The sequence below is a fragment of the Streptococcus sp. A25 genome, from assembly GCF_043674095.1.
Classification (GTDB): domain Bacteria; phylum Bacillota; class Bacilli; order Lactobacillales; family Streptococcaceae; genus Streptococcus; species Streptococcus suis_V.
Map to the genome: position 1 here is coordinate 1 of NZ_JBIMJO010000016.1, position 57,671 is coordinate 57,671.

The 57,671-nt window shown below is 43.7% G+C and carries 50 protein-coding genes and 1 pseudogene (1 of these 51 running past the window's edge); 8 read left to right on the top strand and 43 right to left on the bottom strand.

Annotated elements, in window-relative coordinates; translation table 11 throughout:
* Positions 1–338: 338 nt before the first annotated feature.
* The 4 genes from ACHBID_RS07890 to ACHBID_RS07905 form a co-directional block, all read right to left on the bottom strand.
* Entirely contained in the window at positions 339–5,924 is a 5,586-nt protein-coding gene (locus ACHBID_RS07890; protein ID WP_105160060.1) for a ZmpA/ZmpB/ZmpC family metallo-endopeptidase, read from the bottom strand.
* A gap of 475 nt (positions 5,925–6,399) precedes the next feature.
* The gene (locus tag ACHBID_RS07895; protein ID WP_105160059.1) at positions 6,400–7,440 is read right to left on the bottom strand and encodes an ArsR family transcriptional regulator; all 1,041 of its coding nucleotides are present in this window, start codon (positions 7,438–7,440) and stop codon (positions 6,400–6,402) included.
* Positions 7,441–7,450: 10 nt separating this feature from the next.
* A complete protein-coding gene (locus ACHBID_RS07900) occupies positions 7,451–8,719 on the bottom strand; it encodes an MFS transporter (protein ID WP_099807114.1) in 1,269 nt (422 codons plus the stop codon).
* Between the two features lie 34 nt (positions 8,720–8,753).
* Entirely contained in the window at positions 8,754–10,022 is a 1,269-nt protein-coding gene (locus ACHBID_RS07905; RefSeq protein ID WP_394732057.1) for an MFS transporter, read from the bottom strand.
* 273 nt (positions 10,023–10,295) lie between these two features.
* Here ACHBID_RS07905 and ACHBID_RS07910 point away from each other — a divergent pair, with 273 nt between their 5' ends.
* On the top strand, positions 10,296–11,783 hold the full coding sequence (locus ACHBID_RS07910; protein WP_394732056.1) for a DUF1846 domain-containing protein: 1,488 nt from the start codon (positions 10,296–10,298) through the stop codon (positions 11,781–11,783).
* Positions 11,784–11,869: 86 nt separating this feature from the next.
* Here the strand turns inward: ACHBID_RS07910 and ptsP are convergent, their stop codons facing one another.
* The 5 genes from ptsP to acnA form a co-directional block, all read right to left on the bottom strand.
* Positions 11,870–13,603: a phosphoenolpyruvate--protein phosphotransferase gene (gene ptsP, locus ACHBID_RS07915; protein WP_394732054.1), complete on the bottom strand. Its 1,734-nt coding sequence runs from the start codon at positions 13,601–13,603 to the stop codon at positions 11,870–11,872.
* Between the two features lie 4 nt (positions 13,604–13,607).
* Entirely contained in the window at positions 13,608–13,871 is a 264-nt protein-coding gene (locus ACHBID_RS07920) for a phosphocarrier protein HPr (protein ID WP_002936050.1), read from the bottom strand.
* A gap of 155 nt (positions 13,872–14,026) precedes the next feature.
* Positions 14,027–15,208: an NADP-dependent isocitrate dehydrogenase gene (gene icd / locus ACHBID_RS07925; protein ID WP_394732053.1), complete on the bottom strand. Its 1,182-nt coding sequence runs from the start codon at positions 15,206–15,208 to the stop codon at positions 14,027–14,029.
* 2 nt (positions 15,209–15,210) lie between these two features.
* A complete protein-coding gene (locus ACHBID_RS07930; RefSeq protein ID WP_170242685.1) occupies positions 15,211–16,329 on the bottom strand; it encodes a citrate synthase in 1,119 nt (372 codons plus the stop codon).
* Positions 16,326–18,995 (bottom strand): aconitate hydratase AcnA, encoded by a 2,670-nt coding sequence (acnA, locus tag ACHBID_RS07935; protein WP_394732051.1) that lies wholly within the window; start codon positions 18,993–18,995, stop codon positions 16,326–16,328. The genes ACHBID_RS07930 and acnA overlap by 4 nt, the downstream gene beginning before the upstream one ends.
* A gap of 317 nt (positions 18,996–19,312) precedes the next feature.
* On the opposite strand from acnA, the gene nrdH reads away from it, so the two are divergent.
* From nrdH to nrdF, 3 genes are all read left to right on the top strand, one after another.
* Positions 19,313–19,531 (top strand): glutaredoxin-like protein NrdH, encoded by a 219-nt coding sequence (nrdH, locus tag ACHBID_RS07940; RefSeq protein ID WP_105160052.1) that lies wholly within the window; start codon positions 19,313–19,315, stop codon positions 19,529–19,531.
* Between the two features lie 29 nt (positions 19,532–19,560).
* Positions 19,561–21,720 (top strand): class 1b ribonucleoside-diphosphate reductase subunit alpha, encoded by a 2,160-nt coding sequence (gene nrdE / locus ACHBID_RS07945; protein ID WP_394719058.1) that lies wholly within the window; start codon positions 19,561–19,563, stop codon positions 21,718–21,720.
* A gap of 692 nt (positions 21,721–22,412) precedes the next feature.
* On the top strand, positions 22,413–23,372 hold the full coding sequence (nrdF, locus tag ACHBID_RS07950; RefSeq protein ID WP_105122184.1) for a class 1b ribonucleoside-diphosphate reductase subunit beta: 960 nt from the start codon (positions 22,413–22,415) through the stop codon (positions 23,370–23,372).
* Between the two features lie 39 nt (positions 23,373–23,411).
* Here the strand turns inward: nrdF and ACHBID_RS07955 are convergent, their stop codons facing one another.
* The 16 genes from ACHBID_RS07955 to ACHBID_RS08030 form a co-directional block, all read right to left on the bottom strand.
* Positions 23,412–24,089, bottom strand: coding sequence for a CPBP family intramembrane glutamic endopeptidase (locus ACHBID_RS07955; RefSeq protein WP_105111442.1), 678 nt, complete (start codon positions 24,087–24,089; stop codon positions 23,412–23,414).
* 9 nt (positions 24,090–24,098) lie between these two features.
* Positions 24,099–24,416 carry a hypothetical protein gene (locus tag ACHBID_RS07960; protein ID WP_105111441.1) on the bottom strand — a complete coding sequence of 106 codons (318 nt, stop codon included), beginning with the start codon at positions 24,414–24,416 and terminating at the stop codon, positions 24,099–24,101.
* A gap of 15 nt (positions 24,417–24,431) precedes the next feature.
* Positions 24,432–25,115, bottom strand: coding sequence for a CPBP family intramembrane glutamic endopeptidase (locus ACHBID_RS07965; RefSeq protein ID WP_161943061.1), 684 nt, complete (start codon positions 25,113–25,115; stop codon positions 24,432–24,434).
* A 21-nt stretch (positions 25,116–25,136) separates the two neighbouring features.
* The gene (locus ACHBID_RS07970; RefSeq protein WP_105122182.1) at positions 25,137–25,895 is read right to left on the bottom strand and encodes a DUF3169 family protein; all 759 of its coding nucleotides are present in this window, start codon (positions 25,893–25,895) and stop codon (positions 25,137–25,139) included.
* Positions 25,892–26,107 carry a helix-turn-helix transcriptional regulator gene (locus ACHBID_RS07975; protein WP_105122181.1) on the bottom strand — a complete coding sequence of 72 codons (216 nt, stop codon included), beginning with the start codon at positions 26,105–26,107 and terminating at the stop codon, positions 25,892–25,894. Before ACHBID_RS07975 ends, ACHBID_RS07970 begins: the two co-directional genes overlap by 4 nt.
* A 12-nt stretch (positions 26,108–26,119) precedes the next feature.
* Positions 26,120–26,686: a DUF3267 domain-containing protein gene (locus ACHBID_RS07980; protein WP_394732050.1), complete on the bottom strand. Its 567-nt coding sequence runs from the start codon at positions 26,684–26,686 to the stop codon at positions 26,120–26,122.
* Positions 26,687–26,851: 165 nt separating this feature from the next.
* Positions 26,852–27,043 (bottom strand): hypothetical protein, encoded by a 192-nt coding sequence (locus ACHBID_RS07985; RefSeq protein WP_394732049.1) that lies wholly within the window; start codon positions 27,041–27,043, stop codon positions 26,852–26,854.
* Positions 27,027–27,251, bottom strand: coding sequence for a hypothetical protein (locus tag ACHBID_RS07990; protein WP_394732048.1), 225 nt, complete (start codon positions 27,249–27,251; stop codon positions 27,027–27,029). Before ACHBID_RS07990 ends, ACHBID_RS07985 begins: the two co-directional genes overlap by 17 nt.
* Positions 27,252–27,503: 252 nt before the next feature.
* Positions 27,504–27,713 (bottom strand): hypothetical protein, encoded by a 210-nt coding sequence (locus ACHBID_RS07995; RefSeq protein ID WP_105122177.1) that lies wholly within the window; start codon positions 27,711–27,713, stop codon positions 27,504–27,506.
* 198 nt (positions 27,714–27,911) lie between these two features.
* Positions 27,912–28,814 carry a PfkB family carbohydrate kinase gene (locus tag ACHBID_RS08000; RefSeq protein WP_172058963.1) on the bottom strand — a complete coding sequence of 301 codons (903 nt, stop codon included), beginning with the start codon at positions 28,812–28,814 and terminating at the stop codon, positions 27,912–27,914.
* Positions 28,815–28,940: 126 nt separating this feature from the next.
* A complete protein-coding gene (alaS, locus tag ACHBID_RS08005; RefSeq protein ID WP_394732047.1) occupies positions 28,941–31,559 on the bottom strand; it encodes an alanine--tRNA ligase in 2,619 nt (872 codons plus the stop codon).
* Between the two features lie 161 nt (positions 31,560–31,720).
* Positions 31,721–32,206: an LURP-one-related/scramblase family protein gene (locus ACHBID_RS08010; protein ID WP_105122175.1), complete on the bottom strand. Its 486-nt coding sequence runs from the start codon at positions 32,204–32,206 to the stop codon at positions 31,721–31,723.
* A 277-nt stretch (positions 32,207–32,483) separates the two neighbouring features.
* Entirely contained in the window at positions 32,484–33,473 is a 990-nt protein-coding gene (gene prsA, locus ACHBID_RS08015) for a peptidylprolyl isomerase PrsA (protein ID WP_105111429.1), read from the bottom strand.
* A gap of 63 nt (positions 33,474–33,536) precedes the next feature.
* Positions 33,537–34,256, bottom strand: coding sequence for an O-methyltransferase (locus ACHBID_RS08020; RefSeq protein WP_257104426.1), 720 nt, complete (start codon positions 34,254–34,256; stop codon positions 33,537–33,539).
* 65 nt (positions 34,257–34,321) lie between these two features.
* Positions 34,322–35,452 (bottom strand): glycerate kinase, encoded by a 1,131-nt coding sequence (locus tag ACHBID_RS08025; RefSeq protein WP_394732046.1) that lies wholly within the window; start codon positions 35,450–35,452, stop codon positions 34,322–34,324.
* A gap of 19 nt (positions 35,453–35,471) precedes the next feature.
* Entirely contained in the window at positions 35,472–37,133 is a 1,662-nt protein-coding gene (locus ACHBID_RS08030) for a hypothetical protein (RefSeq protein WP_394732045.1), read from the bottom strand.
* A 151-nt stretch (positions 37,134–37,284) separates the two neighbouring features.
* Here ACHBID_RS08030 and ACHBID_RS08035 point away from each other — a divergent pair, with 151 nt between their 5' ends.
* Both ACHBID_RS08035 and ACHBID_RS08040 read left to right on the top strand, forming a co-directional pair.
* Positions 37,285–38,112 (top strand): exodeoxyribonuclease III, encoded by an 828-nt coding sequence (locus tag ACHBID_RS08035; protein ID WP_105111425.1) that lies wholly within the window; start codon positions 37,285–37,287, stop codon positions 38,110–38,112.
* 118 nt (positions 38,113–38,230) lie between these two features.
* Positions 38,231–39,130 (top strand): cation transporter, encoded by a 900-nt coding sequence (locus ACHBID_RS08040; RefSeq protein WP_172094830.1) that lies wholly within the window; start codon positions 38,231–38,233, stop codon positions 39,128–39,130.
* A gap of 14 nt (positions 39,131–39,144) precedes the next feature.
* Here ACHBID_RS08040 and ACHBID_RS08045 read toward each other — a convergent pair whose 3' ends face one another.
* The 9 genes from ACHBID_RS08045 to tmk all read right to left on the bottom strand — a co-directional run bounded on the left by ACHBID_RS08045 (position 39,145) and on the right by tmk (position 45,761).
* A complete protein-coding gene (locus tag ACHBID_RS08045) occupies positions 39,145–39,498 on the bottom strand; it encodes an arsenate reductase family protein (RefSeq protein WP_394732043.1) in 354 nt (117 codons plus the stop codon).
* The gene (locus ACHBID_RS08050) at positions 39,495–39,992 is read right to left on the bottom strand and encodes a methylated-DNA--[protein]-cysteine S-methyltransferase (RefSeq protein WP_394732064.1); all 498 of its coding nucleotides are present in this window, start codon (positions 39,990–39,992) and stop codon (positions 39,495–39,497) included. Before ACHBID_RS08050 ends, ACHBID_RS08045 begins: the two co-directional genes overlap by 4 nt.
* Positions 39,989–41,167 (bottom strand): phosphoglycerate dehydrogenase, encoded by a 1,179-nt coding sequence (locus ACHBID_RS08055; RefSeq protein WP_394732062.1) that lies wholly within the window; start codon positions 41,165–41,167, stop codon positions 39,989–39,991. The genes ACHBID_RS08050 and ACHBID_RS08055 overlap by 4 nt, the downstream gene beginning before the upstream one ends.
* Positions 41,168–41,212: 45 nt before the next feature.
* Positions 41,213–41,770 carry a GNAT family N-acetyltransferase gene (locus tag ACHBID_RS08060; RefSeq protein ID WP_394732042.1) on the bottom strand — a complete coding sequence of 186 codons (558 nt, stop codon included), beginning with the start codon at positions 41,768–41,770 and terminating at the stop codon, positions 41,213–41,215.
* A complete protein-coding gene (gene serC, locus ACHBID_RS08065) occupies positions 41,770–42,861 on the bottom strand; it encodes a 3-phosphoserine/phosphohydroxythreonine transaminase (protein WP_105160041.1) in 1,092 nt (363 codons plus the stop codon). The genes ACHBID_RS08060 and serC overlap by 1 nt, the downstream gene beginning before the upstream one ends.
* A 183-nt stretch (positions 42,862–43,044) precedes the next feature.
* Positions 43,045–43,908, bottom strand: coding sequence for a 16S rRNA (cytidine(1402)-2'-O)-methyltransferase (gene rsmI, locus ACHBID_RS08070; protein WP_105160040.1), 864 nt, complete (start codon positions 43,906–43,908; stop codon positions 43,045–43,047).
* Between the two features lies 1 nt (position 43,909).
* Positions 43,910–44,227, bottom strand: coding sequence for a DNA replication initiation control protein YabA (yabA, locus tag ACHBID_RS08075; RefSeq protein ID WP_105111418.1), 318 nt, complete (start codon positions 44,225–44,227; stop codon positions 43,910–43,912).
* Between the two features lie 15 nt (positions 44,228–44,242).
* Positions 44,243–45,127 (bottom strand): DNA polymerase III subunit delta', encoded by an 885-nt coding sequence (locus tag ACHBID_RS08080; protein ID WP_105111417.1) that lies wholly within the window; start codon positions 45,125–45,127, stop codon positions 44,243–44,245.
* Positions 45,117–45,761 carry a dTMP kinase gene (gene tmk / locus ACHBID_RS08085; protein WP_105111443.1) on the bottom strand — a complete coding sequence of 215 codons (645 nt, stop codon included), beginning with the start codon at positions 45,759–45,761 and terminating at the stop codon, positions 45,117–45,119. The genes ACHBID_RS08080 and tmk overlap by 11 nt, the downstream gene beginning before the upstream one ends.
* A gap of 153 nt (positions 45,762–45,914) precedes the next feature.
* Between tmk and ACHBID_RS08090 the strand changes: the two genes are divergently transcribed.
* The gene (locus ACHBID_RS08090) at positions 45,915–46,781 is read left to right on the top strand and encodes a YitT family protein (RefSeq protein WP_105160039.1); all 867 of its coding nucleotides are present in this window, start codon (positions 45,915–45,917) and stop codon (positions 46,779–46,781) included.
* A gap of 92 nt (positions 46,782–46,873) precedes the next feature.
* Here ACHBID_RS08090 and ACHBID_RS08095 read toward each other — a convergent pair whose 3' ends face one another.
* Positions 46,874–47,641: a ribonuclease HII gene (locus ACHBID_RS08095; RefSeq protein WP_394732040.1), complete on the bottom strand. Its 768-nt coding sequence runs from the start codon at positions 47,639–47,641 to the stop codon at positions 46,874–46,876.
* Positions 47,628–48,479: a ribosome biogenesis GTPase YlqF gene (ylqF, locus tag ACHBID_RS08100; RefSeq protein ID WP_105160037.1), complete on the bottom strand. Its 852-nt coding sequence runs from the start codon at positions 48,477–48,479 to the stop codon at positions 47,628–47,630. The genes ACHBID_RS08095 and ylqF overlap by 14 nt, the downstream gene beginning before the upstream one ends.
* A 1,104-nt stretch (positions 48,480–49,583) precedes the next feature.
* Here ylqF and ACHBID_RS08105 point away from each other — a divergent pair.
* Positions 49,584–49,748 (top strand): annotated as a pseudogene (locus ACHBID_RS08105) (ISL3 family transposase); the annotation flags it as partial.
* Positions 49,749–49,922: 174 nt separating this feature from the next.
* Here the strand turns inward: ACHBID_RS08105 and ACHBID_RS08110 are convergent.
* The 7 genes in view from ACHBID_RS08110 to asp1 are tightly spaced (at most 15 nt apart) and all read right to left on the bottom strand, a layout consistent with a single transcriptional unit that may run on beyond the window.
* Positions 49,923–50,090 (bottom strand): hypothetical protein, encoded by a 168-nt coding sequence (locus tag ACHBID_RS08110; RefSeq protein WP_161943337.1) that lies wholly within the window; start codon positions 50,088–50,090, stop codon positions 49,923–49,925.
* Positions 50,091–51,416 (bottom strand): accessory Sec system glycosylation chaperone GtfB, encoded by a 1,326-nt coding sequence (gtfB, locus tag ACHBID_RS08115; RefSeq protein ID WP_394732037.1) that lies wholly within the window; start codon positions 51,414–51,416, stop codon positions 50,091–50,093. It lies immediately after the preceding gene.
* A gap of 1 nt (position 51,417) precedes the next feature.
* On the bottom strand, positions 51,418–52,917 hold the full coding sequence (gene gtfA / locus ACHBID_RS08120; protein ID WP_394732035.1) for an accessory Sec system glycosyltransferase GtfA: 1,500 nt from the start codon (positions 52,915–52,917) through the stop codon (positions 51,418–51,420).
* 15 nt (positions 52,918–52,932) lie between these two features.
* The gene (gene secA2, locus ACHBID_RS08125; RefSeq protein WP_394732033.1) at positions 52,933–55,311 is read right to left on the bottom strand and encodes an accessory Sec system translocase SecA2; all 2,379 of its coding nucleotides are present in this window, start codon (positions 55,309–55,311) and stop codon (positions 52,933–52,935) included.
* Between the two features lie 13 nt (positions 55,312–55,324).
* Positions 55,325–55,867 (bottom strand): accessory Sec system protein Asp3, encoded by a 543-nt coding sequence (asp3, locus tag ACHBID_RS08130; protein ID WP_172058948.1) that lies wholly within the window; start codon positions 55,865–55,867, stop codon positions 55,325–55,327.
* Positions 55,867–57,441, bottom strand: a complete 1,575-nt coding sequence (gene asp2 / locus ACHBID_RS08135) for an accessory Sec system protein Asp2 (RefSeq protein ID WP_394732032.1) — start codon at positions 57,439–57,441, stop codon at positions 55,867–55,869. Before asp2 ends, asp3 begins: the two co-directional genes overlap by 1 nt.
* A gap of 4 nt (positions 57,442–57,445) precedes the next feature.
* Positions 57,446–57,671 carry the final stretch of an accessory Sec system protein Asp1 gene (gene asp1, locus ACHBID_RS08140; protein WP_394732030.1) on the bottom strand. It continues 1,346 nt past the right edge of the window, so 226 of the gene's 1,572 nt are visible here — the last part of the coding sequence; the start codon falls outside the window, past its right edge; it ends in the stop codon at positions 57,446–57,448.

Sequence of the window (57,671 nt, forward strand, 5' to 3'; positions counted from 1 at the left end):
TTATCTTCATAACTTAATTTCATAAGAAAAACACCCCAATCGTTAGATTTTGTGTCTAACTTTTGGGGTGCAGTTCACTTATCTATTCTCTTTTGCTTAAAAGCAGTCATACTGAATTTGGTATTAGCTTAAAATATTCCCTTGCTTACGCTTGATTAACTAGCACAACGGGTATATATACTCTATTTTGCATACTTATTGATTGGACAAGTCAATTGTTTTTGAGCAAGGCTAGTCCCCCTTAAAAAAGAAAAAGAAAACGAACAAATCATCGGCTCTTGTAATTCCAGATGTTTGTCCGTTTCTGATACTAATTCTTAAGCAAAATCCATTCCGCTTTATTCAGCTTTTTTGCGACCAATCCAGAAACTAAAGCCTAGGGAGGCAAGTAAGAATCCTAAAAGACTTAGATTGTTTCTCTCCCCTGTTTCAGGTAAACGATTGGAAGTTGACATGTTTGAATTGCTACTTGTCAAGGTGGCACTTAACTGGCCTGCCTGCTTCTTAGATACAGCTACCAACGGTAACACAGCTGGCTTGGTCTCCGTATTTTTCTGCCGTTGCTGTAACAATGAGACGGCTGGCATTGCCGGAGTATAAACTTCACTTCTTGTTACTGTTAGAGGCAAGGTACCACTTGGAATAAAATGAGTAACCCCCTTGCCTTTTGCAGTCACCAACGGTTCTAAAATTCCTTCCGGTAATTCATGACGAACTCCACCTCCATTTGCCGTTTCAAGTGGTGGAAGAATACCGACTGGCAATTCATGAGTAACCCCCTTGCCTTTTGCAGTCACCAACGGTTCTAAAACGCCTTCTGGCAATTCATGACGAACTCCACCTCCATTTGCCGTTTCAAGAGGTGGAAGAATACCGACCGGCAATTCATGGCTAACTCCCTTGCCTTTGGCAGTAACTAAGGGTTCTAAAACGCCTGCTGGCAATTCATGACGAACTCCACCTCCATTTGCTGTTTCAAGAGGTGGGAGAATTCCGACCGGCAATTCATGAGTAACTCCCTTGCCTTTGGCAGTAACCAACGGTTCTAAAACACCTGCTGGCAATTCATGACGAACTCCACCTCCATTTGACGTTTCAAGAGGTGGGAGAATTCCGACTGGCAATTCATGGGTAACTCCCTTGCCTTTGGCAGTAACCAACGGTTCTAAAACACCTTCTGGCAAGCTATGTTTGACAACTTCTCCATTTTTTATTGTGAGAATATGAAGGGGAACTACAAGCTCTTCATGGCTGAGGTCATCATAGACCACACGAACAGTCATGGAGTGGTCGCCACTAGACTGTGGAAGTGGAGTGACTACTACAACATCAAATTGACCTACTTCTGCTGGTAGACTGATTTGCTTCACAATTTCATCTGTTGTTTCCTCACTATTGCTTGCCGGTAGGACACGGGCTTCCCCATTAACGTGTGGCTGGTAGCGATCCGCTTTAGGAAGAACTCCTGCTGGCAAGCTGTGTTTGACAACTTCTCCATTTTCTATTGTGAGAATATGAAGAGGTATTACAAGCTCTTCTTCGCTGCGATCATCATAGACCACACGAATAGTCATAGAGTGGTCGCCACTAGACTGTGGAATTGGAGTGACTACTATAACATCAAATCGACCTACTTCAGCTGGTAGACTGATTTGCTTCAAAATTTCAGCTGTTGTTTCCTCACTACTGCTTGCCGGTAGGACACGGGCTTCTCCATTAACGTGAGGCTGGTAGCGACTTGCTTTTGATAGAACCAAGACTACTGGAATCTCAATCGTTTTACTACTAGTGATAGCTGTCAACGCTGTTCTGTCAAAGTTTGGATCCAACTGATAGGTTCCCTCTGTCGCACTAGGCAACTCGTTCTCCACACCAGTAATGGACTGCCCATTATCAACTTGCACCTGCTTCTCTTTTACCAACTTACCTGACTGTGTGAAGTGCAAAGTTACTGTATGAGTTTGAACAGGCTGTTTTAGCTCTACCAAGCGATAAACAATTTCATCTTTAACCAGGCCAAAACGATTATAGCCTTTCTCCAAGGTAATACGAGCTGTAGGAGATAACAGTCCCTCAACCCTTACATATTCCTTGTCTATATTCTTGGTCAGATCTTGTTCAAAGCCTCTGACAAGAACTTGAACATTATCTTGAATATCTCCTGTTACCTGCAAGCTAGAGCTAACTGGGATAATCAGTTTTCCATCTCCAATCAGTTCACCGACTTCAAGATTCTGATTCATAGCCAGATTGAGAAGGCTATCTGTTCCCAACTCAAGTCGTGTGGTGATGCTAGAAACCTTATCAGACAGGGTAATATCTGCACGTTCACTCAGAGTCAATTCCTGAACATCCACTAATTCTACTCCAAATATACGAGCCGCCTTCAGAGTAACATGGTTGTCTGAACTATTTGTCGCCACAACCTTCTTGATATTGCTAGAACTACTCTCCAAGGTAACCCGATCAATAGTTGGAGATCCATCTACACCACCTAAGTCAATCCCTTGATCAACCATGGCAAATTCTGAGTCTATGATAATCTCAACCGGAATCAAACTAGTCCCTTGGGCATGGCCCGCAAAAATTTTCTGGAAGCGAGTGTCTGAGGAACCACCAATAATCGAGATCCGAGCATGGCTTCCTGAAGGGGTGTCAGTTGGAGAACCTGCAATCAAGGTAGGACGAAGATCGACTTGGGCCTGACTGATGGTCGTTGACACGTTATTAAAGGTCAGATGGTTACCATCCGCATAAATCTTCGGTTGCTGACCACCATCAGGAATCATCTCGAGCTTGAGATTACTTAGGGTCACATCTTTTGTCGTTAGCAAATTAAGACCACGAAGATTTAATTTATACCCACGACCATCAATTGTCACCGCCTTATCAATGACAAAATTCGTTGAAAAATTTTGTCCATCACGATGGATGATATCACTAACCAATTTAATAGTATCACCATCTTTAGCTTGGGAAATAGCATAGGACAAACTTTGATATGGATGAGTTTCTGTTCCCTGTCCCTCTTTAGATGTTTCAGCACCTTTGGTGACATAGAGCTCACGCGCCTGAACTTCTTGATAAATACTTGAGCGGAAGTCATCTGTATCCTTCAAATAAGCCTGGAAGATGCTCTTTTTCAATTCTTGAACAGCTGAAACTCTAGTTGACAAGGCTACCCTATTGGTTGCATTAAGTTTCATCTGTTGCAAATCTTTGGCAACGGCCGCATCCATCAAACTCTGAATAGCAGCGAAATCGCTGGCTACACTAGTGGATTTTAGCTCAGTAACCTTGGCGATGCGACGGTCAAACATAGCCTTCTTAAAGGTTGCTAGGTCTCCTCCATATTCTGGCATAATGGCATTCAAAGCTGCCTGATCATTGGCATATTGGCCAGAAACATAGGCTACCATTCCTTTTTCATAACCATATTCTCCCAGAATATCATAGGCATTTCTTCTAAAGCTAATGTCACCTACTGTTCCTGCATTGTTTTGCAGACCTGCATAGATAGGCTCAAAGAGAGGAATGGTGTAGTAAGAATTGGTCCGAGCTGTTCCTGTGGTATTGAGACCGTCAAACTTGTAGCGACCTGAAATCAATTGCTTATCTACAAAATCATGGACAGATTGCAAACCTGCTGCTAAATCTCTCGAAATTGGTTGAGCTTGATCTGTCTGACCACCATTAGCACTTGCGACAAGGCTCAGCTGATTAAGTAGGACTGCCCTATCTTCAGGTATCTGACCCAAGATAGACTGAGCTTCTGCGTAGTCTAAAGTGTACAAGACGTCCAAAATACCCTGCATATAGGTCTTAAGGTCATCACTTGTTTGGAAACGGTCTGGACTAGCATTTTGTGTCCGATTGTCCCCCATACGATAGGCTGTATTGATAATAAAGCTTGGGTCTTGATAGGGTGTTTTAGCAACATCCATAGACTCAAACATTCCTCTGGCAAAAACTTCTTGTAACTGGCCAGATCGTCTATCATAGCCATTTAACCAAACGTTCTTATCCAGCATATGGGTCAATTCATGGGTATAAACAGACTGACCAGCCTCAGACAGGGATTTTTTCAAGAAGAGGTTTATGGAAGTATTTCCATTGGCCTGACCATCAGCTTGTAAAAAGTTGGCATAAAGGTTGAGCGGTCTGATAAATTTCTCGACCCCTTCTAAAACTCCTGAACTATATTTTGGTGAATAAAGTTCTTGAACGCGCTGAGTAGCTGTCCCTAGTTTCTGCGGACTATCAACCACAATAATGGCTTCATGATTGGCTAGAATATCCCTGTTCTGACTGATGCGATGCCAGAATTTCAAAAAGCTTTCCTGGTCATCAGCATAGGATTGTAAGTTAGCTTTAAATGTTGCCAAACCGGTCTGGTCACCTGGTCGGACATAGGATTCCGTTAAACCGTAGTTGACTGTGTTTGAAGTGCTAATGACATATACGAGATCACTAGGTAGGGTCAGGAGAGGAATGAAATGGTTGTTCAGACGTGCATTGCTCTTTAATTTCTGATAGAGCGAGGAATTTCCATAAGGAGATTGGGACTCTGCCAGATGAGCCTTGCTAGTCTCCTTAAACCATTGCTCCCCTGTTTTGCCTGGCTCAAAAAGGCTAACGCCCTTCTCCACAAAGGAGAAAATATCAGCTCGATTTGTAATTGGAGCTAGTTTGGCTTGGTAAGTAGTCGCTGACTGTCCTAAGCCCAAATCACGATAGGTCAAGGTATTCAAGATAGTAAGAGTTCCAAGGGGACTCCCGCCACCACCAAAAACCTGAGGGTGATACAAGATCAGATCCTGAGCCTGATGGGGACCAAATTCAAAGGAATATTGACGATCCAGATAGGAAAGACCTGCTAAAATCTTCTCCTTATTACGACGGATATCCTCTACATTGACCTGACTTGATTTCTCAAAAATACCTGTCAGAGTCGTTTCAATCTTAGCTTTTACTCGCTCAAAACTCTCTCTCATATCCAGCATATCCATATAGGCTATCTGCTTGAGAGACTGTAGCTGGTCAGCTGACAGAGCATTTCCCCCATTTTCCTTCCGAATGGCTGTCTCTAGAGCAGTTTTTTCAAGAAAACTTTCCTGATGAGATAAGTGTGGATAGAGCGATTCGTAGGTCACAGCCGCAAAGTCATCTTTCAGCGAAGCGACCTGTTGAGCAACTATTTCACTGGTCTGGCTTGTAATTGGCTGAGTCGTCGCAGGGACTATCTGACTACTACCATCCGAATAAACCACTTGAAACTGCTGAACTGTTTTTCCATTGACAGAGGTCATAAGCTCCCCTTGGTCATCTAGTGGCAATTTAGCAACTTCATTGGCAGCTACACTACGAGCCATGGGCACTGAACGAAGGACAGGTTGAACTACTCGTTCTTCTGCTGCTTGGGCAGTCTGAGCAGATTCTACTGCTGCTGTTTCTGCTACCAGATCTGTTGTAGCTGGCTCTACTGGGGTTTCAACAACTGTTTGAGGACTTTTTGTCCCTACACTAGGTTCACTTGCATTCTCTTCCGACAGGGATTGAACTGAGTTTGACTTTTCTTGATTGAGTGTTGTTGGTTGATTTTCTTGGATAACTGGGGTCTGTGAGACGATTGAATCAGTTTGAGTAGGTTGTACTACTGGAGACAAAGTCTCTGTGAGAACTGGTTCTGTCAACTGAGTTCCCACCATCTCTGAAACCTGATTACTTGTTTGCTCATGACCTGGCTCATCTGTTACTGCCTGACTCATTTGCTGGCTACTAACAGGAGTTTGGCTTGCCTCTTGGGCAGCCGCAACCTGCCCTCCAGCAACACTAAAGCTAATTGCTAAGGCAACAGATACGACACCGATGGAAAACTTACGGATTCCAAAATGGTGCTTTTTTTGTAAAAAATGTAAATTCATTAAAATATAGTCTCCTTTTTTGACCCCGATAAAATACCTACTGCAATTATATAAGTAATAAGTATGAAATGCAAAGAAAACGCTAGCAATCTTTTAGAATCAAAAAATTTCCCAACGATAACCGTCAGGAAACTAATGAAAACCATGGTTTCTAAGCAACCTCTTCAACCATCATTCCCTCACCGTCTCAATCGTCCACTCCTTCCAACCTCGAAAGCGAATAGCTCCTTGCTGATTGGTGCGATACCAAACAAATTTTAAGTGAATTAAAATGGTTCTAGTGAAAATTTTTGTTTTTTCACTGTCCACTATAAGGGGAGTATATCACCTTGATATGCATAGGGTTGGGGAGGTTTTTGTCGTTTCAAACTGCCAAAGATGGGATTATACCATAGATTCCACATGGAGCGGGAAAGCAACCTTGGAACCAAGGCATAAAAAGACCTTGTACTCTCTCAGTACAAAGTCCTACTAACTATAATTCAAAATCACTCTTCAGCTTGTCTATCATCTGCCGCAGCAAATCTTGATTGACACTGTATTTGACATCACTATTTTTTGTATTGAAGAGAAGTAAGTCACCGTTGATCAGTTTTTGGGTGTGGAAAGACACTGCCGCCCCTGTAATAGCCAGGCGTTCTGCAATGTCCTTGCTCTTGGCATGGGGCTTGGTCAGTTCCACTAAAACTTGGTAGCGCGTGCTATCGCTGATGACTTTAAGAGCCGTTGTCAAATCATCCAGATCCAGCTCGTCATTTGACAGCATCATCTGATCAATTCGACAGGATGCTAAAAGAGCGACTTTCATATGGTCAAAGTCTTCATTGCCATAATAAGCAAACCAATAATTCCAGGGACTGAGAACGAAGAATTGGGCAGTTTCTACTCCTAAAGCATCCAAGCCAGTCATGGCTAGCTGCTTGGATTCTCGATAGAGTTTCTCAATGTCAAAGTCTCTAGCAAAGGTTTCCCTCTCTGTCCTTGCCTGCTCAAAATAGGGCTGATAGATTGGCAGCATCTTATCCAAGAGATGGACAGACCGCTGAACTGTTTCCAGGGGATTGCGAATAGCCAGTGACCAGTACCACTTATCTGTCGGCTTTTTATCCGTTTTTTCCAAAAGTTCCATGAGGCTAAGGGTCTTCTCACGATGTCCGTCATTTTCAGACGCCAACATGGTTCGCATGGCATCTTCTACTTCTTCTTGAGACAGCTTTAAAATCAATTGACAAGCTTCCTCGACTGTCTTAGGATCCTGTCCTTGATCCAAGAGGTAGAAATACAAGGTGTGCAGGATTGTAAAGATATGTCCCCAGACAAAGACTTGATTGACTTCCTGACGAAAATCTGCCAACTTTTCTTCCATCTCATCACGAATGTCCAAGGCATCTTTGAGAATGTCTTTTTCTTTCTGTGAAAAATCCGCCTCAATCGGTTCCTCACGTTCCGTAACAATTAAAGGAATAAAAAATTTTTCGACAATTTCGCTTCTATAATCTCGGTAATCTAATTTCATAGTTTTCTTTCTAAGTATTCACTAATGACTTTGCAGGCTTGATCCCTGTAAGAATAGTATAGCCCAAGAGTCCCACAGAAAGCAAGAGGAAAATGAGGGAAATACTTGTCGCAGAAAGCACCGTCACCATAAGGGCGACCAAGGCTTGACCTGCAAGCATCCCAATATTGAATATAGTCCCCATTCCTGCATTGATAGTCGCCAATTTATCTTCGGGTAGTTCATTCATTATCAGGGCATACAATTTTGGATTGATAATGCCAGTCATCATGGTAGTGACTAAGATAGTCGCCATCACAATATAAATATTATGAAGGTAGAAGCCAACAAACAGGATGACCGACAAAAATGTACAACACTTGAGCAGGTTAGACAAGCTGATATGTTTGAAGAAAGCCATACCTAGACTAGAGCCAAGGATGTAACCAACAGAAAATAGATTGAATACCAAGGCAAGAGTTATACCAGAATTGACAATCACGAAGTCTGAAAATTCCTTCATAGACAGGATAACCATGGGAGATACGGCACTAACAACCGTATTGATACCCGAAATGGTCAGAATAGAAGCTTTTAGTACAGGGATGTTTTGAATGGCTTGATAAGATTCTTTAAGGCTCTGACCAATTCCCTTGACAAGTCCTGCTTCTGTTTCAGTTTGTTCAACCTCTTGGATAGGATTTTCTTTCAACAACTTGGCAAAAGCTGGACGCAGACCTACCATAATCGCAAGGCTGACCAAGAAGGTCCCAGCATTGAAAAAGGCAAGATTCTGGTAAGACATGAAGCCGATGAGAATGGCACCGCTGGATCGAAAGACAATCATCAAGATACCGCCCACGGTATTCTTAAAAGCCATGGCTGTTTCACGGTCTTCTGCCTCCAAGACCCGCAGGCTAAGTGGCATATAAAGCCCGTTTTCATACTGACCAACCAAGTCAGATAGGAAATTGACCACACAAACCACCGCTACAATCCATAGGGCTGGTGTAAATCCCATTAGTAAACCAACGAGGGCATAAAGAACAAAACGAAGCACCAGAGTAGCCAAAATCGTATCCAATTTATTTTTGGTCCGATCAGCCCAAATTCCCATAAAAAGTTCCGACAAGATTGGCAGAGTTTCAGAAACCGTAATCATGGCCAAGGCAAACTTAGTATCTGGCAGAAATAAGACATAGTTCATCAAAGCTAGGTAGTAAAGCGTGTCTCCAAAGTTGGAAATCACATCCGCTAGGTAGCTTGATAAGAACAATTTATTGTTGAGTATCTTTTTCAAAGTAATTCTCCTTCTAGTAACCAGAGATTTATTCCTATGCACTAGCTACAATCTTTTCAGTATTTTTTCCTGTAAAAATGCTATAACCCAAGAGTCCCACAGAGAGCAAGAGGAAGATGAGAGAAATACTTGTCGCAGAAAGCACCGTCACCATAATGGCGACCAAGGCTTGACCTGCTACCATACCAATCTGGCAGAAAGCATCAATCCCTCCACCGACTGTCGCCAATTTATCTTCAGGCAATTCATTCATAACCAGAGCACTCATTTTTGGATTGAAAATTCCCAGTGTCACTGCCGTTACGAAGATCACTGCCAATACTACATAGATGTTGTGAAGAAAGAAACCTGAGAAAAGTAAAACAGGCATAAGAGTAGAGAACTTGAGGAGGTTGACCAAGCTAACATTTTTGAACAAAGCCATACCGATACTTGACCCCAAGATACTACCAACTGAGAAGAGAATGGAAATCAGAGCCACCGTTGTCCCCGCATTGACAATCACAAAGTCTGAAAACTCCTTCATATTAAGAATTGCTAATGGTGAGAGGGCAGTAAAAATGGCATTCAGGCTGGCAATGGTCACAATTGACGCTTTGAGAACTGGAATATTCTGAACAGCTTGGTAGGATTCTTTGAGACTGTTACGCATGCCCTTGATAATGCCTGCTTCTGTTTCTGTTTGCTCAGCTTCTTGGATAGGATTCTCTTTCAACAACTTGGCAAAAGCTGGACGCAAACCTGCCATAATCGCAAGGCTGACCAAGAAGGTCCCTGCATTGAAGAAGGCGAGATTCTGGTAAGACATAAAGCCAATGAGGATAGCACCACTGGCTTGGAAGGCGATTTGCAAAAGACTTTTCACCGTCATCTTGAAGGCCATTGCGCTTTCGCGGTCTTCCGCTGCCACAACCCGCAAGCTGACTGGCATATAAAGGCCATTTTCGTATTGACCAGCCAGGTCAGACAGGAAGTTGATGACGCAGACCACTGCCACAACCCAGAGGGCTGGGGCAAAGCCCATTAAGAAGCCAACAAAGGCATAGAGACCGACACGAACCAGCAGGGTTGCAAGAATGGTATCCAATTTGTTTTTTGTCTTGTCCGCCCAGATTCCGATGAAGAGCCCTGCCAAAATCGGCAAGGTTTCAGATGCAGTAATCATAGCCAGGGCAAACTTGGTATCTGGTAAAAGTAAAACATAGTTCATCAAAGCCAGATAGTAAAGCGTATCTCCAAAGTTAGAAATCAAGTCTGCCACAAAGCTAGATAGAAATAATTTATTGTTGACTAGTTTTTTCATAAGAAACTCCTTTTAATAAAATTAAATATTTGTTTAATTTTATTTTACACTTTATTTTAATAAAGTCAATATTTAATTTTATAAAAATTAAATATTTTTTAAGCGAGTGTTTAATTTCTCTTCTATCCGACTTTTTCTTGACAAGATTAGCACAGTTTGTTATAGTATTGTTCGGGCACCTCATTTGAGAGGTCGGAGAAAAGGCTCCCTAGTTTTAGGGAGCTATTTTTTGTTTTCCCAGAGATTAATACACATTTGGAGGACATATTTATAATGAAAAAAATCGCATTTGATTCAACTAAATACTTGAATTTGCAACGTGATCACATTTTAGAGCGTATTGCCCAATTTGAAGGCAAGCTCTATATGGAATTTGGTGGAAAAATGTTGGAAGATTTCCACGCAGCCCGTGTTTTGCCAGGCTATGAACCAGATAATAAAATCAAACTCCTCCAAGAGTTAAAAGATCAAGTAGAAATCGTCATCGCCATCAACGCCAGCAATATCGAACATTCTAAGGCACGCGGCGACCTAGGCATTTCTTACGACCAAGAAGTCTTCCGCTTGATTGATACATTTAATGATATTGATATTTATGTTGGTTCTGTGGTCATTACCCAGTACCGCAATCAACCAGCAGCAGATGCCTTCCGCAAGCAGTTGGAAAAACACGGCATCAAATCCTATCTCCACTACCCAATCAAGGGCTATCCTTCTGATATTGACCACATCATTTCACCAGAAGGTATGGGTAAAAACGACTACATTGAAACCAGTCGCAATCTGGTTGTCGTCACAGCACCTGGACCTGGTTCAGGAAAATTGGCAACCTGTATCTCCCAGCTCTACCATGACCAGTTAAATGGGGTAACTTCTGGCTATGCCAAGTTTGAAACCTTCCCAGTTTGGAACTTGCCACTCCACCACCCAGTAAACTTGGCTTATGAAGCAGCTACCGCAGACCTGGACGACCTCAACATGATTGACCCTTTCCACTTACAAACCTATGGAAAAACAGCCGTCAATTACAACCGTGACATCGAGGTCTTCCCTGTACTCAACCGTACCTTTGAACGCATTTTGAACAAATCCCCTTATGCTTCACCAACTGACATGGGGGTCAACATGGTGGGCTATTCCATCGTGGATGAAGAAGCTGCTATCGAAGCATCTAAGCAGGAAATCATCCGCCGCTACTATCAGACACTCGTTGATTTCAAAGCGGAGCGGGTGGGCGAGCAAGCAGTTAAAAAGATTGAGCTCCTCATGAATGAGGTGGGCGTGACACCTGCTGACCGTAAGGTTGTTATCGCTGCGCGTGAAAAAGCAGAGCTAACTTCCAGCCCTGCCCTTGCTATTCAGTTACCAAATGGTGAGATTGTCACAGGTAAGACCTCTGACCTCCTCAAACCAACTGCAACTGTTCTTCTCAATGCCATCAAGCAAATTGCTAACATCGATGATGAAACACTTCTCATCGAACCAAACTACATCCGTCCAATTCAAGAATTGAAGGCAGATTATCTGGATAAGACCAATACACGACTCGATGCCAGCGAAATCCTAAACGCCCTTGCCATTACTGCACAAGACAGCCCTGTCGCTGCACGTGCCATGAAAGAATTGGGCCAATTAAACGGTAGCGAAGCCCACTCGACCGTTATCCTATCTGACGAAGACAAGAGTGTTCTCCGCAAATTAGGCATCAATTTAACCTTTGATCCTATCTATCAGCACAATAAGTTTTATCAGAAGAACTAAAGACTAAAATAGACTTGCCGGGGCAAGTCTATTTTTGTTATAGAAAAAACAAGGATATTTCTAGCCTTGTCTTCTCGTTTTATCTATTAGTTGAAATCAACATACTCTTTTTGAAGTTCAAGAACTTCTTCTGCCGTTGCACATTCTGTCAAGGCACGCTGAGCATATTCTTCCATCTTAGCTGTGTCAAGTGTCTTCATGAGGCTACGTGTACGAAGTACAGAAGTTGCGCTCATAGAGAACTCATCCAAGCCCATTCCGACAAGAAGTGGAACAGCTTGTTGGTCACCAGCCATCTCACCACACATACCAGCCCATTTGCCTTCTGCGTGTGCAGCCTTGATAACGTTGTTGATCAAGCGAAGGATAGATGGGTTGTAAGGTTGGTAGAGGTATGAAACTTGTTCGTTCATACGGTCTGCTGCCATAGTGTATTGGATAAGGTCGTTTGTACCAATTGAGAAGAAATCAACTTCTTTAGCAAATTGGTCAGCGATCATTGCTGCTGCAGGAATTTCGATCATGATACCAACTTGGATATCATCTGCAACTGCAACACCTTCAGCCAACAAGTTCGCTTTTTCTTCTTCAAGGATTGCTTTTGCCGCACGGAATTCTGTCAACAAGGCAACCATCGGGAACATGATACGAAGTTTACCATGTACTGATGAACGAAGAAGGGCACGCAACTGCGTACGGAACATTTGGTTACCAGTCTCAGAGATAGAGATACGTAGGGCACGGAAACCAAGGAATGGGTTCATTTCATGTGGAAGATCGAAGTAAGGAAGTTCCTTATCACCACCGATATCCATGGTGCGAACCACAACTGGCTTGCCATTCATACCTTCAAGAACAGCCTTGTAAGCCTCGTATTGCTCATCTTCCGTTGGGAAGTCTTGTGAATCCATGTAGAGGAACTCTGTACGGTAAAGACCAACCGCCTCAGCACCATTGTCGTTTACACCTTCAACGTCTTTAGGTGTACCGATGTTAGCAGCCAATTCAAAATGTTTACCGTCAGCTGTAACAGTTTGAGCGTCTTTCAAGAGTGCCCACTCAGCTTTTTGTTTCGCATAAGCTTCACCAGCCGCCTTAAATTCTGCAACCACTTCTTCAGATGGGTTGATAACAACTTCACCAGTGATACCGTTAACAGCGAGGACATCACCATCTTTCACGATTTCAGTAATATTATTTGTACCCAATACAGCTGCAATTTCGAGTGTACGAGCCATGATAGCTGAGTGACTTGTACGTCCACCGATGTTGGTTACGAAAGCTTTTACAAATTGCTTATTCAATTGAGCCGTATCAGAAGGTGTCAAGTCATGAGCAATCACGATAGACTCTTCATCAATTGTTGCTGGGTTTGGCAAACGAACACCAAGCAAGTGTGCCAAGACACGTTTTGCAACGTCGCGGATATCTGCTGCACGCTCTTGCATGTATGGGTTATCTTCCATACCTTCAAAGATAGCGATGAACATATCCGTTACTTCTTTCAAACCTGTTTCAGCATTTGTTTTCTTAGCACGGATTGTTTCCTTAATCTGACCAATCATTTCTGGGTCAGCAAGTACCATCAAGTGTGCATCAAATACGGCTGCGGCTTCTTCACCTAGGCTAGCTACTGCATTCTCACGAATAACAGAAAGCTCGTTTTGAGACGCTTCAAGAGCTGCATCCAAACGAGCTTCTTCTGCATTTGTATCTTCAACTGTAACAGTTTCAAAAGATAAATCGGGTTGAACCAGTAGATATGCCTTAGCAACGGCAACACCATCAGATGCTGCAATTCCTTTAAGCATTTCTGTCATGTTCTTATGCCAATCCTTCTTTTTCCATTGTTTCTGTGATTGCTGCGATTGCGTCGTCAGCATCTGCACCTTCAGCAGAGATTGTTACGTCAGCACCTTGGCCAACACCAAGAGACATAACACCCATGATGGACTTAAGGTTTACAGATTTTTCTTTGTAATTCAAAGTGATGTCTGAAGCGAATTTGCTAGCTGTTTGAACGAGCAAAGTTGCTGGACGTGCGTGGATACCTGTTTCTGCCACGATGTGGAAGTCTTTTGAAGCCATATTTGGATTCTCCTTTTTGTTTTACAAAATTTGGGCTATTATGATAACCCTTACAAGGAGGATTATACCACTTTTTGAAATCATTTTCAAGATTTTTTTGCATTTCTTTCATTTTTCTAAGAAAAAGACCTGCCTGGTCGCAAGTCCTTTCTATCTTAAAAATATTGAATAAGAGCCGTAACAAATTGACTAGTAGATAGGGGTTCTACTCCCAAATCCTTTGCAAAGTCAACAGTTACCTGTTTATTTTCAAAAGCTTTTTCGAGTCCAGAAACAATAATCTCTGCTGCTTCTTTCCAATTCATATAATCCAACATCATACAAGCAGACAATAGAACGGAACTTGGATTAGCCTTGTTTTGGCCAGCAATATCTGGCGCTGTTCCATGAGTAGCTTCAAAAATGGCATGTCCTGTTTGGTAATTGATATTTGCACCTGGTGAGATGCCGATTCCACCAACCTGGGCCGCTAGAGCATCTGAAGCGTAGTCTCCGTTGAGATTGGTGAGGGCCACCACATCGAACTTTTCTGGAGCAAGTAAGATTTGCTGAAGGAAATTGTCCGCAATAATATCATTGACAACCAAGTCACCTGACACAAGTTGCTCTGCATATTCTTCCTGGGCCAATTCATAGCCCCATTTACGGAAACCACCTTCCGTGAACTTTTGAATGTTGCCCTTGTGGACCAGGGTTACATTTTTTAGGCCATTTTCCAAGGCGTAATCAATAGCAGAGCGAACCAAGCGCTTGCTGCCTTCCTCAGAAATCGGCTTGATACCGATACTCGATGTCTCAGGGAAACGAATTTTACTAACTCCCATCTGGTCCTTCAAGAAAGCAAGCACCTGTGCTACTTCAGCAGTTCCAGCATCCCATTCGATACCTGCATAAATATCTTCTGTATTTTCACGGAAAATCGTAATATTGGTTTTTTCAGGCTCTTTGAGTGGACTAGGCACTCCCTTAAAATAGCGGACTGGCCGCACACAGGTAAAGAGGTCCAGTTCCTGGCGCAAGGCCACATTCAGTGATCGATGTCCCTTACCAACAGGCGTTCCCAGCGGTCCTTTAATAGCCAAAAGATGGTCCTTAATGGTGGCTAAGGTCTCGTTTGGTAAGGAAGTTCCTGTTGTTTCATAGGCCTTTTCACCGGCCAATACTTCCTTCCAGACAATCTGACGCTGGCCATTATAAGCCTTTTCAACTGCCGCATCAATCGCAGACTGAGCCGCTGACCAAATATCCTTACCGACACCATCCCCCTCGATATAGGGAATAACGGGTTGGTCAGGAACCAGCAACTTTCCATTTTCAAATCTAATTTTTTCTGCCATACTTATCTCTTTCCGATTGGGATATAGGTCAAATTCCGTCCACCTAGATAGGACGAACGAGGACGGATGAGCTTATTGTTCTTGCGTTGTTCCTGTACATGGGCAATCCAGCCGGCCATACGACTCATGGCAAAAATCAAGGTGAAAATATCACTGTCAATGCCCAAAACATGGTATACCGTCGCCGAATAGAAATCCACGTTCGGAATCAATCCTTTTTTGTGCTTGATAAAGTCCTCTACTTCTTCGGACAAGCGATAGAAGGCCTCATCATCCGTTCCCATTGTCAAATCACGCGCCATTTCCTTCAAATATTCTTGACGAGGATCCACCGTTTGATAAACCCGGTGACCAAAGCCCATAATTTTTTCTTTTGAGTCCAATTTTTGCTGCAAGTAACCTTCTGTATCACCAGATTCACGGATTGCCAGCAACATATCGAAAACCCGCTCATTAGCTCCGCCATGTAGAGAACCCTTGAGCGTTCCAATAGCTGTCGTCACGCAAGAATAAATATCTGTCAGGGTGGAGGCGGTCACGCGCGCCGCAAAGGTCGAGGCGTTGAGTTCATGGTCAGCATGGAGGACCAGTGCCTTGCTAAAGGCCTTGACTTGCAAATCTGTCGGCTCCTGCCCATTGAGCATATAGAGGAAATTAGCCGCAAAGCCCAGATCCTCACGAGGCTCAATCGGCACCAAGCCCTTCCGCAGACGAGCAAAGGTTGCAATGATTGTCGGAACCTTAGCCATAATCTGAATCGACTGGTCATAGAGAGCCTCCAGCGAACTTTCCTCAGCCCGAACATTGTAAACACCTAAGAGTGACACCGTTGACCGCAAGACACTCATCGGGTGCAGGTGTCTGCGTGACTGGATGAGAATACACTGCTCCACCGCATCAGAAATGGCATACTCAGCCCGCAAGGCTTTTTCAAAATAATTAAGCTCAATCTGCGTCGGGAGGTGCAGATTCCAAAGCAGGTAAATGACCTCTTCAAAAGACGCATTATTGTCCATCAACTCTGAAATATCATAACCAGCATAGGAAAGGCGGTCATTTTCAATCGCACTAATGCGCGTATCGCAGGCAATGGCATCTTTCAATCCATTTGTTTCTGTCATAGTTGACCTCCTAGTTTCTTTCTCACCACCATTGGCAAAATGCCTCCGTGGCGGTAATAACGAATATCAGCCTCCGCATCAAAGCGAGCCAGAGCCTGAAATTCCTTGGTTTCATTTTCCGAAATAGCCCGAACGGTTACCATCTGACCAACCGTCACATCCTCCGGCAAATCGATAGAGTAGGTTTCCAAACCAGTCAAGCCCAGACTGTCTGCTGTCTGCCCCTCAAGGAATTGCAAGGGTAGGACACCCATCATGACTAGATTAGAGCGGTGAATGCGTTCAAAGGATTCTGCCAATACAGCCTTGACACCCAAAAGATTGGCCCCCTTGGCTGCCCAGTCACGACTAGAACCCATCCCATAGTCCTTACCAGCAATTACCAGGCTACCAATTCCAGCCTCCTGATACTTCATAGCAACATCATAAATCGGCAGAATTTCGCCATCATACTTGGTAAAACCACCAATTTTTCCATCTGCCAACTCATTTTTAATCCGGATATTGGCAAATGTTCCTCGCATCATGACCTGGTGGTTTCCACGGCGACTGCCATAGGAGTTGAAGTCAAAGTATGAAATCCCATTATCCTCTAGGTAGCGAGCAGCGGGACTGAGTCGCGCAATGTTCCCCGCTGGTGAAATGTGGTCGGTAGTGACAGAGTCTCCAAATTTGGCCAAGACTGCTAGGTTGTCCAAAGGCTTGATAGATAAATCTGCCTGCATATTATCAAAATATGGCGGGTTTTGAATGTAGGTTGACTTGTCATTCCAGGCATAATTTTTATCCGACGTCGTTTCAATGGCATTCCAAGCTTGACTATCTGTAAAGACCTGTTGGTATTCTTCCTTATAAAGGTCACGGGTCACATACTGCTCGATATAGGCATCTACCTCCTCACGACTTGGCATGATGTCTGAGAGATAGACAGGTTGACCATTCTGGTCTTGACCAAGCGGCTCTGTCGTCAAGTCAACATTCATGTTTCCTGCAATGGCATAGGCCACTACAAGGGGCGGACTTGCAAGGAAATTAGCTTTGACAAGCGGATTGATACGGCCCTCAAAGTTGCGGTTTCCAGACAAGACTGCCGAAACCAGCAAATCTTCTTCCTTAATGGCGTCTGCAACTTCTACTGGCAAATCACCGGAATTCCCGATACAAGTGGTACAACCATAGCCGACCAAGTTAAATCCAAGCGCATCCAGATAGGTTTGGAGGCCTGAATTTTTCAAGTAACCTGTAACAACTTTTGAACCAGGTGCCAGAGAAGTCTTGACCGTTTTATTGACTGTCAGGCCTTTTTCAACCGCATTCTTAGCCAGTAATCCTGCCGCTAAAAGTACGTAGGGGTTAGATGTATTTGTACAAGAGGTAATAGCTGCAATGGCTACATGACCTGTCTGAATCGTCTCATCTCCGTCCGCATAATGCACCGTCGCTGTCTTATCTAGCTCTGCCTTGTCCAAACCAAAACCACGAACACCAACTTCACGAGTGATGCTGGCAGCAAATTCCTCCTTGGCATCGGTCAATTCAATCAAATCTTGCGGCCGTTTTGGTCCAGAAATAGACGGCACCACCGTTGACAAATCCAACTCCAAAACCTTGGTGTAGGTTGGGAAATTGACCTCATCGTAGAACAGATGATTGACCTTGGCATAAGCCTCCGTCAAGGCGATATGGTCCTCTGAACGGTTGGTCAGGCGCATGTAGTTTAAGGTCTCAGCATCGATCGGGAAGTAACCACAAGTCGCGCCATACTCAGGTGCCATGTTGGAAACCGTCGCCCGGTCAGCCAGTGCCAATGAAGACAGACCCGGTCCAAAAAATTCAACAAACTTGCCGACAACATTTTCCTGGCGGAGCAATTGTGTCACCCGTAGAGCCAAATCTGTCGCTGTCGCAACCTTGGGCAGACTGCCTGTCAAATGAACACCAATCACTTCTGGAATTGGGAAATAAGACGCCTCTCCCAACATAGCTGCCTCGGCCTCAATACCTCCGACACCCCAGCCCAGAACACCGATACCGTTGATCATGGTCGTATGGCTGTCCGTACCGAACATAGAATCTGGATAAAGTAGGCCATCCTGCTCGATGACAACATCACTGAGGAACTCAATATTGACCTGGTGGATAATCCCTGTTGCAGGTGGCACAGCCCGATAATTCTCAAAAGAGTTTTCCGCCCATTTTAAGAATTCATAACGCTCGTTATTGCGCTCAAATTCTAGCTCAATATTTTTTTCCAGAGCCTGGTCCGTACCGAAGTAATCGACCTGTACAGAGTGGTCAACCACCAAATCAACTGGAATTTCGGGGTTAATCAAATCAGGACTGCCACCCGCCTTAACCACCGCATCACGCATGGATGCAAGGTCAACCACAACTGGAACCCCTGTAAAATCCTGCAAAATAACACGACTTGGCTTAAAAGGAACCTCACCCTGTGGAGCTGCAGCCTGGTAGGTAACCAAATCTTTAATGTGACTTTTGGTCACATCTACACCATCTTCCTTACGAAGTAAGCTTTCCAACAGAATACGAATCGTATAAGGGAGTGCCTGAATATTCACACCATGTTCTTGGGCAACCTCTCCCAAATCATAGTAAGAGAATAATTTTTGTTTGTGTTCAAATTTCGATTTGTTCTTTTGAGTCATGTCTGCTACCTCTATGTATTCATTATGTATATTATACTGGAAGTTGCTTTTTTTATTCAAACACAACTTAACCATGAATGTCATATTTTATGACATATGGTGATTTCGCATAGAAAACAGCTCTACTACGGCTTAAACAAAGCTTGTAGACCTCATTTTCAGAAAACACTACATGTAGTATTTTCTTGTTCGTTATTCGTCTATATTTTGTGATTTGTTTAAGCTAACCCCTTGACTTTAACCCCAAAATCTTGTATTCTAGATTGGTAAATTTGAAGGGAATTATGCAATTTCCTTGTAAACAAAGGAGAAATCGAATGGTTACTATCTATTCAAAAAATGATTGTGTACAGTGCAAGATGTCTAAGAAATTCCTAGACCAACACGGTGTGGAATACAAGGAAATCAACCTGGATGAGCAGCCAGAATTTATTGACCACGTCAAAGGACTTGGTTTCTCAGCAGCGCCAGTGATTGAAACTGAAAACGACGTTTTCTCTGGTTTCCAACCTGCAAAATTAAAAGTCTTAGTATAAGAAGCCTATTATAGAAAGAGATTGCGACTATGAGTTTGAAAGATTTGGGCGATGTGTCCTACTTCCGTTTAAATAACGAAATCAACCGTCCTGTCAATGGACAAATCCCCCTCCACAAGGATCAGGAGGCCCTTAAAGCCTTTTTCAAGGAAAATGTTATCCCTAACAGCAAGCAATTCGATAGCATTTTGGATAAAATCAACTATCTTGTCGAGGAAAATTATTTAGAAAAAGAATTTTTGGAGCAGTACAGCCCAGAATTTCTCATTAAAATTGACCAATTTTTGAAAGACCAGAACTTCCAATTTAAGTCTTTCATGGCAGCCTACAAGTTTTATAACCAGTACGCCCTCAAGACAAACGACGGTGCTTACTATCTGGAAAGCATGGAGGACCGCGTCCTCTTCAACGCCCTCTATTTTGCGGAAGGTGACGAAGAATTGGCCTTGGATTTGGCAAACGAGATGATCCACCTGCGTTACCAGCCTGCAACTCCTTCCTTCCTCAATGCTGGTCGTGCTCGCCGTGGTGAATTGGTATCCTGTTTCTTGCTTCAAGTAACAGACGACATGAACTCTATCGGTCGTTCTATCAACTCTGCTCTGCAATTATCCCGTATCGGTGGCGGTGTCGGTATCTCCCTCAGCAACCTGCGTGAGGCTGGCGCTCCTATCAAGGGATATGAAGGAGCTGCATCTGGTGTCGTTCCAGTTATGAAACTTTTTGAAGATAGTTTCTCTTATTCCAACCAGCTTGGTCAGCGTCAAGGTGCCGGTGTGGTTTACTTGGATGTTTTCCACCCAGATATTATCGCTTTCCTTTCGACTAAGAAGGAAAATGCGGATGAGAAAGTTCGTGTAAAAACCCTTTCTCTCGGTATCACTGTTCCTGATAAGTTCTACGAATTGGCTCGTAAAAATGAGGACATGTACCTCTTCAGCCCTTACTCTGTTGAGCTAGAATACGGCGTGCCATTCAGCTATTTGGACATTACAGCTAAATATGACGAGTTGGTGGCCAACCCTCGCATTCGTAAGACAAAAATCAAGGCCCGCGATTTGGAGACAGAAATTTCAAAACTCCAACAAGAATCAGGCTATCCGTATGTCATCAACATTGACACGGCCAACCGCAGCAATCCAGTTGACGGCAAAATCATCATGTCCAACCTTTGCTCAGAAATCCTGCAAATCCAGACACCAAGCGTCATCAACGATTCGCAAGAATATTTGACAATGGGTACTGACGTTTCATGTAACTTGGGTTCAACCAACATTGTTAACCTCATGAAATCACCTGACTTTGGTCGTTCTGTTCGTGCTATGACACGTGCCTTGACCTATGTTACTGACCATTCGCACATTTCTGCTGTGCCTTCGATTGAGGCAGGTAATGAGCGTGCACATTCGATTGGTTTGGGTGCCATGGGACTTCATTCTTACTTGGCGCAAAACTTGGTGGACTACGGTTCAAAAACAGCCGTTGAATTTACCAATATCTACTTCATGCTCCTCAACTACTGGACTTTGGTAGAATCAAACAACATTGCACGAGAACGCAAGGCGACTTTTGATAACTTTGAAAACTCAAAATATGCAGACGGCACATATTTCGATAAGTATGTGACAGGCAACTACCAACCACAATCTGACCGTGTTAAAGAATTGTTCCAAGGTATTTTCATTCCAAGCGGACAAGATTGGGCTGACCTGCGTGATAAGGTGATGGTAGACGGTCTCTACCACCAAAACCGCTTGGCAGTTGCACCAAACGGCTCTATTTCCTATATCAATGATGTCTCTGCTTCCATCCACCCAATCACTCAACGGATTGAAGAACGTCAAGAGAAGAAAATCGGTAAAATCTACTATCCAGCAGCAGGCTTGGCAACGGAAACTATTCCGTTCTACAAATCAGCCTACGACATGGATATGCGCAAGGTGATTGATGTCTACGCTGCTGCTACTGAGCACGTCGACCAAGGTTTGTCACTGACCCTCTTCCTCCGCAGCGAATTGCCAAAAGAGCTTTACGAGTGGAAAAATGAGAACAAGCAGACAACCCGTGACCTCTCTATCCTGCGCAACTACGCCTTCAACAAAGGCATCAAGTCTATCTACTACATCCGCACCTTCACCGACGACGGAGAAGAAATCGGATCAAACCAATGTGAAAGTTGTGTGATCTAACGTAGCAAGCTTAGCTGTTGGCAAGCCAACTAGCTAAGCTACGCCAACCGCTATATGCGGATTAGCTAGCTACCTCACTAACTTCGAAACTGAAGAAATATCGACTTCAGTTTCTACGTGTCGTAAGATGTGAGGGCGTTTCAACAGTCTGGGAGACTGTTGAAAGTTGGAAATGAGAAAATAGGAAATACCGCAGAGATGTCTTGCATCTCAAAGGGATTTATCTTTTTTGCCAAGTCCTTAGTCCGAACTCGATTTCGACGTAGCAAGTTTAGCTGTTGATAAATCAACTAGCTAAACTACGCTAACCGCTCTCGGTGGATTAGCTAGCTACCTCACTAACTCCGAAACTGACGAAATATCGTCTTCAGTTTCTACGTGTCGCAATACACAAATACCAAAGTATCTAATGAATGAACGGTACTGACTATATGGTCAGTACCTAAGTGGCTTACTACCTCGAAAAGTCGTTAAGTTCGAACGACTTTTCTCAGGTCGTAACTTGCAAGGGATTAGCTGTTGGCAAGCCAACTACCTAATCTACGCCAACCGCTATGAGCGGATTAGCTAGTTACCATACGTCAATTTGTGCTGCTTGCGAACAAAGCAATCTAATGAACGTCCTTGGGGCGTTTTTTAGCAAAAAATATGATACAATAGTGTAGATATTTCTAGAAAAGAAAGAGAGAAATATGGAAACCTACTACAAAGCCATAAACTGGAATGCCATTGAAGATGTCATTGACAAATCGACCTGGGAAAAATTGACCGAGCAATTTTGGCTCGACACGCGTATCCCTTTGTCCAATGACTTGGATGACTGGCGTAAATTGACTGCCGAAGAGAAAGACCTGGTTGGCAAGGTCTTTGGTGGTCTGACACTCTTGGATACCCTTCAATCTGAAACAGGTGTTCAAGCCCTCCGCCAAGATGTGCGGACACCACACGAAGAGGCTGTTTACAACAACATCCAATTCATGGAATCTGTTCACGCCAAGTCCTACTCTTCTATCTTCTCCACTCTTAACACCAAGTCAGAGATTGAAGAAATTTTTGAATGGACCAACAGCAATGAATACCTGCAACGCAAGGCTAAAATCATCAACGAAATTTATGAAAATGGCACAGCGCTCGAGAAGAAAGTAGCCAGCGTATTTTTAGAGACCTTCCTTTTCTATTCTGGTTTCTTCACTCCGCTCTACTATCTTGGAAATAACAAGCTGGCCAACGTTGCTGAAATTATCAAGTTGATTATCCGTGACGAATCTGTCCACGGTACCTATATCGGCTACAAATTCCAGCTCGGTTTCAATGAATTGACCGAAGAGGAGCAAGATAAGCTCCGCGACTGGATGTACGACCTGCTCTATCAGCTTTATGAAAATGAAGAAGGCTACACTCGTTCGCTCTATGATAGCGTTGGTTGGACTGAGGAAGTTTTGACCTTCCTACGCTACAATGCCAATAAAGCCCTCATGAACATGGGACAGGACCCACTCTTCCCAGATTCAGCGGATGATGTCAATCCAATCATCATGAACGGTATTTCGACCGGTACATCCAACCACGACTTCTTCTCTCAAGTTGGTAACGGCTACCTGCTCGGTGAAGTGGAGGCCATGCAGGATGATGATTACCTTTATGGTTTGTAAAATAGATAAATAAAAAAGCAGTCGACCACTGCTTTTTTTCTATACCCCAACCAATATCATGCCGTAGGCAATCAGGTTGTTGACAAAATGGAGCGCCATTGAATAGCGGATATCTCGTTTGAGCAAGAAAATCCATCCCAGATTGACTCCCATTGTAAAGTAAATCAAGAACTGCGGAATGGTTGCTGGTCCGTGTGGTAGGCTGAACAAAAGCCCTGACACAACCAAGTAAATCCCCACTGTTTTCATGCTCTGCATTTTCGGGAAGAAATAGGTGGCCAGAAAACCACGGAAAATCAATTCTTCCAGGATAGGGGCAAATACCACTACGGAGAAAAAGGCAAGAATGGGGTAAGCAGAAACAAACTGCACCACTATCATCTGGTTTTGGCTTTCCTCTACAGGAATGAGAAACTGAATGACAAAATAGACCAGGTAGACCAGAATAGGCCAGTGTAGCTTGTGGAACCAGCTACTTTCGACGGTGTAGGCAATGGTCTTGCGTGGATAGACGACCTTCCAGAGGACCACAGCGAGGATTGTGGTCAGCACGATGCCGATAATGCCGCTAATCCAGACTGCTTGTTCCACAATTGGAGCTGGTAGCTCTGCTGCTAGTTGGTCCTTGAAGATGCCCAGCGAGATAAAGCTGCTGGTGACCTGGCTTGCTAGGAAATAAAGCACTATCAAGCCTAAGTGTTTGATAAATTTTAACATAGATAACCCCTAATCTACTTTTCTAAATTCAGCAATAGCATCCAGTCTGACCAAGCGAGTCGTGGTCTTACCGGCCTTGCCTGTCTGACTGAGCTTGACCCAATCCTCATCGCAGGCCCCAATCGTAAAATCCTGTCCAATCCCATCTTCAAAGACTACATGAACTGTAGCACCAACCAATTCTTCCACCATTTTTGACATGACATTTCCTCCATTTATCTGTTTTTTGAGTTTCTTGATCTGTTTTGCCAATTTCTTGACTTTTCCATCGTAGGAAAAATAGGATACAAACAGGAAACCAACCGCTGCAAGGGCAATATACTCCATACTTTCACCTCCGACTTATCCTAATGAACCATTCATGAGCATTTGCATCAAAAGCATGAGCAAAAATCCGATGATATTGTTGATGAAATGCACCAGCATGCTGTACTCCAAGCGTTTGCCTAGGCGGTAAATGAGACCTAGCACCAGCCCCATGCCCCCATACATAATCCAAGAACCAAGCCCTGTCGGAGCGTGCATGAGACCAAAGAGTAGGCTGGATAAGATGAGACCGAAGATAGATTCCTTGCCAAAGATTTTACCCATGATAAAGCCTCGGAAGACGATTTCCTCGACAATAGGAGCAAAAATAGATGTCAATAAAAACAAGATAATCGGAGGAAATCCCATATCTTCAATGGCTTGCTGATTGACTGTGTTGAGCCCTTCACCCGACAATTGCATGACAATGCCTGCTATGATTTTAACAGCAAAAACTGCGATAAATCCAAGACCTACATAGGCCAACATCTTGAGAAAACCGTCCTGCCAAAATTTTGAGAGTAACTTCGCTTTACCTGCTAAGAAGATTTCCAAACCTGTCACTACCAGCAAGGCAGCGCTTGCCCAAACTAGATTGAGCCCTTGGTAATTGTCCAACCGAACTAAAACAAAGGTCGCTCCTATATTTAATGCAAAAGCCAAGAGAAACCATAAAATATAGGGCCAATTTTTCACCATATTCCATTCTTTAATTTTCATCGCAATCTCCTTTTTTCTATATTATTTATAATAATTTTTTGCCATTTTTAACTGCATGACCATAATATAGATATGAATACCTCCTGCAATCAAGAGGCCTGTCAATTCTACTTCTCCTTGAATAGCTGAAAGAGCAAAACAAAATAGATAAATCCCCGGTAAAATCATACTGCTCAAGTTCATCACGATTTCAAAAGACATTTTGTAGTTTGCCTGCAATTCTGCCTCATCCAACCCTAAAACGTTAGCCTTTACTTCTTTCAAGGTTGGCACAAGAGGCGCCTTAATACCTTTTATCTTATTGTGCCGTTTCATCAGCAACATTTGCATAACAGTGGTGTAAACCAAGACAACAAATGGCCAAATTGAAAAGAATATAAATAACCCATTAGAAGAAATATCCAATTTCAAATTGAGCATCAAACTGACCATTCCCAAAACTGACATAAGACCTGTAAATGTCACTGCGTACGAGTAGTCTAAACTCAGTACTCGATATAGTTCATCAATGCGCTCATCGTCATCAGCTAAATCCTTATATATTTTATAGTTCTTTTCTGCTTTTATAAAATAATAAAGCTGTACCAATAAGGAAACAAGTGTCATGAACAAGAGTACTCCGCTAGCTATATCAAGGATAGTTTGGAAGGGTAGTTGCAAAGGATGATCTAATAAGCCAAAAAATCCAATTAAAAAACCTATAGGCGCACCAATTAAAACACCAATACCCAGTTGTTTACCTAATCTGAGAAGACTATTTTTTGATTTTTCTTTCTTCATCCCTCTACCTCCACTAATTGAAAGACATTTTCCACATTTTCATTAAAAATCTGTGCAATTCGCATGGCAATGACCACCGAGGGCGTATATTCGCCACGCTCTATCAGACTAATGGTCTGCCGCGAAACTTCTGCTAATTTTGCCAACTCAGTCTGGTTGAGGCTATCCCGTGCCCGCAACTCCTTAAGCCGATTTTTTAAGACATATTCCATGTTGTTTCCTTTCTAGGCTTGGTAGATAATCAAGCCTGTTTCTGTGTCTTCGACAGCTATATTCCCCTTAGCAAACTTAACCAACAAGAGATAAGTATAGTAGAAATCACCAGCACAAGCAGCTGCATGCATGGTAGCTACCATCAGATAAAGAGATACGTCCATTCCCCCTAAGCACGCTAGTATTGTCAAGCCTAGACTAATCACGACAAAGGGAGCCAGGGAAATTACCAGCATTTGCATCCGATTGTAAAGGGAGCCCGGACTGGTTGCATAGGCCATACCGGACTTCCATTTTATCCCGTATTTGACAGGATTTTCAGGACAAAAAACCTTGAAGAAGATACCGTGAATCGCTTCATGCACAACTATCAAAAGAGGAAATAGAACCATTCCTATCCATAACTCTGGTAAGGTAAGTGGCAAATTTTGTTCTACATTAGCCAGCAAGGAAAACGCTAACTTACCAAATAGCAGAGCAAATGGAAAGATGAGTACCACAGCAAGAATATTCAAGCCCCAGACAAACTTCTTATTTTCCATGATATTAACTTCAAATAATTTCTTTTTCGCTTCCATATTTCTTCTCCTTTATTTTCCTACAAGCTAGACTAAACTATATAGTCCTAGGGCAACTCCAATCAGTAGTCCCATAATACTCGATCCTGCAATAATAATTGCTGCCATATCTGCTGAAATGTGTCGTTTCATAAGATTTCTCCTATCTTTCCCTAGATTTTGTCACTATTTCTTGGGATTAACATGTTTTAAATAGAGCAAAAGTGTCGCCATCAATGGTGGAATTAAATAACTCTCTGCATTCAAACTAAGGTCAAATCCTAGCAAGGCTAGAACTTTAAAGACCAAAATATTTATCAAGAAGAGTGCGAAAAACAATAGGACTACTTTCATTCCATTTTTAATTGTCTTGCTCATTTTTCTTCTCCTTTTTGTTGCTGAGAGTATCGTCTAAAATAAGGAGAGAACTCATCATCATCAAGAGTATCATGGTATCTATCTCTTGACCAAATACAAAGAGTTGAACGAAACTATAAATCAAATATAGTGCAACTAGAACCTGCACTCCACGCACAACGCTTGTTCCTGTAATCAAAATTCCTTTTTTATTGCTATTGTTTTTCATAACGACCTCCAAGATCAATCAATACGCTTTTCTGTTTTCAATTCCTTATCCTAGAACCAGGCCGTAAAAGCCTGTCCAAACTCCAATCCAATGTGATAGAGAGTAAATATAATCTCTTTAATATCAATCAACGTAATAATAAGTAGAGTTAGAAGAACTTTCTCACGTTTGGTCCAATTATTGAAATTCACTTCAGATTTTGTAGGTGACATATTTTTACTCATGATGATTTCCCGCTTTCTTTATTTTTACTTACTTTATTCTTTTCCCGTTTTTCTCTTTTCTGCCAGCTAGTTTCCACAAGTTCTCATCTGTCACTACGATGGCACAAATGGCAAGAACGACATGAGTATTATCCAACTGCTGCCACTTCATGATGTCAGCTAGCAGGACAAAAACTAGATAGGCAATTGCCAGTACTTGTACGAAGCGCGCAATGTGAAGATTGTTTAACTTTTTCATAATAGTTTCCTACTTTCTTTTTATATGATGATTTCGCTTTCATCTCTTATCTTGATATCATTGTAACACTTCTTTTTCTTTTTGACAAGTATCTTTGTCAAAAAAACAATAAAAATTGTCAAAAAGTTTATAATGATAGTCAAAATGTAGCTGATAATGGGCAATTAGACAAGCAAAAAAGCCCAAATGGGCTCGAATTTATAATTCTGATAAATACTTTCTTAAATCCTCATAGGTTGATGAAGGCAGGTGTACGCCGGGGTTGGCCACAATATAACTGGCGACACGATTGGCAAAGTCGAGCAACTGGTCCAAGGATTTTCCACTAGCTAATCCTGCCAATAGAGCGCCAACATGACTATCCCCCGCTCCCACCGCGTCTACCACTTGCGCTGGATAAGACCTTTGCTCATGCCATTGTCCATCGTAGGCCAAAGCTCCAGCCTCTCCTCTGGTTACCACCAGCGCTTGCCCGGTGCGTTCATTTAAGGTCTGCACAGCCTGCCTGATGTCAGTTTGACCTGATAATGTCAAAGCCTCTTGCTCATTGACATGGAGGATAGGAGACAAATCCAAGACTTGCTCCATGCGCTGCTTATCTATCAGATGTCCTCGCGGTCCCGGCGCAAAAATGAGCTGGGCAGGAATAGTTTCCAAACTGTCCACTAATGCCTGACCTGTTTCTTCCTCCACTTCTAAACCACAAACGTAAGCATAATCGTACTCCGATAAATCCAACTGGTCCAGCCAAGTAGGGTCAAAATGGTATTCCACACCATGGTCGGACAGAAAGGTCCGTTCTCCGTCGCTTTCGATAAAGCAGTAACAACAGCCGTTGGCTCTTTCCACTAAAACCCGTGGTTCAATTCCAATTTTTTCCAGCTCATTCCTGACAAAATGACCGTAAATGCCTGTCCCTACCGGTGAAATGAAATCATAGTCCACACCCATGTGGTGCAGGATATTGACCACATTGAAAGCACAACCGCCCAGAGACAGGACCTGTTTGTCAATATGCGCATCGCCTTGCCGCCCCGGTAACTGATCCAGATAAATCATCACATCACAAACGGTCGAACCGATTACCAAACATTTTCCCATTTTTTCCTCCGTTTAATAATAGACCATTCAGTTAGAATCGATTATTCTAAATTGCTAAAATATAGACAGGCATATTATACCAAAAAACTCCTTCATCCAGAGAATAAAAGAGTTTCATTTGTTTAATTACAAGTTTTCAGCAACGCTGTTCAAGAGGTTTTGGATAGCAGACGCATCGCTACCACCTGCCATAGCCATATCCGGCTTACCGCCACCACGACCTGCTACGATTGGAGCAAGGACTTTGATGAGATTTCCTGCATGGACATCAGCCGACTTGCTTGCTACAAGGACATTGACCTTGTCACCGATAGCCGCAACCAGCACCAAGACATCAGAGTGGTCTTTCTGCTTCCAGTTGTCAGCGAAGGTACGGAGGGCACCTGCGTCTGAAACTTGGACCTGGCTAGCAATGTAGCGAACACCGTTTGCCTCTTTAACATCTTTGAAGACATCACCAGCAGCTGCTGCCGCTGCCTTTTCTTTCAGACTAGCGTTTTCTTTTTGCAAATCGCGGAGCTCCGCAGCCAGTGCTTCCACTTTTGTCGGCACTTGGTCGATTTGTGGCACTTTAAGGGTCTGCGCAACAGCTTTAAGAGCATCCTCGCGGTCACGTAGAGCTAGGAAAGCTTCCTTGCCTGTCACCGCTAAAATACGGCGGGTACCAGAGCCGATACCTTCTTCTTTGACAATCTTGAAGAGACCGATCTCAGCTGTATTGCCAACGTGGGTACCACCACAAAGCTCGATAGAATAGTCACCGATTGTAACCACACGGACCACTTTGCCATACTTCTCACCAAAGAGAGCCATGGCACCCATTTCTTTAGCCGTATCCACATCCGTTTCAACTGTAACAATATCCAAGGCTTCCCAGATTTTTTCATTGACTTCATTTTCAATACGACGAAGCTCATCAGCTGTCACTGCTTCAAAGTGTGTGAAGTCAAAGCGGAGGAAGCCTTCCTCGTTCAAGGAACCAGCCTGGGTCGCATGCTCGCCGATGACATTGTGAAGGGCAGCATGGAGTAAGTGAGTTGCTGTGTGGTTTTTCTCAACGTCACGACGACGGTTTCCGTCGATTTCAAGTGTGTAGGTTTGACCTAGTGAAATGCTAGCAGAGAGTTCTACGGTGTGCAATGGCTGACCATTCGGTGCTTTTTGCACATCCACAACTGTTGCCACGACATCACCTGATGCATTTTTAATGACACCACGGTCTGCCACCTGACCACCCATTTCAGCGTAGAATGGTGTTTGGTCAAAGACAAGAAGGGCTTGACCTTCTGACACAGCTTCTGTCCGCTCATTGTCCGTAATAATCACTGCCAATTTGGCATCTAGGCTAGTTTGTCCATAGACAAATGTTGAGCTCTCGGTAATACCTGCCAGAGTTTCATTTTGCATACCCATTGAGCCACCTTTAACAACGGCGGCACGGGCACGGTCCTGCTGTTCCTTCATGGCAGCCTTGAAGCCTTCGTGGTCAATCTTGTAGCCAGCATCTTCTGCCAATTCCTCGGTCAATTCCACAGGGAAACCGTAAGTGTCATAGAGCTTGAAGATATCCTTACCTTCAAGAGTATCCTTACCAGCCGCTTTCAAGTCAGCCAAAAGTTCCTCCAAGTGACCGCTACCAGCATCAATGGTGCGAGCAAAGGTTTCTTCCTCACGTTTAACGATTTTCTCGATAAAGTCACGTTTTTCAAGCACTTCTGGGTAGTAGCTTTCCATGATATTGCCAACCGTTTCCACCAATTTGTACAAGAATGGCTCGGTGATGCCCAAACGGCGACCGTGCATGACCGCACGACGAAGCAAACGACGAAGGACATAACCACGACCTTCATTTCCTGGAAGAGCACCGTCACCGATGGCAAATGATAAAGCACGGATGTGGTCTGCAATGACCTTGAAGCTCATGTTATCGCCGTCTGGATCGTAAGTCTTACCAGAAATCTTTTCTACTTCACGAATGATTGGCAAGAAGAGGTCGGTTTCAAAGTTAGTCTTAGCCCCTTGGAAAATAGCTGCCAAACGCTCCAAACCTGCACCCGTATCGATGTTTTTATTTGGCAATTCCTTGTACTCAGAACGCGGAACAGCTGGGTCAGCGTTGAATTGTGAAAGAACGATGTTCCAAATCTCGATGTAACGGTCGTTTTCAATGTCTTCTTCCAGCAAACGAATGCCGATATTTTCAGGGTCAAAGTCTGTGCCACGGTCAAAGAAAATTTCCGTATCGGGTCCAGAAGGTCCCGCACCGATTTCCCAGAAATTATCCTCGAGTGGAATGAGGTGACTTGGGTCTACACCAAGCGCAATCCAGCGGTTGTAGGAATCCTTATCATCTGGATAGTAGGTCATGTAGAGCTTGTCTTTTGGAAAGGCAAACCATTCTGGACTTGTCAAGAGCTCATAGCCCCACTCAATGGCCTCATCACGGAAATAATCACCGATAGAGAAGTTGCCCAGCATTTCAAACATGGTGTGGTGGCGAGCGGTCTTACCAACATTTTCAATGTCGTTGGTACGTATTGATTTTTGAGCGTTAGTAATCCGTGGATTTTCAGGAATGACAGATCCATCGAAATATTTTTTAAGCGTTGCTACACCAGAGTTAATCCACAAAAGAGTTGGATCGTTTACTGGGACAAGGTTTGCGGAAGGCTCAACAGAGTGGCCTTTTGATTTCCAGAAATCCAACCACATTTGACGAATTTGAGCAGAAGATAGATTTTTCATAATTAAGATACCAAGCCCGATTAGAAGGCGACTGAAAAATAGGATACTGACAGGAAATCCTGATTTCCTAGACAGTTTATTTTTTTCCGAACCTTCCGGGCGGGTTCAGTTAGACTGATTAACTGAACCATTCCTTTCGTTTTTTGTTTGTTTAATGATGTTTAGCTTGATGCAGATTCCAGCATCTCCACATAGTCAATGGCGATGACTAGGGAAATAACTAAATCAGCATAGTCGTCGTGGTAAACTTTAACCGAATAATGAGAAGTTAGGTGAAAAAGTTCTTTGGAGATTTCAGCTACCAGCTGACCGTCGGCCGTCCGCAGTCGAAAATCCAAATCCCAGATATTGCCCTCAAGAGCTAGCCCCAGATTTTCCACCGAGTATTTATCTCTAAAGAAAGTCAATTTCTGTTTCAGATAAAAGGAATGCCCGCTGGCCATGTCAATGGTAAATTGAGGTAGCCAGGTCAGAAATTTCTTGGTAATCTGACTGATTTCCTGTCCTTGGCTGTTTACAATAGTGAACCGCTTGGGAATTTCCAGGAAGGAACCCTGAACCTGATAGGCTAGATTGCCCTGACTATCCTGAATATCGAATTTTTCTCCACCAAAGGTGAACCGCTGTTTCACAAGAAATTCTTTCATGATAACCTCCAAAAAAATGACAAGAAACCAAACGAAGGGCGAAAAACCGCGGTACCACCTTCATTCAATGACTTGTCATTCTTCATTCAGAATCTGTATTCACAGGTAAGCCAACCTCGACTTAGGTACTAAGGTACTTAGGTACTAAGGTACTGAGCTCTGGATACAGGTTCTCACTATTCAATTGTGCTAACGAGTAGCAAGATGATTTACTCAGATGGCTCGCAGCGACCGCCAATTTTCTGAACTGAGTGGATAACCATCCATTCTCGATAGATTATTTGTTTTCATCTTTCTTTTCTTCAGAGCTTGATGAAGCATCTGTCGAAGACGAAGCGTCTGTTGAAGATGAATTAACTTCAGATGGAATATACTGAGAAAGAATGTTTTGGAAGGCTGGGTCTTTGACCTTAACGTTAGCTGCTTTCAACTCTTCTGAAACAACAGTCGAAATGAAGGCTGCATCGTTTTGCTTAGCTGTAAGAATGACTTCTTTCAACTTGTCTTTGTATTCTTTCCAATCTTTTGCTTTTTCAGTTTTGCTTTCCAATTTTACAACATAGTAACTTGTTGTATAAGTTGTCGGGTCAACCACAGGGACGATAGACGCGCCAACTTGGCCATTGTCAAGTGCAAAGACTGCTTGTTGAACTTCTTTTGGCACTTCTGTTGAAGTAGAGTCAAACTTGACTTCTCCACCCTTGTCCTTAGCCTTGCTGTCTGCTGAATTATCCTTAGCCAATTGGGCGAAATCAGCACCGTCTTCCTGAGCTTTTGCCAAGATTTCTTTCGCCTTAGCTTCGTCTGTCAATTGGATGACACGCGCAGTTACTTCTGGCGTATAGTTTTCATAGGCAGCCTTATAGTTGTCATCTGTCAACTCTTTTTCTGCTGCTTGTTTAACAGCATATTCAACCAATTTATTGGTACGGATTTGTTGCTTATAGCTCTCTGTATTCAAGCCAGCTGATGCCAGGGCCTGCTGGAATGAATCACCATACTGCTCTGCCATTTTATCAAAAGCCTCAGTGACTTCCTTGTCTGATACCTTGTCTCCGTAATTTTCTTCAAATACTTCTGTAATCAGCATAGACAAGAGAACCTGCTGAGCATTTGGATTGTTTTTTACTTCGTCATAGAATTCCGAAACAGTAATGGTTTGCCCTTTTAAGCTGACAATATCCTTATCAGTTGATGAAGTACAAGCTGCTAGGGTAACTGCTGCTAACAATGTTACCGCACCAGCAATAATTTTTCTTGATTTCATTCGAAAATTAACACTCCTTCTTTCTTTAACCCATCCATTATACCATAAAATCTTATAAAATTCTTAAATATCATCTAGATTCAGCTCAACATTTTCCAAATTTTTACGGAGCATCAGGAGCCCATCACTGAGTGAAACAAGACTGGCTGTCAAATCTGGATTATCCAAGGTCGCATTGAAGAGTTTCTGTAAACCCTTGTAAATGGTCCGCTGACCACGACGCACTTCCATGATGTCCTTAGCCACATCGCCTCCCTGGAAAATATCATCGATGACAATGATACCACCCAGCTTAACCTTCTTCAGAACTTCAGGCAAGAAAACGATATATTTGGACTTGGCAGAATCCATGAAAACAAAGTCATACTGGTCATCGACCAGAGTTGGAAGTAACTCCATGGCCTCCCCTTCCAGCAAGGAAATCTGCTTGCGACTATCATACTTGGCAAAATTTTCTTTGGCTAGACCAATCATTTCCTCGTTGCGATCAATAGTCGTAATCTGAGCATTTGGACTATTTTCAGCCATCAAAAGGGCCGAAAAGCCGATTGCTGTACCAATTTCAAGAATATTCTGCGGTTGCAGGGTCTGCAAGAGCAGGCGGAAAAAGGCTACCGTCTCATGTGGGATGACCGGAATATTTTCCTTCTGAGCAAAGACTTCGAGCTCTTTCAAAAATCCTCTATTCTGCGCCTGACGTGTCCGCATAAAGTCCACAATTTCTTCCTTGACAACAGGCCGGCGCATATTGTGGTTTGCGTTTTCTGAGTATGATTGTACCATGTTTCCAAGTATATCACACGCCCGAAATTCGGTCAAGAATAGCTATTTCACAAGAAAAAGACAGGCTAGAGCCCATCTTTCCATGCTTGTGATATTTTCAGAATGCGTGCTATTTGTTCAGCTGTTCTTTCCAGGTTCACTTCCGCTAAAGCCAGCGACTCCTCTAAGCTCGCTAATTTAGAGATAATGGGAAATGCGGCGCAGATATTTTCAAAAGGAAAATCAGGCAAATCGTCCGCAAGACTACCACATATAGCAACAACAGGTACTCCCTGCTTGACCCGGCGGGCAACACCAATCGGAGTCTTACCAGAAAGACTCTGTCGATCCAGACGGCCTTCACCAACTATCACCAGATTAGCCTGGCTAGCACGTTGTTCAAAATCCAGCTGATCCAGCACAAAGTCAATACCCGAATGAATTGTAGCGCCGGCAAAGGCACAAAGCCCTGCAGCCATACCGCCGCCCGCACCAGCTCCTTCCTTTTCAATCAAATCAGGATTAACGAGCTGATAAAAATCGTGCATCTCCTTATCAACTTGGGCAAACCTTTCCGGTGCCAATCCTTTTTGAGCTGCAAATACATAGGTCGCCCCATTCTGCCCGCACAAGGGATTGGTCACATCAGTGATTAAATCAATCTGAATAGCAGCACTATCAAATCCTGTATCGGGTTTGGAATAGCTGACCACCTTGCCCAAATTGGCCCCTATCGGCTCCAACTCCTGACCATCCTTATCGAAGAATTGAAATCCCAAGCCAGCCGCCATGCCCATTCCACCATCATGACTAGCGGAACCACCCACTCCAATCATAATTCGCTCCATACCGGCCTCAACCAGATGGACAATGAGCTCCCCCAGTCCTCTGGTCTGAATCTGTAATGGAGCTCGACTTTCTATTGGAATAGAGGCCAGACCCACAAGCTCAGCCATTTCAAACATGGCCAAACTTCCTTTTACCGCATATTGAACCTGAATGTTCTCCCCAAAAGGACCGGTAACCTGGGTTGATTGCCTGTATAATCCCAAACTATGCACCAGGCTATCCAGTGTCCCCTCTCCTCCATCTCCAAGCGGCATCAAATCGTAGGAAGCCTCTGGAAATACCTTTGAAAACCCATTTTTTATAACCCTAGCCACATCTGGAGCGGCCAAGGATTCCTTAAAAGAATCTGGCGCAATCAAAACATGCATCTAGCTGTCCTCCGAGCATCTACTCATTTTCGACTTGGAATTGAATCAAGTAATTCTTCTTATCCAGCTGACCGGTAAAGTTATCGCCGACTTTGATAAATGGTAACTTGTCTGTACTGTCTTCCGTCGCCTTGACCTTATAAATCTTGCCTTCCGACTGGATATAGTAGACCGTTGAGCCAGCAATCATCTGACTACCCAAGGCCTCGATTTTACCAGAGACAGTCTCGAGCTCTTCTGCCCCTTGTCCATCTGCTGTGCTTGCCAGACCTGACAAGCTAGAGGCATCTGCCCCGGATACCTGAGAAATCAAGGTTGCCACGTCATTGTTAACTGTCACCTGCTGGTAATCTTCGGCATCGACCAGGGCATAGGATTTTACTAGACCGGCGTCGTCCTTGAGAGAAACCAGGTAGTAGGCGGTGTCGGCTAGCTTGACCAGACTTGGTGCCGTTGCTTGGTAGCCTTTTTCTTGGACTTCTCCTTCAGCCGATTCTTGGGCGGCTGTCTCGGTTGCTGATGCCAGCTTGTAGTTGGTTATATCACGGGTACGCATATTGACTAGAATAAAGCCCAGGTTAGATGAATCTGCTGTAGCTGAAGTAATCCCTGTGTAGAGATAGATATCCGAACCGATTGAAATATAGTTGTAGCTGTCAGTTGTATTTTTAACGCCAGTTTGGCTAAAGACCGTATTCCAGAAACCATTTTGATAAGTATAATGGTCATCAACACGGCTGATGACATTTTCGGCAGAATAGACACGGTCCACCCATTCTGGAATATCAGCTAAGCTATACCGTTTGCTTTCTCCTGTAACGGCATCTAGTACGATAGCACCTGTTGGGTCATTGGATGACAGACCGAATTTCGGTTGATAGATCGTAGCAATATAGTAGGGGTTGCCCTGGTCGTCAACTTCAAAGGAGGGATTGCCAAAAATCGTGGTCGGATATTGAATTCGCAGATGACGCTTGGTATCATTGAACCAATATTCTGAATCGGAGAAATGCATGGCCTGTGCCAGCTTGGCAAGCTCTGCTTTTCCTGTCGTCTGGTTGACCTTGACATAGTAGCCAATCCCATCTTGGTGGTTGCTCAGCCATTTCCAAAAAGACTTATATTCCAAAGGCGACACGCGAAAAGGTTGCTGGCCAATGGTAATCTGGCGATAATCATCCGAAATACCGAACTGAGAAACCTTGTCTATGGTGCCTAGATAGGTATCTCCAATCTTCTCAGCTGATGCCCGATCCAGGAGAGCCAGTCTAGAAATATCTGTCTCTGGGAAATCCGCCTTGAAATCCGCATCCTGAACTGTGATGACACCAGCATAGTCCTTGGCACGGAAAATGCGAGTATTGAGAGCACCAAGCAGGGTTAAGACAAGGACAATCCCCAGAAGCAGGCGACCAAACCAACGCAGAGAGCTAGGTAGACCGTTGGGCTTGAGCTGATAGGTGTCGACAGAACGATTGCGTCCAGAGATTTTTGTCACCTTCTGGACCATACCGCCTGCGGACGAGAAGACCAGTATCAGCCAGACCAGCCCCAGTGATTGGAGCAAGAAGAACCAAAAACCCAGGCTCCAAATGTTGAGGGCTGGTAGATTGTACCAGTAGTATATAGCCATTTCTAGCACAAGAGCCAGCCAGGCTAATCCAATCAATTGTCTTTTCATAGAAATCTCCTCCATATCAATTCTAGTTATATTATAGCATATTTTCCCACTTGTGAAAGCGAAAACAATATTTTATTTCAGTTTTTCTCAGTCGCATCAATAGGGGAATTTTGGTATAATGGAGCGATAGAAAAAGTGAAAAGGATAGAATATGAAACTCATCTCATGGAACATTGACTCCCTAAACGCGGCCCTGACTGCGGAATCGCCACGCGCCCTACTCTCGCGCGCTGTCATTGACACCTTAGTCGCTGAGGATGCAGACATCATCGCCATTCAGGAGACCAAGCTGTCTGACAAGGGACCGACCAAAAAGCATTTGGAAATTCTAGAAGCCTACTTCCCAGGCTATGCCAATACCTGGCGTTCTTCTGTAGAGCCTGCTCGTAAGGGCTACGCTGGCACCCTCTTCCTCTACAAAAACCACCTGACTCCTACCATTAGCTTCCCAGCAATCGGTGCTCCTACCACTATGGACTCTGAGGGGCGCATCATTACCCTGGAATTTGACGATTTCTACGTGACCCAGGTCTATACGCCAAATGCTGGCGATGGCTTGAAAAGATTGGCTGACCGCCAAATCTGGGACGTTCAGTATGCAGAATACCTAGCGCAGCTTGACAACCAAAAACCTGTCTTAGCAACAGGCGACTACAACGTTGCCCACAAAGAAATCGACCTGGCCAACCCAGCCAGCAACCGCCAGTCACCAGGATTTACCGATGAAGAGCGTGAAGGCTTTACAAACCTGCTTGCCAAAGGCTTCACCGATACCTTCCGTCACCTGCATGGTGACGTCCTCAACGCCTATACCTGGTGGGCGCAACGCAGCCGTACCAGCAAAATCAACAACACAGGCTGGAGAATCGACTACTGGTTGGTTAGCGACCGTATCGCTGACAAGGTGACCAAGTCAGCTATGATTGACTCAGGTGCTCGCCAAGACCACACACCAATTGTGATGGAAATAAGCATTTAATTTTTAGTTCATTAGACAGTTCAAACCCGGCAAATGCTGGGTTTTTAAATGTATCTGATTTGAAAACGATTACTTTTTGTGGTATAATAAATATATAGATATCATTAAAGGAGGAAACATGAACAACAAGAAAATCGAACGAAAATCACTCACTGTATCAGCTATCGTCAACGGACTTAGCGGAACCGCAGGATTGGCAGTCTATATCATCACTGGCATGAATGCCCTGCTCCTGGATGGCGTATTCTCACTGATTGCTTTCATATCATCTCTAGTCGCATTCTATATTTCAAAAAATAGCCACAAGAAAACAGCAACCTTTCCGCAGGGACTTTACTTTTTAGAACCTCTCTACGCCATTATGAAATCACTGGCGACCCTGCTCTTGCTATTGTTTGCTGTCCTCGAAACCAGTGCAACAGCCTTTGCCTATTTTGTCAATGGAATTGGAAATCAGATGACAACAGGGCCTGTTATCCCTTATTCAGTTACGATGTTTTTCGTCTGTATTGCCCTTTATCTCTACAATCTCCACATGAGCTCCAAACTCAACCACATGTCAACGATCATTTTGGCAGAGGCAAAAGGAAATTTGGTCGACGGGCTCATCTCAGGAGCCATTGGCTTGGCAATCCTACTGCTATTCTTTGTCCCAATCAATGGACCGCTTGGATTTCTCCACTACACCGGCGACTTTTTCCTGACTGTGGCCTTGGCCTTGATTTCCTTTAAGGAGCCTTGGAATGGTCTCCTAACTGCCTTCAAGGAACTGGCCAACGGAACAACCCATGTGCCTGAAATCCATGAATCCATCTATCAAATTCTTGGTTCTTATCTTGACGAAGATGCTCAAGATATAGATATTCACATCTTCAAACAAGGTATGAACATCCGGGTAAAAATCAATCTGCACGATGTGGAACACCAGTTAGTGCAACAATTGCTGGCTGAAAAACCACAGATGCTCTATCTCCTACAAAAACAGCATGAGTACATCTCAGTTGAATATGCTTTATAAGAAAAAATCTCGGCCTAGAAACCGAGATTTTCGTATGGTGTCTTGTAACCAATCTGAAGAATTTTCCCATCCTGAATGAGCAAGGGGCGCTTAATCAACATACCATCATTGGCCAACAAATCCAAGGCCTCATCAACCGTCAAGTCTGCAAACCTGTCTTTCAAACCCAATTCGCGATAGCTGTTGCCCGATGTATTGAAATACTTTTTCAACTCCAATCCAGTCGCATCCATCCACTCTTTCAATTGAGCAGCCTTGGGCGGTGTTGCCTTGATGTCGATAGCTTCAAATTCTAGACCCAGTTTTTTTAGTTCAGCCTTAGCTGCCCGACAGGTTGAACATTTTGGATATTCGTAAAATAAAATCATTTCCTCACCTCAAAATACGGATTTTCATGTTGCAGGAGCCAAATTTTTCTATCCAAGCCCCCAGCATAGCCAGTCAACTTCATGTCACTTGACAGAACACGGTGACAGGGAATGATGATAGACAAGGGATTTCTTCCCACTGCTCCGCCGATTGCCTGACCTGATTGGATGTCCAAGGCCTTGGCAATCTGACCGTAGCTTGTCGTCTGACCTACAGGAATTTCTTGTAAAATTCTCCAGACCTTCATTTGAAAATCCGTCCCTCGTAAATCCAGTGGTAATTGGCTAAAGTCAGGGAATTTTCCAGCAAAATAATTTGCCAACAAGCGTGCTGCATGGTCCAAATGAGGATGAGGAGTGAGAGAAATTTCCTCTGCCACTCCCCTCTCAAAATACTTCTGACAATGAAACCAAGCCCCTACCAAGCCCTGGTCACTCGCAATCAAAGAAATGGGGCCTAGGGGACTAGTGTAGATTTGTTTGTATAGCATTATTTATGTTTAATGACACGAACCTTGATAATAGCATCCAGGTCTTCAAACTTAGCCACCAGGCTGTCAATTTTAGACTTATCTGCCTCGTCTAAATCCAGCAAGGTATAGGCATAGTCACCCTTAGAACGGTTGATGATATTGTCGATGTTAATCCCTAGCTCAGACACAGCTGTCGTGATCGTCGCCACGATATTTGGCACATTTTTGTTGATCAAGGTAATGCGATACGGTGCATCGAGGAATTGCTTAACATTCGGGAAGTTGACAGAGTTGATAATCTCACCCGTCTCCATAAATTGACGAATGGTCTGACCAGCCGCAATGGCACAGTTGAGCTCCGCCTCCTCGGTCGATCCACCAACGTGCGGAAAGACTGTAATGTGCGGTTTGTTGAGGACCTCTTCTGTACCAAAGTCCGTCACATAGTTTTTAACAACACCTGCATCAATCGCCTCAAACAAATCAGCGTTGTTGACCAATTCACCACGGGCAAAATTGACCAAGGTAACCCCTTTTTTCATGAGAGCAAAGCTGTCTGCATTGAAGAGCTCACGAGTCTTGTCAGTCAATGGCACATGAACGGTGATGTAGTCTGACTGGGTAAAGATTTCCTTCAAATCATCCACGCGCTTGACGTGGCTAGAAATGGTCCAGGCTGTCTCAACAGACACATACGGGTCGTAACCAAGGACATTCATACCTAGACGACGAGCATCATTTGCAATACGAGCACCGATAGCACCCAGACCGATGACACCGAGTGTCTTGCCAGAAATCTCTGTCCCAGCAAACTGCTTTTTACCTGCCTCGACCTGCTTTGGCACATCGTCGCCAGACAGGGTATTGGTCCAGGCAGTCGCACCAATATAATCACGAGCAGACAGGAGAATAGAGGCGATAACCGCTTCTTTTACCGCATTGGCATTGGCGCCTGGGGTATTGAAGACCACAATCCCTTTTTCAGTTGCCGCATCAATTGGAATATTGTTTGTACCAGCACCAGCACGGGCAATAGCCTTGAGATTTTCTGGAAAATCAAAGCCATGCAGGTTTTCAGAACGGATGATAAAGGCATCAGGATTGCCTGCCTGATCCCCATCTATCTGGAAACGATTGCCCAATTCCTTGAGACCAACCTGGTTGATATTATTAAAAGTTCTAACGCTAAATACCATTTTTTTACCAAAAAGGCGGATTAGCTTCCGCCCTACTTTCATTTTTTAATTTGAGTTTAGGAGCCAACGGTCATCTTCATTCACCTCTTGATATAGACTGCGTTCGCTCTTGTGTTTGATTTTTTGATAGGCCAGGCGTTCCCCGTCAATGGGAACCTTGCCACAATAGACATAGCCCAACTTCAGCAAGATATGTTGCATAGCCTTATTTTGCTCGTGGGTATCACAACGGAAGTCTGGTCCCTTCTGGCCTTCAATCAAGCCCTGCAAGAAAGTCTGACAAAACTTTTGACCACGAACACTGGCTGACACTGCCACACGATGAAAGGTCGTATAGACTGGATTATTGTGCTGCCATTTGCCGTCATAGATCGCCTCATAGGCCTCTTCCTGACCACGATGAACCGCCGCATAAGCCACAATCTTGCCATCTACCAAGCCCACATAACCCATACCAGACAAGATATCCTCGATTGCCTCACTCGCGCTTGGATACTCTCCCTGCCATTGGTCAATGCCAGAGGCCGCTAAGTAAGCTCGTGCCTCTTGAAAGATTGCTTCGATAGCCCCGACTTCATTGGGATGTGCCAGACGGATTTCCATTAGGCATTCTCCGCAGCAAATTTCTTCATGAAGTCAATCAAGTCTAAAACGCCTTGACGTGGGAAGGCATTATACAAGGAAGCACGCATGCCGCCAACGGAACGGTGACCCTTGATGTTCTTAAAGCCAGCTGCCGTTGCTTCTTTGACAAACTTAGCATCCAATTCTTCGCTTGGTGATACAAATGGAATGTTGGCCACTGAGCGCTGTTCCTTGATGCGAACAGGGTTGGTATAGAAAGCAGACTGGTCAATATAATCGTAGAGCAGAGCAGCTTTTTCGCGGTTGATTTTTTCCATTTCATCAACGCCACCGATTTCTTTGACCCATTCAAAGACAAGTTTTGAAATGTAGATAGAGTAAGCTGGCGGTGTATTGTAAAGTGACTCATTGTCTGCTTGGATACGGTAGTCCAGCATGCTTGAAAGTACTGGCTCGTCGTTGAGGAAATCTTCACGGACGATAACCACTGTCACACCTGCAGGGCCTATATTTTTCTGAGCACCTGCATAAATCATGGCAAAATCTTCCACATTATAGCGAGCTGCCAAGATGTTTGACGACATGTCACCAATCACAGGTACACCATTGGTATCTGGAATATCATAAACTGCAGTTCCTTCAATTGTATTGTTGGTAGTCAAATGCACATAGGCTGCATTTGGGTCGATGTCATTTTTGTCAAATATAGGCAATTCTGCATAGGTAATTTCCTCAGAAGAACCCAGCAAAATTGGCTCAAAGTCAATAGTTTTAGACAGCTTGACAGCCTCAGTATAGGCTTTCTTCCCCCATGAACCACCAGCCAAATAGTAGGCTTTCTTGCCCTTGGCAAAATTGAGCGGAATCATGGTAAATTCAAGGGATGCACCACCCTGCAAGAACATAACCTTATAGTTATCTGGAATAGCCATCAGCTCGCGCAGGGTCGCCTCAGCACCTTTAATAATATCGTCGAAATCCTTGGAGCGATGGGACATCTCCAACACACTCATTCCCGAACCATTGTAATCCAAAAATTCAGCTTGTGCCTTTTCCAGCACTGGTTTTGGCAAGACTGCAGGACCTGCAGAAAAGTTGTAGATTGTCATAAAAACCCTCCAAATTAAGATGAGCCTATTATACCACATGAAAATGAAATTTCACCATTATTTTCCATTTTTAGTGACTAAATATTCGGTTTATCAGCAAATTTTTCGAAAAATTTCATATATTATTCTGAAATAAACTTGTTTTTATACATTTTTCTAAAATTATATTATAAAAAGACCAGCCTAAGCCAGTCCATGATAGAGGTCATATACTTCTTGTTTTTTTAGTTGATAGCGTTTGGCAACTTCTTTAATAGCTTGATTTGGTTTGCGACCTACTGCGATTTCTGCCTCGACTTCCGCTACCAAATCGACCTGGTCTACGGAAGGAATTTCCTCATCGCTAGCTCCAGCTACAATAATCAAGCATTCGCCTTTGAGGGGTTTATCTGCTAGAAAATCCAATAATTCTGAAATGGTCCCACGTTGGTATTCTTCGTAAAGCTTGGTCAATTCACGAACGACCGTCACCTGACGATCTCCGTAGACAGCGAGCATATTTTCCAAGGTATCAGCTACACGATAGGGAGATTCGTAGAAAATCTGTGTTTCTGGATACTGTAGCTTTTGCTGGAAAAATTCCTTTTGCTGACCTGATTTTCGCGGTAAGAAGCCATAAAAAATATGAGGCTGTGGAGCTATTCCTGATCCAATTAAAGCTGTGATCCCAGCCGAGGCACCAGGCAGGGCAATGACTGGAATATCCTCCGCAATGGCAGCCTTAACCAAATCATGACCCGGGTCTGAAATAGACGGTAGGCCTGCATCCGAAACCTGGGCCAAGGATTGACCTGATTTAAGCAAATTTATCAGCCCAGGAATTTTTTCATGGGCATTATACTCGTGAAAGGAAGTCTGCTTGGTTTCAATTTCGAACTGCTTTAGGAGAAGTCCTGTATTGCGCGTGTCCTCAGCTGCAATCAGATCAACATTTTTCAGCGTGTCAATAGCCCGCAAGGTCATATCTTGCAGGTTACCAATCGGTGTCGGTACCAGGTAAAGACTGCCGTAAGCTGTTTGTCCCTTAAATGATTTTTGTAGTTTCATCTTACTCTCGATTCAATATGACATCACAGAACATACATGGTTCATCATTGTCCCGACGTTGACCGTAGAAGTCATTGCAAATATGGAAACCATCCAAATAAATAGCCTCCAGATTGCCTAGACTTGAATGCGTCGCCCTATTTTCAGTAGCAATCTCTTTCTTCAAACGTTCACGAATCTTGGCATTTTCCAATCGCAAAGCTGTATTCTCATCAATCACAGCCTGGAGATTTTTCTTAATTGATTCTACCTCAGCAAGAGTCTCAAATAAATTCTGCGAGAACCCATCCAAGGCATGAAAAATATCTTTTTTATCCATCTTATACTTTCTATTCTAACTAAGAGTGAGGTATTCTAGACAATTTTGCAGACTAACATTAGACTGCCACATTTTCTTCACCGTCAGCAATGTATCCAGCCTATCACGCGCATCCGCTTTGTCCAGATTCTCCGCCAAAAGGATAGTCAGTAAATCCAGCAATTGCCCCTGCTCCACTTTTTCAGGCACAAGCCCCACCAGGGTTCCTGCCTGTAAATAAGCCAGATTAGGCTGCTCCTGCAGGAGGTCAATGAACTTTCTCGCCTGGACCAAGGCCTCCAAAAAGGACTTGTTTTTAGCTAGCTTTTGAGCTTCATCTTGACTGGAAACCAGCTGAGCCAATAAACTAGCCTGGGTCTTTAGCAAACCAGATTCTTCTAAGCTGCGTTCCAAAAGCGCCAGATTCTTGGGAAATTGGACAATCTGTGTCCGACTTTTGATGGTTGGCAACACTGCTTCCAATTGATTGGTCAACAGAAAAATATAGATTTCTGACTGGGGTTCTTCTATGACCTTCAAGAGCGAATTGGCTGCATTGACGTGCATCTTCTCCGCATCCTTGATAATAAAGACCTGCTTCGATGATTCAAAACCAGATTGAGAAAAATTCTTCACGATTTCGCGGACCGCATCCGTCTTTATGGTATTGCCCTGGGGTGATAATATGGTCACGTCCGAAAATTCCTGGCTCTCAATCAAACGGCAGGTCCGACACATTTCGCAGGGAAGGGAGTCTGTCTTTTCCGTACAGAAAATAGCCTTGGCTAAAAACAGAGCCATTTCAAAATTCCCAAAATCACCAGAAAACAGATAGGCGTGTGCCAGATGGCTCCCTTGTAAAATATGCACGAAATCTTCAATCAGTTTCGGCTGCAAGTTGCTTAAATTCTTATAATTCATTTGCTTTCAATAGTCGCTCTTGGATGATACCGAGCGCGTCCTGGACAACAGCCTCTAGGGGCTGGCTGGCATCAATTTTGACAAACCGCTCTGGTTCTTTTTCCAAAATGGCCAAATAGCCTTGTCGGACTCTTCTGTGCATGTCCGCTTTTTCCATATCCAACCGGTCCACATCGCGTTCAGCATTGCGGGCGATTCTTGCCAGCCCTTCTTCGGCATCTATGTCGAAATAGAGGGTCAAATCGGGCTTGACCCCATCCGTCGCATAGTGATTGAGCCAGTCAATATCGGCAATATCTAGACCACGACCATGTCCCTGATAGGCCACTGAAGAGTCAATAAAGCGGTCAATAATGACCATCTTCCCTTCTTGGAGTGGTGGCAAGACTTTCTCAATCAAATGCTGTCTCCTAGCAGCAATGAACAGCAGGAGTTCCGTTTTATGATCCATGGCTGTATTGGCCGGATCAAGAATGATTTTCCGGATGTCTTCTGCGATGGCAACTCCACCCGGTTCTCTAGTAGTAATCACTTCCAGACCAAGTACCTGTAATTTAGGCAAGAGCTCTTGCAAGACCGTTGTCTTTCCAGCCCCATCTGGTCCCTCAAATGTAATAAAATGACCTTTTTCCATGATTACCACCTTTTTCATTGTTCTCATTATTGTAACAAATTTCAGCAGAAAAAGCACTTACAAATTGACTTGTATTTCAATAATAAATGACGTACAATATTAGTATATATAAACTCACATAGCTGAAAATCTTGTCGTGCCTAAGGAGAGACTATGCTACGTATTCGAAATATTTTGACCATCATGATTGGCAGTGCCTTGTTTGCCTTTTCTTTGAACTATCTGGTCATGCCCAATCACCTATTTGAAGGCGGAGTGACTGGACTGACACTCATTCTCTACTACTTGTTCAACATCCAGCCCTGGTTGATGAACATTCTCGTTAATATTCCGCTATTCGTCATCGGCTGGAAATTGCTAGGCAAAAAAGTTCTTTATTTAAGTATTCTGGGAACCTTTAGCGTTACGCTTTGGCTGGCAATTTTTGAAAAATTCCCCTTGGCTATCAATCTGGAACATGACTTATTTTTGGTCAGCACCTTTAGCGGAATTTTGATGGGAATTGGACTGGGTTTGATTTTTAAAGCTGGGGGAACTACTGGCGGTAGTGATATTATCGCCCGTATCGGTCATAAGTATCTGCCCTATTCAATCGGTCAAATCATTTTAGCTGTCGATATGATCATCCTGACCTTTATCGTCCTTGTTTTTAAAGACTTGAGACTGGTCCTCTATACCCTGATGATGGTGGCCATTGCTACTCGTGTCATTGATTTCATTTCAGATGGTGGCTATGGCAGCAAGGGCCTGATGATTATTTCCCAGAAATCGCAGGAAATTGCTACTGCTATTGATGCAGAGATAGAGCGCGGTGTTACCTTTATCAAGGCCGAAGGATTTTACAGTAAAACACCAGTAAATATGGTTTATTCGGTCATTTATAAGAGCCAACTCCAGGAAACCAAGGAACTGATTCACCGCATCGACCCTCATGCCTTCATCACCATTACCGACGCCCACGAGGTCTTAGGGGAAGGTTTTACACTGGACAAGAATAAACAACCGCTTGAAAAACATTGAACCCTGGCCTCCTATACTCGGTCCATATAAAAAGTCCTTGTTGAAACTTGTAAGGACTTTTTTATCTTTTTTATCTTGTTTTCCAAGCTATTCTACTTCAATATCATAGACTTGATAGGCTCAAATGTCCGACGGTGAATGGGTGTCACACCATGTTTTGCTAGGCCTTGTAAATGCTCTGCAGTACCATAGCCAGCATTTTGGGCAAAGCCATAACCCGGAAATTGACGGTCGTAGTCTGCCACCATCTGGTCCCGCGTCACCTTGGCAACAATAGAAGCTGCTGCGATGGACAAACTGTTGGCATCACCCTTGATGATGGAAGTCTGCTGGATGGTAGTGTCTAATGTCATGGCGTCAATCAAAAGGTGCTGCGGTTGCTGGTCCAGCTTTCCCAAGGACTCCAACATGGCTAATTTAGTCGCCTCGTAGATATTGACTTGGTCGATGATGTGATTATCCATCACACCAATTCCCACAGCTACTGCCCGCTCCATAACCTCCTCATATATGGCCTGGTGCTTGGCTTTGGGGATTTTCTTGGAATCGTTGAGGTGACGAATTTTGCAGCCCTTGGGCAAGATAACAGCTGCTGCCACCACGGGACCTGCTAGAGGGCCACGCCCGACCTCGTCGATACCAGCAATGAACTCCACCCCATTTTCATAAAGGGCTCTTTCGTAACATAGCATAGCTTCTAAGCGGGCATCTTCTGCTGCTTCTTTTTCCAACTCCTTACGGCGTTTCTTGATGGCAGCCTGGACCCCTGCTCGCTCATCCTGAGCTAAGTCCGCCCAGACAGGGCTGTCTAGACTGTCCACCTGGGCCAGCAGAGCAGTCACTTCCTTAATCGTTGCCATCTAAGTCACTCACCTTGTCTAATGTATAAGTGCCTAAACGCCCGTCCCGAACGTCCTTGACAAAGAGATTGTAAAAACGGTCATAATCATCACGGAAGCCTAATTTTTTTGTCCAGTCCATGATGAGTTCAGGCGTTTCCTGCTCCAAATCCATGCCCTTGAACCGCTCTTGTAGACGTTCTGGGTAGTTGGCTTTGAAGTAGTCCAAACCAAAAATAGTCACCTCATCCATGGGCAAGAGCTGATCCTTAATGGCACCAGTCAGAGCCAACTTGAGACCGACTTCCTGGTCTTCAAACTTAGGCCAGAGAATACCTGGTGTATCTAGGATTTCAAGGTCCTTGTTGGACTTGAGCCACTGTTGGCCTTTGGTCACACCTGGTTTGTTACCGACAACGGCGATTTTCTTCCCTGCCAGACGGTTCATGAGGGTAGATTTTCCTGCATTTGGAATACCGATAATCATGGTCCGCAAGGTTTCTTTTTGAATACCTCTCTCGCGGAGGCGTTCAATCTTCTCTTTCATCAAGCTTTTGGCTGCGTCGGTCACCTTTTTCACCGTCGCTTGCTCTTTTGAGTTGATGGCAAGGGCACGAATTCCCTGACCTTCAAAGTAGCTCTGCCATTCTTTTGTACGGACAGGGTCTGCCAAATCAACCTTGTTGAGAATCATGAGCTTGGGCTTGTCTCCGACAATCTTGGTCAGCATGGGGTTTTGGCTGGATAGGGGCAAGCGGGCATCGACCAAAATGGTCACGAAATCCACGTGCTTAATATTTTCCTGAACCTGACGGCGCGCCTTGGACATGTGCCCCGGAAACCATTGAATAATTGCCATGGGATTAAAACTCCTTTACTTTGGGCTTTTGTGAGCCTAACTTGATATTATTTATAAGAAATGGGCAGTTATTGGGCAAAATCAAGCTTTTTAATATAGATAGCTAACTCATCTATTCTACCATTTTTTTTTATTTTCGTCTTCATTGTTTTATTTTCTTTTTGTCCTTATATCTCAGAAATTCTTCAAATCGGTCAATTTGAACAAAAAATTGTTTTATGTGATGGATTAATAACTGCATCTCGAAATTTTTTACTCTTCTTCATTTCACGTAGCCATCTGTTCAAAGTGTGTATAGACAACCCATACCAAATTTTTAAAATGGTTTTCTTATTACCCCAGCCACTTTCGATACCAAAATTCATATCCGATACTTACTATTTTTTGAATTCATAAATTGATCCACTTTCTTAACTCAAAAATAGTATGCCACAATTGCAGTGAAATTTAGACAAAAAAATAACAATAAGTCTTTTTCTGATGAAAAAAGTTACATAGAAGTGATTAAATAAAGATTGTTCAACGAAGAATAAGTTGATAACAACAATAGGCGAGGGTACTTCTCATGATTCGTTGTTACTACATCTTATTGACGACCATGAGACCTCACGGGATAAGTCGTACATTTTTCCTCGTTTACACAAGATATGAGGACCTTAGTCCGAGTTCAATTACACTCGTGAATTACGCATTTAGGTTACGACTACCTTTTTGTATTTTAGTTTTCTGAGCCACCTTGTACGCTATATACGCCTTCGTATCACGTTTCTGTTCGTAGTTCCACAATTTCGCTATCCCTTCCTCTGACGATCTTGGTTTCTAGCGTCAGAATTAAAACGGTCTCTCCCCAGACCGTTTTAATCCGCTACCTCACGATAGTCAGGCTTGGGAGTCGCTATTGGGTTCACCTGTAGCGGGTGCCAACGGAGGACTTCCACCTCAGATGTACGACATGCCCGTCGTACACAGAAAAAGACAAACAGGCTCTATGAGACTGTAGTGGGTAAATCCACTGTAGAGATTATGGAGCCTTTTAGAGTGTAGAAAAAAGCCCCATATGACCTATAATGAAAAGCGAAAAAACTATCATTTAGAGAGACTCATATGGAACAATTCAATTTTATCACACAACTACTCGGAATTAAAGACCCTAATATCATTATTTTGGAGATTGTGGATGCCAGGAGCCGCAAAGAGGTCATCGCTAAGCTGGATTACCCTGCTCCCAAATGCCAACATTGCCAAGGGCAGATGGCCATGTACGACTTCTAAAAACCATCCAAAATACCCTAAAACCGGGACCAATTGGTCAGCAAGAGCAGCCGCTCGGTCATTCAAGAGTATATCGTCACGCATGGCTCTTCCCCCACATTCTTATTTGACATATTTTCTCACATTTTCATGCAATTTTCAAGATTTCAATTGGCTTGTAGGCAAGAATTTCTATAAGTAACGAAGGAGGGATAAAATAACTGCCAACGTTACAAGGAAAATGATGGTGAGGTAAAAATAATTCCGTCTCTGCTTGTTTTTCTTAGGCTCAACATAGCGAGCTTCCTTGATCTGTTTCTCAATCGCTTCATCCAACAAGGGATTACGTTTCTCTGTCATTTAGCGCTCCTCCTTCCCAAGTAACTGTTGGTATCCAGTAACAGATTCATTGCTAGTTTCTTCACGCTGCAAGGCCACCATCTGTGGATAAGATGCAGCAAAGCCTGCCAAGGCCATCACCATGTTAGTTGGCTGGCTGGCATCAAAGCGGTGGGAAGCTGGAATCAGATCACGGTTATGAACGGTTTGCTCAAAGGCCAAAATCACCATATTTTGCTCAAAGGCCTTGCGAACCGCATCCATTACTTCTCCACTATGATTGATATCGAGGTAGATATCGCATTCTTGGAACAACTGTTGCAGTTGTTTCTGTGAAATATTTGGATAGAGGGTAATATTTGACTTCGCTTCAAAAGCCATCAATCGTTGAGACATTTCTGTCAATGCGCCGATATGGAAGTGGAAGTCTGGTAGTGCTTGAGTTAGCTCCTCTAATTTCTCAATCTGATCCGAGTTGGTTAGGATAAGGATTTCCTTTCGTCCAGCATTCTCACGCAAGCTTGGATAGATATAACCTAGGTAAGCAATCTTGGCCTTTTGTTCTTCCGGCAAGATATCCATCATCTTCTGATAAACCTGACGCTGCTGTACCAATACACGTTGTGTACGAACGTGGGAAGAATTCAACATGACCTTCATGTTTCCTGGGATGTCCTCCTGGATACCTTCCTGCCAAAATAGGACATCTTGACCTGCTTCTGGACTGTTGTAGGAGAGGAAAAAAGGAGTCGATAAAGAGTTGTACCAAATCTCTGACAATTCCCAGCCCATTTCCGCAAAATAATGGCGGAACAATTCCACACGATTGTCAAAGAAATACACTTTTCCCTGCCAGTTTAACTGAATGTCACCCGTCATGAAATTCTCAACCAAGACCTCTTGTTTTGCCTGATTGAAATAAATACGGCTAGTCACCTTCTGCTCGGCATTAAAATAGGTTCGTGCAAACAACCAACCAAAGCGATTGTAGTGGTCTGTAAAACGTACCTTTTCATTTGGTCCAAACCAGTCAACATTTTTGATGCGACGGAGGTGCTTGGGTTCGGCATAAAAAATCTTTGCCTTCCGTTGGCTGTAATCCCAGACTTCCCCTTCACCATTGGTCCCTGTAATTTCCCAAAAAGGAGGGACTTGGAGTTGGTTGAAATAAAGCGAGCACCCCTGACCTGTCTCCATTTGGCAATAGTATGAATAGGCAGAGGTCACACCTTTTGGTAGAAAACCATCATCATTAATGACAACGACAGGACCTTGGAAACCTGCCTGAGTCAGTGAATAATACAGATCCTTACTAGCCTGATGGAAGCTATCATATAATTGAATCATTTTAAACCTCCTCAATAAAGCGCAACCACGCTTTTTCCAATTCGACCGTCAGAAATTCCTTGGCACGGTCATAGGATGCCGCCTGCCAGTCTTCCAGCTGACCTGATTGGAATAGGTCCAGCAGTTTTTCGGCAAAGAGTCGGCCATAGACAGTCGGATCATCAATGTCCAAACGACTGATCAAGCTACCATTTTGCCCATCCCGCACAAAGGTTTGGTTGCCATAAGGAACATCCAAGCCAATAATCGGCAGCCCAGAACCAATGGCTTCCATCAAGGTCAAACCAAAACCTTCTGAGGTCGAACCTGCCAAGTAGGCTTGGTAGTGTTTATAAACCTCTGTTAAATCATGGTGCCCCATCAAGCGAATAAAAGAGGACGCATCGTGTTCTTTGATCATAGCTTCCAAGCGGCTACGTTGCCCACCCTCACCATAAATATCAAACTGAAGATCTGGCAAGTGTTTTTGGGCCTGAATCACCGCATCCACCAACCAATCAATGTGTTTTTCACTAGCCAGTCGCGAACAGGTCACCAAAGAGAAAGGACGACGATCCCCTTCGGGCTGGCGCAATTCATCCAAACTACCAACTGGTAAAGTAAAAATTTTCGGGCGGAAAGGCGTATAGGTCTCAAATTGGGCCGCCAGCGTTTCCGCTTGCGCCTTGGTTGAGGTAATAAAGGCATCAATCTTATCCGCATTCGAAAACTGATATTCGTAATAGTTATTCCAAAGAATGGTTTCTTCCGTCACAGAATTCATATTGTAATGCTCTGCATGAATCACGACCGCCACACGGGCCTCCCCTCGGTGGCGCAGAATCGCCTGACCTGTCCCAGTAGCACGATCAATCAAGATAATGTCCTCTTTTGTCAGAGCCAATCGGTCCAACATGCGACCAATCAACTCCTCTTTTGTACAAAGGATAGCATCAGGAAAACGGAAGATACTCTGGTCACCAGAACAGTTTTCTTCATAGGCGATAGAACCATCTTCGTTGAAAAATACCCGCACATTTAAAACAGGTGCATTATCCACTGGAGCATAGTATTCCGAAAACATCTTGGTATAGCTATAGTAGTCCTTGCGAATCAGCTTCCCTTTGGAAAGAAACTCTACCTTTTGCACATAGTCTGGATGATTTTTCCGTGTAAACACCAAGATGACCAAGTCCTTGTCTTTATGCTGGTATTTGACAGATTCGGGGCTCTGTGAAACCTTGACAAAATCAGAATCTAGACTGGCTTCAAACTCCATCAAAGGATAGGTTGTCGCTGCAATCTTGACATCGGTAAAAAAGCCATAGAGCCAGATAATTTCCTGGTCTTCAAAGCCAATATTGGCTGTAAAATGAGCCAGGTTTTCTCCTTGAAACATATCTGTAAAAATAAATTTACTATCTTGGCCAATCTTTCTAAAAATGCTGGCCCGATAGGCTTGGGCATACTCTACTCCGCTGCTGGCCCAACCAATTCCACGGTTGACATTATAAATGGTCATCTTCTGTTCCTTTTCTTATACAAAATAAATAGAATGTTTTCCATCTTTCGATTGCTCTATGGTACTGAGCATAACATTTCGAGCGATTTTCTGTTTGACAAAATCAGACATCTGTTTGTAGGAACGCAGGGATTCTTGGTAGTATTCGGACATCCCATCCCTCTGGGCTGTAGATCGTGTTGTGACAACCCCCTTCAATTGTTGGAGACTGTCAACTTCTTCGACCCAGCACTCATCAATTGCCTTCAAAACAGACAGACGATAGAACTCTGACAAAGCTTCTTCTGACTGCAAAAGCATCCCTTTTTTAGCCACTTCTTCTTCCACCAATTTTAACAAATAGTTCTTAACGTCCTGGTCATCGTCCAAGTCTAAAGCTCTTGGGAAATACCTGAAAGCATAGCTATAGTTGTCCAAGATATAGCGGCGTAGCTGATGGCGTGTTCGCTCCTTGTTCTCGGTCAAATAAGAATCGATCACTTCTTCCATGATCTGGCGGACATTTTCCGCCAAGTTCGCATCATCGAGAATCAAGCGGTCCCGCAAGCCATAAATCTTCTGGCGCTGGACTCGCAAGCTTTCATCAAAGCGAATAGTTGATTGACGAGCACTGACAGCATTATCCTCACTCTTTTCTTGAGCTTGATGAATAGCCGCATGGAAGCGACGACCTGTCAAAGCTCGACCATAATTTCTACGATCTTCACGATTATGCTTTTTAAAGTATTTTTTGACCCATTCCGGACCATAGTTGGTCAACAATTCATCTTCCAAGGAGACAAAGAACTGAGACATGCCTGGTTCACCTTGACGGCCTGCTCGACCGCGCAACTGCCAGTCCATCCGACTATTGGCCATCCTCTCGGTTCCAACAACTGCCAAACCACCCAATTGTTCCACACCTGGTCCCAACTTAATATCAGTCCCACGGCCGGCCATAATAGTCGCACAAGTCACCGTCCCCAACTGACCAGCCTCTTTGATAATCAAGGCTTCTTTTGCCACATTATTAGCTGTCAATGTTGAATGGGCAATGCCTTCTTGCAAGAGCAGTTGCGAATAAATTTGGGTGATTTCCACAGTTCCAGAAATCAACAGCACAGGTTGTCCCTTGGCATGCAGCTCCTTAACTAGCTCCATCGTTGCATACAATTTTTCTGGAAGAGTGGTATAAATTTTATCTGGATAATCGATTCGTTGAATCGGCACATTGGTCGGAATGGAGATAACTGGAACCTTATAAGTCGAAATCAACTCATCCTCTGCCTGGTGTCCTGTACCTGTCATTCCTGCAAGTTTAGGGAACATGTTGAAGAGGCTTTGATAGGTAACTGAGCCCATGGCACGACTTTCTTTGGTTTTCTTCACATTTTCCTTGGTTTCCAAGGCTTGGTGAATACCAGATTGTAGACGGGTGCCTTCTAACACGCGTCCTGTTCGATTGTCCAAGAGTTTGACCTCATCATCCTGTACCACATAATCATAATTTTTCTTGTAGAGATAGTGGGCCCGTAAGGCTAGGTTGATATGGCGATTGAGCTCCCAGTTGTCTGCATTGTAAATGCTCTCTTCTGCGAAATAGTGTTCCGCATAGTCATTTCCCTTGTTCGTCAAATAGACTTCTTTTTTATCTGGGTCAAAGTAAAACTCCTCTTCTCCCAAAGTTAGTACAAACTGATCGCAGATATCGTACATATTGGATTGAACTCGAGGGGTCCCTGAGATGATGAGAGGAGTTTGGGCGCTATCTAGCAAGACCGCATCCGCCTCATCAACAATAACATAGTTAAAGTCACGTAGGAACTTCTCGCTCTTTGAAGAAGCAAGGTTATCAGACAGGTAATCAAAACCCAGACCAGCACCTGTTACATAGGTGATATCGGCTCCATAGACCATTCGTTTAGTCTCTGCATCTCCTTCTTGGTCATCATCATAGACACCAAGACCAACAGTTAGGCCGAGAAACTCATAGACCTGCCCCATTTCCAGAGCATCCCGCTTGGCCAGATACTCATTGGTGGTGACCAAAATCGCGCCTTTTCCTGATAAGGCATTGAGGTATAGGGGCATTGTCGCCGTCAGGGTTTTTCCCTCACCAGTCTTCATCTCCGCAATGGTCCCTTGATGGAGGGCAATTCCCCCCATCACCTGTACATCATATGGAAATTGACCTAGGACACGGTAACAGGCTTCCCTACAAACCGCAAACGCTTCTACCAGTATATCGTCTAGGTCCTCTCCTGCTTCCAAGCGCGCCTTAAAGAGACTTGTTTGATTCGCCAAGTCTTGATCGGTCATCCCTTCATAGGTATCGGACAGAGCATTAATCTGTCTGGTTAATTTTTTAATCTTTCTCAACCGAATCTGATTCAGCAAAGAAGTCTTGTATTGCATGGTTGCTATTCCTTTATCCTTTTTGGTGAATCAAGCGGCTCACCAATCTTAGTTCCTCAGGTTCCTGATCTGATGTGTAGCTACTGACCTGATTTCTTTCTATCAAAGGTTTGGCGCTATTTTCAGGTCCATAAATCGCAATATGGAAGAATTCCACCTGCCGACAACCTGCACTCATTAGGGAAATCCGATAGGTGAAGGCATCTTTAGGAAAGGTAAATTCTTCTTGCCCATTTCTGAGGATATCCCGTTGGATTTCCTCATTCTGGCGATTGAAATATTGAATTTGAAAATAGGCGGTCTGTTCAGGCGTGATGGTGACCTTTTGCTCTAGGCGATAGGTAACTCCTGGATAGAGCAAGGGGAGTTCTGGACAGGAACGATTGGCCTGGTAGTTAGTCCGAGATCGCCATGTTTTAATGGGTTTACCTGGTGAAAAATGAAGATTCTCAAAAAAAATCGAGTCTTTCTGTATCTGTATCATTGAACCGTACAGGTAGTTTACACCTGGGGTTACTCCTGTCCAGAGTAATTTTTGCACTAACGCTTCTACCATTACATGTCCCTTCCAAAATCATTTTTTAGAATCTTATGGTACTGAGCCATAAACCAACGGTTGATGGCTCGACTATTGTCGTTGTGTCGGCCTTCATACCCCTTACAGAAAATATGGACATCCTTATCCGCCAAATAATCAATCAGGCGTTCCATAGCATGGCCATCATAGTCATCCTGCTCCATATACGCAATCGCAAATTGAGTCGTATGAAAATCTGATTCGCCAAATTTATCCCAGAATCGTTGGTTAAAGGCTTCAACTGAGGCAGAATCAGCTCCACCGACAACATTACGAATCATGTCACCACTGGTTTCAAACTCGCCGGGACGCTTCAACTTCAAATTAGAAACAGTCTCTCCTAAGTTTGTAAACGGCTTCCCGACGATAACAGCATGGGGATTAAAATGAGACGCATAGTACAAGCCACCAAATGCTCCCATTGATAGACCGGAAAGAATAAGTTGGTTCGAATCAAATCCCAAATAATCCAAAGCTTCTTGAATCGCAGATTGTAAATGACCTTCTAATTCATCTGTTCCAGAATAGAAGCATCCTCCCTCCAAACGTGGATCGGCTATGAGTAGAAAGGGAGCTCCCAAGCGTTTCATCATGAAGAAACCTTCAAATCCTTCCGCTCCACGAAAACCAGAGAAATAAACATTCAAAGGTGGTTTCATATCTCCAGGGTTAAAGTAATGAAAAATTTCTTGGCGCTTGGCATCCGAATGACGCTTGCCCCCTAAGATAAAACGACCAAGTCCAGAACGCGAATAACGCCAATGGAGTACACCAGTCTTGATAGATCCTGTCCCTCTGGCAGAAACAGACACACTATAGAAACCAACCTCTGGATGTCGTGCTAGAACATAAGGTTCTTTCATTTCTTCTTCACTCAAGATCTGTTTCTCAAAAACATCCGCTAAAGATCCCTTACGGATCAGATCCAACTCTAGACGAAGTTCACAGTCTCCATTTTTTATGTATTCCAACCAGATTTCAAGAGACGTGGGAAAGGTCCCCAAGTTATAACGAAATGTCATTAGAGGTTGAAAATCCTCCCCGAAATCACCTGTAAACGTAACACCGACATTGCCCTCATAATCAACTTGACCTGTAAAGTTGGGATTAACATCAATCTCAGGGATCTTTAACTTAGCCCCATATTGTCCTGAAAAAAGGTTCATATGGAGAAAAGCGATCAACTCTTCCTGGCTTCCCTGTATAGGTAGGTAAGACATCACCTTTCTGCGGTAAAAACCAGTCGGAGCTATATCAAAGACCTCCACATTTTCTGTCATAAAGACAGCGTAAGCTTCGATGTTATTCATCAAAGGTTCAAGTTGCTTTTCCGACAAAGAGTCAGTCACTAGGATTCCTGTAAAGTAAAGTGGTACCTTGGGATTTTCTCCCATTTCTGCTAATTTTTCAGCAGGAATTTTTGCCAAAGCTGCATCGTTTAAGTCTTGGAGAAGGTCTGCAATGCCTTCTGCACTCGTATAAAGCCATTCCAGGTCTTCTGGAAGCTCCTTTCCTTTCGACCAATCTTGGCTTCCTATCTGTAAAATTTTCATTCTGTTAGCCTTTATTTTCTAATAATTCTTTCCATTGATCAATAATGCGACCGCTAGTGTAGTCCCCCATTTTTTGAACAGTTGAAACAAGGGACCTATTCCAGTTTGTCAGACCATCAAAGTAATAAGCGACTGCTTCTGTCAGGTCTTTAATTCCCGTCACAATCCAACCATTTTCCCCATGCGTTACATACTCTGAAGCTTGGTGATTGACTTGTGGGATTCCGGCG

What these genes read in the sequence shown, in the direction of transcription:
- ACHBID_RS07990 (WP_394732048.1), bottom strand. Translation starts at nt 27,251, where the DNA reads ATGAAAAACAATAGCAATAAAAAAGGAATTTTGATTACAGGAACAAGC.
- ACHBID_RS07930 (WP_170242685.1), bottom strand. Translation starts at nt 16,329, where the DNA reads ATGACAGAAACAAATGGATTGAAAGATGCCATTGCCTGCGATACGCGC.
- rsmI (WP_105160040.1), bottom strand. Translation starts at nt 43,908, where the DNA reads ATGAAACTACAAAAATCATTTAAGGGACAAACAGCTTACGGCAGTCTT.
- ACHBID_RS08060 (WP_394732042.1), bottom strand. Translation starts at nt 41,770, where the DNA reads ATGGAAATCCGTCTGGCACATCCCAATGAAGTCGGGGCTATCGAAGCA.
- ACHBID_RS08045 (WP_394732043.1), bottom strand. Translation starts at nt 39,498, where the DNA reads ATGATTTTATTTTACGAATATCCAAAATGTTCAACCTGTCGGGCAGCT.
- tmk (WP_105111443.1), bottom strand. Translation starts at nt 45,761, where the DNA reads ATGGAAAAAGGTCATTTTATTACATTTGAGGGACCAGATGGGGCTGGA.
- asp2 (WP_394732032.1), bottom strand. Translation starts at nt 57,441, where the DNA reads ATGAAAATTTTACAGATAGGAAGCCAAGATTGGTCGAAAGGAAAGGAG.
- ACHBID_RS08080 (WP_105111417.1), bottom strand. Translation starts at nt 45,127, where the DNA reads ATGAATTATAAGAATTTAAGCAACTTGCAGCCGAAACTGATTGAAGAT.
- asp3 (WP_172058948.1), bottom strand. Translation starts at nt 55,867, where the DNA reads ATGGTAGAAGCGTTAGTGCAAAAATTACTCTGGACAGGAGTAACCCCA.
- ACHBID_RS07980 (WP_394732050.1), bottom strand. Translation starts at nt 26,686, where the DNA reads ATGGAAGCGAAAAAGAAATTATTTGAAGTTAATATCATGGAAAATAAG.
- nrdE (WP_394719058.1), top strand. Translation starts at nt 19,561, where the DNA reads ATGAGTTTGAAAGATTTGGGCGATGTGTCCTACTTCCGTTTAAATAAC.
- ACHBID_RS07890 (WP_105160060.1), bottom strand. Translation starts at nt 5,924, where the DNA reads ATGAATTTACATTTTTTACAAAAAAAGCACCATTTTGGAATCCGTAAG.
- ACHBID_RS07955 (WP_105111442.1), bottom strand. Translation starts at nt 24,089, where the DNA reads ATGTTAAAATTTATCAAACACTTAGGCTTGATAGTGCTTTATTTCCTA.
- icd (WP_394732053.1), bottom strand. Translation starts at nt 15,208, where the DNA reads ATGGCAGAAAAAATTAGATTTGAAAATGGAAAGTTGCTGGTTCCTGAC.
- serC (WP_105160041.1), bottom strand. Translation starts at nt 42,861, where the DNA reads ATGACAATCTACAACTTTTCTGCAGGTCCTGCAGTCTTGCCAAAACCA.
- ACHBID_RS07965 (WP_161943061.1), bottom strand. Translation starts at nt 25,115, where the DNA reads ATGAAAATTAAAGAATGGAATATGGTGAAAAATTGGCCCTATATTTTA.
- acnA (WP_394732051.1), bottom strand. Translation starts at nt 18,995, where the DNA reads ATGACTCAAAAGAACAAATCGAAATTTGAACACAAACAAAAATTATTC.
- secA2 (WP_394732033.1), bottom strand. Translation starts at nt 55,311, where the DNA reads ATGCAATACAAGACTTCTTTGCTGAATCAGATTCGGTTGAGAAAGATT.
- ylqF (WP_105160037.1), bottom strand. Translation starts at nt 48,479, where the DNA reads ATGGCAATTATTCAATGGTTTCCGGGGCACATGTCCAAGGCGCGCCGT.
- ACHBID_RS08000 (WP_172058963.1), bottom strand. Translation starts at nt 28,814, where the DNA reads ATGGGAAAATGTTTGGTAATCGGTTCGACCGTTTGTGATGTGATGATT.
- ACHBID_RS07995 (WP_105122177.1), bottom strand. Translation starts at nt 27,713, where the DNA reads ATGAAAAAGTTAAACAATCTTCACATTGCGCGCTTCGTACAAGTACTG.
- ACHBID_RS07895 (WP_105160059.1), bottom strand. Translation starts at nt 7,440, where the DNA reads ATGAAATTAGATTACCGAGATTATAGAAGCGAAATTGTCGAAAAATTT.
- ACHBID_RS08030 (WP_394732045.1), bottom strand. Translation starts at nt 37,133, where the DNA reads ATGAAAAGACAATTGATTGGATTAGCCTGGCTGGCTCTTGTGCTAGAA.
- ACHBID_RS08010 (WP_105122175.1), bottom strand. Translation starts at nt 32,206, where the DNA reads ATGAAAGAATTTCTTGTGAAACAGCGGTTCACCTTTGGTGGAGAAAAA.
- ACHBID_RS08020 (WP_257104426.1), bottom strand. Translation starts at nt 34,256, where the DNA reads ATGGTACAATCATACTCAGAAAACGCAAACCACAATATGCGCCGGCCT.
- gtfB (WP_394732037.1), bottom strand. Translation starts at nt 51,416, where the DNA reads ATGATTCAATTATATGATAGCTTCCATCAGGCTAGTAAGGATCTGTAT.
- ACHBID_RS07960 (WP_105111441.1), bottom strand. Translation starts at nt 24,416, where the DNA reads ATGGAGTATATTGCCCTTGCAGCGGTTGGTTTCCTGTTTGTATCCTAT.
- ACHBID_RS08095 (WP_394732040.1), bottom strand. Translation starts at nt 47,641, where the DNA reads ATGGCAACGATTAAGGAAGTGACTGCTCTGCTGGCCCAGGTGGACAGT.
- prsA (WP_105111429.1), bottom strand. Translation starts at nt 33,473, where the DNA reads ATGAAATCAAGAAAAATTATTGCTGGTGCGGTAACATTGTTAGCAGCA.
- ACHBID_RS08025 (WP_394732046.1), bottom strand. Translation starts at nt 35,452, where the DNA reads ATGCATGTTTTGATTGCGCCAGATTCTTTTAAGGAATCCTTGGCCGCT.
- ACHBID_RS08090 (WP_105160039.1), top strand. Translation starts at nt 45,915, where the DNA reads ATGCTACGTATTCGAAATATTTTGACCATCATGATTGGCAGTGCCTTG.
- gtfA (WP_394732035.1), bottom strand. Translation starts at nt 52,917, where the DNA reads ATGACCATTTATAATGTCAACCGTGGAATTGGTTGGGCCAGCAGCGGA.
- ptsP (WP_394732054.1), bottom strand. Translation starts at nt 13,603, where the DNA reads ATGACAGAAATGCTTAAAGGAATTGCAGCATCTGATGGTGTTGCCGTT.
- ACHBID_RS07920 (WP_002936050.1), bottom strand. Translation starts at nt 13,871, where the DNA reads ATGGCTTCAAAAGACTTCCACATCGTGGCAGAAACAGGTATCCACGCA.
- ACHBID_RS07970 (WP_105122182.1), bottom strand. Translation starts at nt 25,895, where the DNA reads ATGAAGAAAGAAAAATCAAAAAATAGTCTTCTCAGATTAGGTAAACAA.
- ACHBID_RS08055 (WP_394732062.1), bottom strand. Translation starts at nt 41,167, where the DNA reads ATGGTATTTAGCGTTAGAACTTTTAATAATATCAACCAGGTTGGTCTC.
- ACHBID_RS07905 (WP_394732057.1), bottom strand. Translation starts at nt 10,022, where the DNA reads ATGAAAAAACTAGTCAACAATAAATTATTTCTATCTAGCTTTGTGGCA.
- ACHBID_RS08040 (WP_172094830.1), top strand. Translation starts at nt 38,231, where the DNA reads ATGAACAACAAGAAAATCGAACGAAAATCACTCACTGTATCAGCTATC.
- alaS (WP_394732047.1), bottom strand. Translation starts at nt 31,559, where the DNA reads ATGAAAAATCTATCTTCTGCTCAAATTCGTCAAATGTGGTTGGATTTC.
- ACHBID_RS07975 (WP_105122181.1), bottom strand. Translation starts at nt 26,107, where the DNA reads ATGGAATATGTCTTAAAAAATCGGCTTAAGGAGTTGCGGGCACGGGAT.
- ACHBID_RS07985 (WP_394732049.1), bottom strand. Translation starts at nt 27,043, where the DNA reads ATGAGCAAGACAATTAAAAATGGAATGAAAGTAGTCCTATTGTTTTTC.
- ACHBID_RS08110 (WP_161943337.1), bottom strand. Translation starts at nt 50,090, where the DNA reads ATGACAGAGAAACGTAATCCCTTGTTGGATGAAGCGATTGAGAAACAG.
- nrdF (WP_105122184.1), top strand. Translation starts at nt 22,413, where the DNA reads ATGGAAACCTACTACAAAGCCATAAACTGGAATGCCATTGAAGATGTC.
- ACHBID_RS08035 (WP_105111425.1), top strand. Translation starts at nt 37,285, where the DNA reads ATGAAACTCATCTCATGGAACATTGACTCCCTAAACGCGGCCCTGACT.
- ACHBID_RS07910 (WP_394732056.1), top strand. Translation starts at nt 10,296, where the DNA reads ATGAAAAAAATCGCATTTGATTCAACTAAATACTTGAATTTGCAACGT.
- yabA (WP_105111418.1), bottom strand. Translation starts at nt 44,227, where the DNA reads ATGGATAAAAAAGATATTTTTCATGCCTTGGATGGGTTCTCGCAGAAT.
- nrdH (WP_105160052.1), top strand. Translation starts at nt 19,313, where the DNA reads ATGGTTACTATCTATTCAAAAAATGATTGTGTACAGTGCAAGATGTCT.